56 protein-coding genes, 1 tRNA gene and 1 pseudogene (2 of these 58 only partly in view) are annotated in these 54900 nt (G+C 64.1%); 26 read left to right on the top strand and 32 right to left on the bottom strand.

Translation table 11 applies throughout. The features are described 5' to 3' along the window. Nucleotides 1–194, top strand: the final stretch of a protein-coding gene (locus tag FJ986_RS07560; RefSeq protein ID WP_140492150.1) for an ACT domain-containing protein. 214 nt of this gene lie to the left of the window's left edge; the window shows 194 of its 408 coding nt (coding positions 215–408); its start codon lies off the left edge, out of view; it ends in the stop codon at nucleotides 192–194. Nucleotides 195–370: 176 nt separating this feature from the next. Here the strand turns inward: FJ986_RS07560 and FJ986_RS07555 are convergent, their stop codons facing one another. Beyond that, nucleotides 371–1405 (bottom strand): aspartate-semialdehyde dehydrogenase, encoded by a 1035-nt coding sequence (locus tag FJ986_RS07555; protein ID WP_140492147.1) that lies wholly within the window; start codon nucleotides 1403–1405, stop codon nucleotides 371–373. A gap of 107 nt (nucleotides 1406–1512) precedes the next feature. Beyond that, a complete protein-coding gene (locus FJ986_RS07550; RefSeq protein WP_140673872.1) occupies nucleotides 1513–1698 on the bottom strand; it encodes a hypothetical protein in 186 nt (61 codons plus the stop codon). Nucleotides 1699–1868: 170 nt separating this feature from the next. On the opposite strand from FJ986_RS07550, the gene FJ986_RS07545 reads away from it, so the two are divergent. The 3 genes from FJ986_RS07545 to FJ986_RS07535 all read left to right on the top strand — a co-directional run bounded on the left by FJ986_RS07545 (nucleotide 1869) and on the right by FJ986_RS07535 (nucleotide 5305). Next, the gene (locus tag FJ986_RS07545) at nucleotides 1869–3731 is read left to right on the top strand and encodes a DEAD/DEAH box helicase (RefSeq protein ID WP_140514040.1); all 1863 of its coding nucleotides are present in this window, start codon (nucleotides 1869–1871) and stop codon (nucleotides 3729–3731) included. A gap of 116 nt (nucleotides 3732–3847) precedes the next feature. Beyond that, entirely contained in the window at nucleotides 3848–4561 is a 714-nt protein-coding gene (locus tag FJ986_RS07540) for a DUF805 domain-containing protein (RefSeq protein WP_140492138.1), read from the top strand. An 84-nt stretch (nucleotides 4562–4645) separates the two neighbouring features. After that, nucleotides 4646–5305 carry a DUF805 domain-containing protein gene (locus FJ986_RS07535; protein ID WP_246681779.1) on the top strand — a complete coding sequence of 220 codons (660 nt, stop codon included), beginning with the start codon at nucleotides 4646–4648 and terminating at the stop codon, nucleotides 5303–5305. Here FJ986_RS07535 and FJ986_RS07530 read toward each other — a convergent pair. The 5 genes from FJ986_RS07530 to FJ986_RS07510 all read right to left on the bottom strand — a co-directional run bounded on the left by FJ986_RS07530 (nucleotide 5295) and on the right by FJ986_RS07510 (nucleotide 9097). Further along, nucleotides 5295–5777, bottom strand: coding sequence for a GNAT family N-acetyltransferase (locus FJ986_RS07530; RefSeq protein ID WP_140662661.1), 483 nt, complete (start codon nucleotides 5775–5777; stop codon nucleotides 5295–5297). The genes FJ986_RS07535 and FJ986_RS07530 overlap by 11 nt on opposite strands. Before the next feature lie 4 nt (nucleotides 5778–5781). Beyond that, entirely contained in the window at nucleotides 5782–6885 is a 1104-nt protein-coding gene (gene leuB, locus FJ986_RS07525) for a 3-isopropylmalate dehydrogenase (protein WP_140514043.1), read from the bottom strand. A gap of 250 nt (nucleotides 6886–7135) precedes the next feature. Beyond that, nucleotides 7136–7486: a VOC family protein gene (locus FJ986_RS07520; RefSeq protein WP_140524558.1), complete on the bottom strand. Its 351-nt coding sequence runs from the start codon at nucleotides 7484–7486 to the stop codon at nucleotides 7136–7138. Between the two features lie 13 nt (nucleotides 7487–7499). Next, the gene (locus FJ986_RS07515) at nucleotides 7500–7883 is read right to left on the bottom strand and encodes a RidA family protein (RefSeq protein ID WP_140524557.1); all 384 of its coding nucleotides are present in this window, start codon (nucleotides 7881–7883) and stop codon (nucleotides 7500–7502) included. Nucleotides 7884–7993: 110 nt separating this feature from the next. Next, nucleotides 7994–9097, bottom strand: a complete 1104-nt coding sequence (locus FJ986_RS07510; protein ID WP_140563899.1) for a saccharopine dehydrogenase family protein — start codon at nucleotides 9095–9097, stop codon at nucleotides 7994–7996. Between the two features lie 126 nt (nucleotides 9098–9223). Between FJ986_RS07510 and FJ986_RS07505 the strand changes: the two genes are divergently transcribed. Continuing rightward, the gene (locus FJ986_RS07505) at nucleotides 9224–9652 is read left to right on the top strand and encodes an Lrp/AsnC family transcriptional regulator (protein WP_140492118.1); all 429 of its coding nucleotides are present in this window, start codon (nucleotides 9224–9226) and stop codon (nucleotides 9650–9652) included. Between the two features lie 45 nt (nucleotides 9653–9697). Here the strand turns inward: FJ986_RS07505 and FJ986_RS07500 are convergent, their stop codons facing one another. The 5 genes from FJ986_RS07500 to FJ986_RS07480 all read right to left on the bottom strand — a co-directional run bounded on the left by FJ986_RS07500 (nucleotide 9698) and on the right by FJ986_RS07480 (nucleotide 13394). Next, entirely contained in the window at nucleotides 9698–9952 is a 255-nt protein-coding gene (locus tag FJ986_RS07500; protein ID WP_140650100.1) for a DUF1344 domain-containing protein, read from the bottom strand. 200 nt (nucleotides 9953–10152) lie between these two features. Next, entirely contained in the window at nucleotides 10153–11523 is a 1371-nt protein-coding gene (locus tag FJ986_RS07495; RefSeq protein ID WP_140650098.1) for an ATP-binding protein, read from the bottom strand. Beyond that, nucleotides 11520–12203: a winged helix-turn-helix domain-containing protein gene (locus FJ986_RS07490; protein WP_140492109.1), complete on the bottom strand. Its 684-nt coding sequence runs from the start codon at nucleotides 12201–12203 to the stop codon at nucleotides 11520–11522. The genes FJ986_RS07495 and FJ986_RS07490 overlap by 4 nt, the downstream gene beginning before the upstream one ends. 103 nt (nucleotides 12204–12306) lie before the next feature. Next, nucleotides 12307–13104 carry a hypothetical protein gene (locus FJ986_RS07485; protein WP_140492106.1) on the bottom strand — a complete coding sequence of 266 codons (798 nt, stop codon included), beginning with the start codon at nucleotides 13102–13104 and terminating at the stop codon, nucleotides 12307–12309. A gap of 32 nt (nucleotides 13105–13136) precedes the next feature. Continuing rightward, nucleotides 13137–13394 (bottom strand): hypothetical protein, encoded by a 258-nt coding sequence (locus tag FJ986_RS07480; protein ID WP_140514048.1) that lies wholly within the window; start codon nucleotides 13392–13394, stop codon nucleotides 13137–13139. 261 nt (nucleotides 13395–13655) lie between these two features. Here FJ986_RS07480 and FJ986_RS07475 point away from each other — a divergent pair, with 261 nt between their 5' ends. After that, nucleotides 13656–14291: an isoprenylcysteine carboxylmethyltransferase family protein gene (locus tag FJ986_RS07475; protein ID WP_140514049.1), complete on the top strand. Its 636-nt coding sequence runs from the start codon at nucleotides 13656–13658 to the stop codon at nucleotides 14289–14291. A 47-nt stretch (nucleotides 14292–14338) separates the two neighbouring features. Here the strand turns inward: FJ986_RS07475 and FJ986_RS07470 are convergent, their stop codons facing one another. Further along, entirely contained in the window at nucleotides 14339–14824 is a 486-nt protein-coding gene (locus FJ986_RS07470; protein WP_140492097.1) for a hypothetical protein, read from the bottom strand. Nucleotides 14825–15036: 212 nt separating this feature from the next. Between FJ986_RS07470 and FJ986_RS07465 the strand changes: the two genes are divergently transcribed. Together FJ986_RS07465 and FJ986_RS07460 are read left to right on the top strand one after the other, a co-directional pair. After that, complete coding sequence (locus FJ986_RS07465; RefSeq protein ID WP_140650096.1) at nucleotides 15037–15402, top strand: RidA family protein; 366 nt, start codon at nucleotides 15037–15039, stop codon at nucleotides 15400–15402. Nucleotides 15403–15442: 40 nt separating this feature from the next. Then, a complete protein-coding gene (locus FJ986_RS07460; protein ID WP_140524549.1) occupies nucleotides 15443–16678 on the top strand; it encodes an amidohydrolase/deacetylase family metallohydrolase in 1236 nt (411 codons plus the stop codon). 231 nt (nucleotides 16679–16909) lie between these two features. Here the strand turns inward: FJ986_RS07460 and FJ986_RS07450 are convergent, their stop codons facing one another. After that, a complete protein-coding gene (locus tag FJ986_RS07450) occupies nucleotides 16910–18700 on the bottom strand; it encodes an NAD(P)/FAD-dependent oxidoreductase (RefSeq protein WP_140673870.1) in 1791 nt (596 codons plus the stop codon). A gap of 195 nt (nucleotides 18701–18895) precedes the next feature. Beyond that, on the bottom strand, nucleotides 18896–19840 hold the full coding sequence (locus FJ986_RS07445; protein WP_140563895.1) for a MurR/RpiR family transcriptional regulator: 945 nt from the start codon (nucleotides 19838–19840) through the stop codon (nucleotides 18896–18898). A 327-nt stretch (nucleotides 19841–20167) separates the two neighbouring features. Here FJ986_RS07445 and FJ986_RS07440 point away from each other — a divergent pair, with 327 nt between their 5' ends. From FJ986_RS07440 to FJ986_RS07420, 5 genes are all read left to right on the top strand, one after another. Further along, complete coding sequence (locus FJ986_RS07440; RefSeq protein WP_140492079.1) at nucleotides 20168–21001, top strand: ABC transporter ATP-binding protein; 834 nt, start codon at nucleotides 20168–20170, stop codon at nucleotides 20999–21001. Continuing rightward, the gene (locus FJ986_RS07435) at nucleotides 20998–21852 is read left to right on the top strand and encodes an ABC transporter permease (protein ID WP_140673868.1); all 855 of its coding nucleotides are present in this window, start codon (nucleotides 20998–21000) and stop codon (nucleotides 21850–21852) included. Before FJ986_RS07440 ends, FJ986_RS07435 begins: the two co-directional genes overlap by 4 nt. Before the next feature lie 88 nt (nucleotides 21853–21940). Then, a complete protein-coding gene (locus FJ986_RS07430) occupies nucleotides 21941–23113 on the top strand; it encodes an ABC transporter substrate-binding protein (RefSeq protein WP_140554766.1) in 1173 nt (390 codons plus the stop codon). Nucleotides 23114–23432: 319 nt separating this feature from the next. Then, a complete protein-coding gene (locus FJ986_RS07425; protein WP_140662651.1) occupies nucleotides 23433–24524 on the top strand; it encodes a Gfo/Idh/MocA family oxidoreductase in 1092 nt (363 codons plus the stop codon). Between the two features lie 215 nt (nucleotides 24525–24739). Beyond that, nucleotides 24740–26176 carry an amidase gene (locus tag FJ986_RS07420; protein ID WP_140673866.1) on the top strand — a complete coding sequence of 479 codons (1437 nt, stop codon included), beginning with the start codon at nucleotides 24740–24742 and terminating at the stop codon, nucleotides 26174–26176. Nucleotides 26177–26417: 241 nt separating this feature from the next. On the opposite strand, the gene FJ986_RS07410 is transcribed toward FJ986_RS07420, so the two are convergent. Then, the gene (locus FJ986_RS07410; protein ID WP_140673864.1) at nucleotides 26418–27659 is read right to left on the bottom strand and encodes a Xaa-Pro peptidase family protein; all 1242 of its coding nucleotides are present in this window, start codon (nucleotides 27657–27659) and stop codon (nucleotides 26418–26420) included. Nucleotides 27660–28008: 349 nt separating this feature from the next. Between FJ986_RS07410 and FJ986_RS07405 the strand changes: the two genes are divergently transcribed. Then, entirely contained in the window at nucleotides 28009–28806 is a 798-nt protein-coding gene (locus FJ986_RS07405; protein ID WP_140514066.1) for a SapC family protein, read from the top strand. 61 nt (nucleotides 28807–28867) lie between these two features. On the opposite strand, the gene FJ986_RS07400 is transcribed toward FJ986_RS07405, so the two are convergent. From FJ986_RS07400 to FJ986_RS07365, 8 genes are all read right to left on the bottom strand, one after another. Next, complete coding sequence (locus FJ986_RS07400; protein WP_140673862.1) at nucleotides 28868–29431, bottom strand: type 1 glutamine amidotransferase domain-containing protein; 564 nt, start codon at nucleotides 29429–29431, stop codon at nucleotides 28868–28870. A gap of 297 nt (nucleotides 29432–29728) precedes the next feature. After that, entirely contained in the window at nucleotides 29729–30544 is an 816-nt protein-coding gene (locus FJ986_RS07395; protein WP_181165194.1) for a transporter substrate-binding domain-containing protein, read from the bottom strand. Nucleotides 30545–30582: 38 nt separating this feature from the next. After that, entirely contained in the window at nucleotides 30583–31242 is a 660-nt protein-coding gene (locus FJ986_RS07390) for an amino acid ABC transporter permease (protein WP_140492032.1), read from the bottom strand. Then, nucleotides 31239–31883 carry an amino acid ABC transporter permease gene (locus FJ986_RS07385; protein ID WP_140492029.1) on the bottom strand — a complete coding sequence of 215 codons (645 nt, stop codon included), beginning with the start codon at nucleotides 31881–31883 and terminating at the stop codon, nucleotides 31239–31241. The genes FJ986_RS07390 and FJ986_RS07385 overlap by 4 nt, the downstream gene beginning before the upstream one ends. Beyond that, complete coding sequence (locus FJ986_RS07380; RefSeq protein ID WP_281406976.1) at nucleotides 31880–32641, bottom strand: amino acid ABC transporter ATP-binding protein; 762 nt, start codon at nucleotides 32639–32641, stop codon at nucleotides 31880–31882. The genes FJ986_RS07385 and FJ986_RS07380 overlap by 4 nt, the downstream gene beginning before the upstream one ends. A gap of 32 nt (nucleotides 32642–32673) precedes the next feature. After that, the gene (locus FJ986_RS07375) at nucleotides 32674–33849 is read right to left on the bottom strand and encodes an FAD-binding oxidoreductase (protein ID WP_140673861.1); all 1176 of its coding nucleotides are present in this window, start codon (nucleotides 33847–33849) and stop codon (nucleotides 32674–32676) included. A gap of 62 nt (nucleotides 33850–33911) precedes the next feature. Beyond that, nucleotides 33912–35207 carry an aspartate aminotransferase family protein gene (locus tag FJ986_RS07370; RefSeq protein WP_246681778.1) on the bottom strand — a complete coding sequence of 432 codons (1296 nt, stop codon included), beginning with the start codon at nucleotides 35205–35207 and terminating at the stop codon, nucleotides 33912–33914. An 86-nt stretch (nucleotides 35208–35293) separates the two neighbouring features. After that, complete coding sequence (locus FJ986_RS07365; protein ID WP_210239495.1) at nucleotides 35294–37165, bottom strand: aldehyde dehydrogenase family protein; 1872 nt, start codon at nucleotides 37163–37165, stop codon at nucleotides 35294–35296. Between FJ986_RS07365 and FJ986_RS07360 the strand changes: the two genes are divergently transcribed. Next, nucleotides 37134–37976 (top strand): IclR family transcriptional regulator, encoded by an 843-nt coding sequence (locus FJ986_RS07360; protein ID WP_140514071.1) that lies wholly within the window; start codon nucleotides 37134–37136, stop codon nucleotides 37974–37976. The genes FJ986_RS07365 and FJ986_RS07360 overlap by 32 nt on opposite strands. Nucleotides 37977–38357: 381 nt before the next feature. Here FJ986_RS07360 and FJ986_RS07355 read toward each other — a convergent pair whose 3' ends face one another. Next, the gene (locus FJ986_RS07355; RefSeq protein ID WP_140524518.1) at nucleotides 38358–39119 is read right to left on the bottom strand and encodes an IclR family transcriptional regulator C-terminal domain-containing protein; all 762 of its coding nucleotides are present in this window, start codon (nucleotides 39117–39119) and stop codon (nucleotides 38358–38360) included. 123 nt (nucleotides 39120–39242) lie between these two features. Here FJ986_RS07355 and FJ986_RS07350 point away from each other — a divergent pair, with 123 nt between their 5' ends. The 3 genes from FJ986_RS07350 to pcaF are packed head-to-tail and all read left to right on the top strand — an operon-like array spanning nucleotide 39243 to nucleotide 41842. Next, nucleotides 39243–39965 carry a 3-oxoacid CoA-transferase subunit A gene (locus FJ986_RS07350; RefSeq protein WP_140524516.1) on the top strand — a complete coding sequence of 241 codons (723 nt, stop codon included), beginning with the start codon at nucleotides 39243–39245 and terminating at the stop codon, nucleotides 39963–39965. Then, a complete protein-coding gene (locus FJ986_RS07345; RefSeq protein WP_140524514.1) occupies nucleotides 39962–40633 on the top strand; it encodes a 3-oxoacid CoA-transferase subunit B in 672 nt (223 codons plus the stop codon). The genes FJ986_RS07350 and FJ986_RS07345 overlap by 4 nt, the downstream gene beginning before the upstream one ends. After that, a complete protein-coding gene (pcaF, locus tag FJ986_RS07340; RefSeq protein ID WP_140524513.1) occupies nucleotides 40634–41842 on the top strand; it encodes a 3-oxoadipyl-CoA thiolase in 1209 nt (402 codons plus the stop codon). It begins immediately after the preceding gene. A 243-nt stretch (nucleotides 41843–42085) separates the two neighbouring features. On the opposite strand, the gene FJ986_RS07335 is transcribed toward pcaF, so the two are convergent. After that, nucleotides 42086–42160 (bottom strand) — tRNA-Gly (locus FJ986_RS07335). A 216-nt stretch (nucleotides 42161–42376) separates the two neighbouring features. On the opposite strand from FJ986_RS07335, the gene FJ986_RS07330 reads away from it, so the two are divergent. The 4 genes from FJ986_RS07330 (at nucleotide 42377) to FJ986_RS07315 (ending at nucleotide 45048) form a co-directional block, all read left to right on the top strand. Further along, nucleotides 42377–42874 (top strand): prolyl-tRNA synthetase associated domain-containing protein, encoded by a 498-nt coding sequence (locus tag FJ986_RS07330; RefSeq protein ID WP_140524511.1) that lies wholly within the window; start codon nucleotides 42377–42379, stop codon nucleotides 42872–42874. Nucleotides 42875–42952: 78 nt separating this feature from the next. Continuing rightward, on the top strand, nucleotides 42953–43945 hold the full coding sequence (trxA, locus tag FJ986_RS07325; RefSeq protein WP_140514077.1) for a thioredoxin: 993 nt from the start codon (nucleotides 42953–42955) through the stop codon (nucleotides 43943–43945). Between the two features lie 163 nt (nucleotides 43946–44108). After that, nucleotides 44109–44780, top strand: coding sequence for an LON peptidase substrate-binding domain-containing protein (locus FJ986_RS07320; protein WP_140514078.1), 672 nt, complete (start codon nucleotides 44109–44111; stop codon nucleotides 44778–44780). Nucleotides 44781–44799: 19 nt separating this feature from the next. Beyond that, nucleotides 44800–45048, top strand: coding sequence for a Trm112 family protein (locus FJ986_RS07315; protein ID WP_140514079.1), 249 nt, complete (start codon nucleotides 44800–44802; stop codon nucleotides 45046–45048). A 33-nt stretch (nucleotides 45049–45081) separates the two neighbouring features. Here the strand turns inward: FJ986_RS07315 and FJ986_RS07310 are convergent, their stop codons facing one another. From FJ986_RS07310 to FJ986_RS30725, 3 genes are read right to left on the bottom strand one after another with little or no spacing between them, the layout of a single operon-like run. Continuing rightward, the gene (locus tag FJ986_RS07310; protein ID WP_140673857.1) at nucleotides 45082–48360 is read right to left on the bottom strand and encodes an error-prone DNA polymerase; all 3279 of its coding nucleotides are present in this window, start codon (nucleotides 48358–48360) and stop codon (nucleotides 45082–45084) included. Beyond that, complete coding sequence (locus FJ986_RS07305; RefSeq protein ID WP_140670566.1) at nucleotides 48357–49832, bottom strand: DUF6504 family protein; 1476 nt, start codon at nucleotides 49830–49832, stop codon at nucleotides 48357–48359. The genes FJ986_RS07310 and FJ986_RS07305 overlap by 4 nt, the downstream gene beginning before the upstream one ends. Continuing rightward, complete coding sequence (locus FJ986_RS30725; protein WP_140670564.1) at nucleotides 49774–50829, bottom strand: hypothetical protein; 1056 nt, start codon at nucleotides 50827–50829, stop codon at nucleotides 49774–49776. Before FJ986_RS30725 ends, FJ986_RS07305 begins: the two co-directional genes overlap by 59 nt. Nucleotides 50830–51080: 251 nt before the next feature. Between FJ986_RS30725 and FJ986_RS07295 the strand changes: the two genes are divergently transcribed. Then, on the top strand, nucleotides 51081–51503 hold the full coding sequence (locus FJ986_RS07295) for a metallopeptidase family protein (protein ID WP_140554748.1): 423 nt from the start codon (nucleotides 51081–51083) through the stop codon (nucleotides 51501–51503). A 19-nt stretch (nucleotides 51504–51522) separates the two neighbouring features. On the opposite strand, the gene FJ986_RS07290 is transcribed toward FJ986_RS07295, so the two are convergent. Continuing rightward, nucleotides 51523–52152: a TetR/AcrR family transcriptional regulator gene (locus FJ986_RS07290; RefSeq protein ID WP_140670562.1), complete on the bottom strand. Its 630-nt coding sequence runs from the start codon at nucleotides 52150–52152 to the stop codon at nucleotides 51523–51525. Between the two features lie 170 nt (nucleotides 52153–52322). Between FJ986_RS07290 and FJ986_RS07285 the strand changes: the two genes are divergently transcribed. Beyond that, on the top strand, nucleotides 52323–53000 hold the full coding sequence (locus tag FJ986_RS07285) for a hypothetical protein (protein WP_210239597.1): 678 nt from the start codon (nucleotides 52323–52325) through the stop codon (nucleotides 52998–53000). Here the strand turns inward: FJ986_RS07285 and FJ986_RS07280 are convergent. Continuing rightward, nucleotides 52987–53193, bottom strand: coding sequence for a DUF1737 domain-containing protein (locus FJ986_RS07280; RefSeq protein ID WP_140493464.1), 207 nt, complete (start codon nucleotides 53191–53193; stop codon nucleotides 52987–52989). The genes FJ986_RS07285 and FJ986_RS07280 overlap by 14 nt on opposite strands. Before the next feature lie 55 nt (nucleotides 53194–53248). Then, nucleotides 53249–54145, bottom strand: coding sequence for a CoA ester lyase (locus tag FJ986_RS07275; RefSeq protein WP_140524505.1), 897 nt, complete (start codon nucleotides 54143–54145; stop codon nucleotides 53249–53251). Nucleotides 54146–54208: 63 nt separating this feature from the next. Between FJ986_RS07275 and FJ986_RS07270 the strand changes: the two are divergent. Both FJ986_RS07270 and FJ986_RS07265 read left to right on the top strand, forming a co-directional pair. Continuing rightward, nucleotides 54209–54331, top strand: a pseudogene (locus tag FJ986_RS07270) (ATP-binding protein); the annotation flags it as partial. Between the two features lie 27 nt (nucleotides 54332–54358). Beyond that, nucleotides 54359–54900, top strand: partial view of an FAD-binding oxidoreductase gene (locus tag FJ986_RS07265; protein ID WP_140673855.1) — the 5' portion only. 625 nt of this gene lie beyond the right edge of the window; the window shows 542 of its 1167 coding nt (coding positions 1–542); the start codon lies at nucleotides 54359–54361; the stop codon falls past the right edge of the window.

Genomic DNA, 54900 nt, shown 5'->3' with positions numbered 1-54900 from the left:
TGATAACGCTGAACATCCATTCGTCGCTGGAAGCCGTCGGCTTCCTCGCCGCCATCACCGCACGCCTCGCCGCCGCCGGCATGGGCGTCAATCCCGTCTCCGCCTTCTATCATGACCATCTGTTCGTGCCGGTCGACCGGGCCGAGGAAGCGATGAGGTTGCTGCGGGAACTGGCGGCGGAAAATCGGACATAGGCCGGCGCCCCCCTCATCCGCCTGCCGGCACCTTCTCCCCATATAAGGACGGGGGGAAGGTGAGCTAACGGCCGAAGGCCGAGCCCGCGACTGCGGGCCGCCGGTCGTCCGGCGCCCTCGCGGAGGGCCAGCCGCGGCAGCGGCGGTGCGGCCCGCGAGCGAAAGCCAAACAGCCGTCAGGCTGCCTTCTTCTTCGGCTGGATCAGGCCGCGCTCGACCAGCAGTTCGGCGATCTGCACTGCGTTGAGGGCGGCGCCCTTGCGCAGATTGTCGGAAACGATCCACATCGACAGGCCGTTGTCGATGGTCGAATCCTCGCGGATGCGCGAGATGAAGGTGGCGTCCTCGCCGGCCGATTCCAGCGGCGTGATGTAGCCGCCGTCCTCGCGCTTGTCCAAGACCTGGCAGCCCGGCGCCTCGCGCAGGATGTCGCGCGCCTCGTCGGCGGTGATCGGGTTCTCGAACTCGATGTTGACCGCTTCCGAATGGCCGATGAACACCGGCACGCGCACGCAGGTCGCCGTCAGCTTGATCTTGGGATCGAGCATCTTCTTGGTCTCGGCGACCATCTTCCACTCTTCCTTGGTGAAGCCGTCATCGAGGAAAACGTCGATATGGGGGATCACGTTGAAGGCGATGCGCTTGGTGAACTTCTTGACGTCGACCTGGTCGGCGACGAACACGGCGCGGGTCTGCGTGAACAGCTCGTCCATGCCTTCCTTGCCGGCGCCCGACACCGACTGGTAGGTGGCCACGACGATGCGCTTGATGGTGGCCGCGTCATGCAGCGGCTTCAGCGCCACGACGAGCTGCGCCGTCGAGCAGTTCGGGTTGGCGATGATGTTCTTGCGGGTGAACAGCGAGATCGCATCCGGGTTCACTTCCGGGACGATCAGCGGCACGTCGGCGTCGTAGCGGAAGGCCGAGGAATTGTCGATGACGACGCAGCCCTGCTTGCCGATCTTGGGTGACCATTCCTTCGAGACATTGCCGCCGGCCGACATGATGCAGATGTCGGTGTCGGAAAAGTCGTAGGTGTCGAGTGCGCGGACCTTCAGCGTGCGGTCGCCGAACGACACTTCCGTGCCCTGGCTGCGGCGCGAGGCAAGCGCCACCACTTCGCTGACCGGAAAACCGCGCTCTTCCAGTATGTTGAGCATTTCGCGGCCCACATTGCCCGTGGCGCCAACTACCGCAACCTTGAAACTCATAAAGATCTCCTATCCCTCTCCGCTTGGTTGTTGGAGAAAACCCGCCGGCCAGGTGCGGGTTCCGTCCCCCGGGCCGAACCCGGGAGAGGGTGGTCAGGCCAAGGGAATCACACCGTTTTGGTGGTGGTTTTGGCCGTTACTTTGCTGGAACGGGAGGACGCGCCGAAACGCCCGGCGCAATGATGCTCATTGCGGCTGGGGGCATCGAATGCAAGAAGAGCCATCAAAAGGCCGCGCATCGAAAAACGATCCCGTTCGAAGCGGGCTTTTACGCGGTTTGCGGCAGGAGTCAATCAGTGGTGTTTCTTCCTTCCCTCCTTGCGGGAGAAGGGAAGGCGGGGCCGCCTGCCCTGTACAAGAGCGGCGCCAGCAAGTACGAACGGGCGAGATCGTCTGGCTGGCGCTGCGCCAGCCCTGTATGTGCTCCATGATGAGCGCAAGCCCTGAATTCCGAAAGAGTGAGATGTCCAACTTCGAAGCACTTGTTCCTGCGCTGGCAAAGGCGCTGGAAAAACGCGGCTATGCCGAGCTGACGCCGGTGCAGAAGGCGGTCCTGGAACTTGGCCAGGCCGACGCGCTGGTGTCGGCGCAGACCGGCTCCGGCAAGACGGTGGCCTTCGGCCTTGCCATGGCGCCGACGCTCCTGGGCGGCGCCGACCGCTTTGCCCATGCCGCGGCCCCGCTGGCGCTGGCGGTGGCGCCGACGCGCGAGCTGGCGCTGCAGGTGACGCGCGAACTGGAATGGCTCTACGAGCTGACCGGCGCCACGGTCGCCTCCTGCGTCGGCGGCATGGACATGCGTACCGAACGGCGCGCGCTGGAACGCGGCGCCCATATCGTCGTCGGCACGCCCGGGCGGCTGCGCGACCACATCACGCGAAACTCGCTCGACATGTCGGCGCTGAAGGCGGTGGTGCTGGACGAAGCCGACGAGATGCTCGATCTCGGTTTTCGCGAGGACCTGGAATTCATCCTCGACGCCGCCCCCGCCGAGCGCCGCACGCTGATGTTTTCGGCCACCGTGCCGCGCTCCATCGCAACCCTCGCCCAGGGCTATCAACGTGACGCCGTGCGCATCTCGGCCGCCGGCGAGGAGAAGCAGCATCTCGACATCGAATACCGGGCGCTCAGCGTCGCCCAGGCCGATCGCGAGAACGCCATCATCAATGTGCTGCGTTTCTACGAGGCGAAAAACGCGCTGGTGTTCTGCAACACCCGTGCCGCCGTCAACCATCTCACCGCACGCTTCAACAACCGCAATTTTTCAGTCGTCGCGCTCTCGGGCGAGCTCAGCCAGAACGAACGCAGCCACGCGCTGCAGGCGATGCGCGATGGCCGCGCCAAGGTCTGCATCGCCACCGACGTCGCGGCGCGCGGCATCGACCTGCCCAATCTGGAGCTGGTCATCCATGCCGACCTGCCGACCAACCCGGAAACGCTGCTGCACCGAAGCGGCCGCACCGGACGCGCGGGTCGCAAGGGCGTCAGCGCGCTGATCGTGCCCAACAGCGCCCGCAGGCGAACCGAACGCCTGCTGGCGAGCGCAAAGCTGACCGCGACATGGGCAAGTCCGCCATCCGCCGACGACGTGATCCGCCGCGATGACGAGCGCATCCTTGCCGATCCCACCTTCGATGAACCGGTGAAGGACGACGAACGCGGCTTCATCGACGCGCTTCTCGCCAAGCACGGCGCCGAGCAGGTGACGGCCGCCTTCGTGCGGCTGTGCCGCTCGAGCCGCTCGGCGCCAGAGGATCTGATGGACGTCGCGCCGTTCACGCCGTCGCGTGAAAGACCGGCGGGCGAAAACTTCGCGCGCCGCGACGAGGCGCCCAGCCGCCGCGACGATTTCGGCGCCAGCGTCTGGTTTTCGCTGTCGGTCGGGCGCCGGCAGAATGCCGAGCCGCGCTGGCTGATTCCGATGCTGTGCCGCACCGGCAGCATCACCAAGCGCGAGATCGGCGCCATCAAGATGCAGCCGGAAGAGACCTTCGTGCAGATCGCCGCCGACTGGGCCGACCGTTTCCTCGCCGCCGTTGGTCCCGACCGCAAATTGCAGGGTAACATCGTGGTGAAACGGCTGGACGGCATGCCGGACCTGTCGCGCGCCGGCTACCAGCCGCCAGGTCCGGACAAGAAACCGCATCGCGGCAAGGCGCCGTTCGACCCGAACGCGCCGAAGCGCAAATTCGAGAAGCGCGCGCCGGCTGGCGACCAGCGCCCCGCCGCATCGGACGCGAAGCCCTGGGCGAAAAAGCCGGGCAAGCCGAAATTCGACAACGCCGGACCGCCGAAACCCAAGAAGGCGAAGAAGCGGCCGAGCTGAGATCTCCCGGCCATGTCGTCACGATGGCTGCCGCGCCAGCCGTCGCATTTTCATGCTGCCCCTTGCGATCCGCCGGAACTTTGAACAGTCTGGTCGGGCGTTCGGGGGATCGGGGCATGCGCGGCGAAGTTCTTCACTATGACGAGACCCAGGGCTTCGGCTTCATCACCGGGGCGGATGGTGAGCGCTATACTTTCGCGCGTGAGGATCTGCGCCGCGAAATCGCAATTGCCCGAGGCACGGCCGTTGAATTCCAGCCCGGCGGCGGCCAGGCGCGCGACATCTTCCCGGCCGGCGCCCAATCCGCGCCTCCAACCGGCGTGGCCGCCGGCGCCCATGCGCGAACCGGTGCGTCCGTCTCTTCCGCTGCTCAAATCGCACAGCCGCGGCATTTTGGCCGCGCCGCCAGCACCGGGCCGGCCGAGCCCGGCCTGTGGGGTTATTTCTGGCGCGGCATCACCGAGAATTATTTCAACTTCACCGGCCGCGCCCGCCGCAAGGAATACTGGGCCTATTGCCTGTTCTGGTTCGTCGCGCTGCTGGCAGTGACCGGCATCGGCATTTTCGCCGATGCCGCGATGGGCAATCTCGACGACGCTGAAATGCCGGCGGTGACGATTGGCCTGTTCGGCCTTTTCCTACTTGCGACCTTTCTGCCTGGCCTCGGCATGACCGTGCGTCGTCTGCACGATATCGGCCTGACCGGCTGGCTTTTCCTGGTGATCCTGATCCCCACCATCGGCAGCCTGATCATCCTGGTCTTCGCGCTCATCCCGACCCAGGCCCGGGAGAACCAGTGGGGACCGGTGCCGGCGGGCGCCAGAACGTAGCCCTGCGTGCGTATTGCAATTACATGCAACTTTAAGTAGCGTCTCGCGACGCAATGTGAAATGGGGCAGAGCATGCGCGGGACGGTGTTCCACTATGACGAAGGCCAGGACTACGGTTACATCAACGGAACCGACGGCAAACGCTACATCTTTTCCCGTATCGATTTCAGCCTGGAACTGCCCCTCGGCAGGGGTACCCTTGTCGAGTTCCAGCCGGGCGACGGCACGGCGCACAATATTGTCGCCACGGCCTCGGCCGCATCGTCGTCAACCACCAGTCAGCCACGGCAGACCAGCCGTTCTGCCCGAAGCCGGCCCGCCTACTCCACGGGGCTGTGGGCTTATTTCTGGCGCGCGGTGATCGCGGATTATGGCAATTTCACCGGACGCTCCCGCCGCAAGGAATTCTGGGCCTTCTGGCTATTCTACACCCTCGGGGTGCTCGCGCTTTTCGGCTTCGGGATACTTGTTGAACTGGCGATCAACGGCTTCGAAACCAACGCGGACAGGACGCCGATGGGGTTCATAGGATTCATACCCCTACTGGTGTTCTTTTCGGGATTGATCCTGCCTTGCATTGCGCTCCTCGTACGGCGTGCGCATGACGCCGGCCTGAGCGGCTGGTTTGCCCTGCTTTGCTTCATCCCGCTCATTGGCGGCATCGCCGTGCTAGTCTTCGGGCTTATGCCGCCTCAGCTGGGCGAAAATCCTTGGGGACCGGTGCCGGCGGGCGTCAGGGTCTGACCGCCCCCAGCGCCTCGCCCGAAAGCCTGAGAAAGATCTTCTGGCCGTGGCGTTCGGCGCCAAGCCGGTCGTAGAAGCGCAGCGCGCCTTCGTTCCAGTCCTCGGTGGTCAGGTCGATGCGGCCGATGCCGTGGCGCCGGCAATGGTCGGCGAGAAAGCCGACCAGCGCCCGGCCGACGCCGGCGTTGCGAGCCTTGTCGCGCACGAACAGATCCTTGAGGAACAGCAGCCGCTCGAGGTCGATGCCGGGATGCGCGATCGCCACAGATGCCAGGCCGCTGATCTCGGCCCCGACGAAAGCCAGCGCGAAATGCGGATAGGCCGGGCTTTCCTCATCCAGCCATTTGCGTGCCGCCGACAAGGCGCGCTCGTGGTCGAGCGGCGGCTGCCGGTAGTACACCGCCATTTCGCACAGCATCGTGGCGAGCGCCGTCGCGTCGCCGGTCGTCGCCCAGCGGACGGCGATCATCATGGGCTCAGCCCAGGAACTTGGCGATGATCGCGTCGCTCATCTCGACGGTGCCGACCTCGGTCATGCCGGCGGAGAGGATGTCCTTGGTGCGCAGCCCGTCGTCGAGCACGGCGGCGATTGCCGCTTCGAGCTTGTCGGCTTCATCGACCATGGCGAAGGAATAGCGCAGGCACATGGCGAAGGAAGCGATCATGGCGATCGGGTTGGCGATGCCCTTGCCGGCGATATCGGGCGCCGAACCGTGCACCGGCTCGTAAAGCGCCTTGCGCTTCTTGGTCTTGGCATCAGGCGCGCCGAGCGAGGCGGAAGGCAGCATGCCGATCGAGCCGGTCAGCATGGCGGCGATATCGGACAGCATGTCGCCGAACAGGTTATCGGTGACGATGACGTCGAACTGCTTGGGCCAGCGCACCAGTTGCATGCCGCCGGCATCGGCCAGCATGTGGTCGAGCTTGACGTCGGAATATCGGGCCTTGTGGGTCTGGGTGACGACCTCGTTCCACAACACGCCGGACTTCATGACGTTGCGCTTTTCCATCGAGGTGACATGGTTCTTGCGCGTGCGCGCCAATTCGAAGGCGACGCCCGAAATGCGCTCGATCTCGAATGTGTCGTAGACCTGGGTGTCGATGCCGCGCTTCTGGCCGTTGCCGAGATCGATGATCTGCTTGGGCTCGCCGAAATAGACGCCGCCGGTCAGTTCGCGCACGATCAATATGTCGAGGCCTTCGACCACCTCTTGCTTCAGCGAGGAGGACGCCGCCAGCGCCGGATAGCAGATCGCGGGCCTGAGATTGGCAAACAGCTCCATGTCCTTGCGCAGGCGCAGCAGGCCGGCCTCGGGGCGAACCTCGTAAGGCACGGCATCCCATTTCGGACCGCCGACGGCCCCGAACAGCACGGCGTCGGCGGCAACAGCCTTTTCCATGTCGGCATCGGAAATCGCGGCACCATGTGCATCGTAGGCGCAGCCGCCGACCAGCCCCTCGTCGGTGGCGAAGCCGCTGCCGAGCTTCTCGTTCATGGCCGCTATCAGCTTCTTGACCTCGGCCATGGCCTCGGGGCCGATGCCGTCGCCGGGAAGCAGGAAGAGATGTTTCGAAGCCATGGAGAGCCGTCCCAGAAAGAATGCGTTTCGATTTGCACAGCATCCTTCGCGCGCCAATGAGGCGCGCGGCGCTGTGCGACCGCGGCCTTGCTAACCGCCAAGCGGTTGCGACGCAAGGAAGAACAATTGGCGAAGGCGGCTAAGTGCGTAATCTCCCCCCCTTGAGGGGGAGATGGCCGCCAGGCCAGAGGGGGGCGCTGTCCCGCCAGCATGTCCAGGTCAGCAGTCGCCTCGGCGCTTTGCAGATGTTTCACCGATGCGAGAGAATGTTGACCAGCCGGTTGAAAGGGTCGCGCACATAGAAGCGCCGCACGCCCCAGGGCTCGTCGGCCGGCCCGTATTCGATGGCGAAGCCGGCTGCCTTCATGGCGTCGAGTGCGGCATCAACGTCGTCGACCTCGATCGACAGGTCCGGCACCGGCGTGCCCGACCCGCCTTGCGCCATGAAGCTGACCTGTACCTGCATCCTTTCCTCGGACCCGTAGGTGACGATCCAGCCTTGATCCATGAGCATATCGAGGCCGAGCACGTCATGGTAGAAGCGCCTCGCCGATGCCGCGTCCTTTGTTTCGATATTGGCTACGATACGCCGCACTGCCATGGCATTGGCCTCCTCAGTCTGTGCGCCGAAGCGCCGTCACCTCGATTTCGATCTTCATCTCCGGTCTGTTGAGCTGGCACACGATCATCGTTGCCGCCGGCCTGATCTCGCCGAACGCTTCGCCGAGAATGGGGAACACCACGTCGACGAAGGCCTGGTCGGTGATATAGTAATGCGCGCGCACCACATCTTCCATGTCGAAGCCGCCGTCCCGCAAGGCACTGGCGATGGTTGCCAGGCAATTGCGCGTCTGCGCCTCGACCGTTTCCGGCATCGTCATCGAGGCATAGTCATAGCCGGTCGTTCCGGACACGAAACACCAGTCGCCCTGCACCACGGCGCGCGAATAGCCGGCGGTCTTCTCGAAGGGCGAACCGGTGGAGATCAGCTTTCGCATGGCATCCTCGCAAGGGGTGTTCGCAACCACTTTGCGGGCAAAAGCCTCGCGCGGCCATAGGCCAGACGGAGCTGGCCGTTGTCCCGATGACCTTGATCGTCCGCTGGGCCTCAGCTCGCCAGCCGGCTGACCATCTCGTGCTGGGCGTAGGCCCGGCCGAAGCGGTTGGCGAGGAAGGCGTCGAGCGCGATGTCCTCCTGCTTGACGAAGCCGGTCGCCGGCAAGGTACCGTCGGCCAGCATGTCGAGCACGGCGCAGATTCCGGATGCCGTGGTGATCTGGATGGCGCTGCGCACCGTCTGGCCGACCCGCTTCGAATAGATCTTGTTGGCGTAGGTCTCCTGCAGCAGGCGGCCGTTCTTGCGCCCCGAGACGGTGACGAAGACGATGACCACGTCCTGCAGCGTCGCTGGCAGCGCGCTTTCGAAAATGTCCTTCAACACCTCTCGGCGGTGACGCAGGCCGAGATCGTTGAGCAGCGCCTTCATGATGGCGGCGTGGCCGGGATAGCGGATGGTGCGATAGTTGAGCGTGCGCACCTTGCCCTTCAGCGTCTCGGCCAAAGTGCCGAGCCCGCCCGAGGTGTTGAAGGCCTCGTAGGTTACCCCGTCGAGCGAGAATTCCTCGCGCTCCTCCAGCGGCGGCACCTCGACCAGCTCGCCCTCGACGATCGCCTCGCAGGGCTCGCAATATTCGTTGATGACGCCGTCGGTGCTCCAGGTCAGATTGTAGTTCAGCGCGTTCGAGGGATATTGCGGCAGCGCGCCGACCCGCATGCGCACGCTTTCCAGCGTGTCGAAACGGCTGGCGAGATCGTTGGCGACGATCGAGATGAAGCCCGGCGCCAGCCCGCATTGCGGGATGAAGGCGCTGTTGGTCGAACGCGCCAGTTCCTTCACGCGCCGGGTCGAGACGACGTCCTCCGTGAGATCGAGATAATGCACGTCGGCGCTTGCGGCAGCTTCGGCGATGCGCGTGGTCAGATGGAAGGGAGCGGCGCTGAGCACCGCGAATTTTCCGGCGAGCGCAGCTTCCAGCGTGCCCGCGGCCGCGATGTCGAGTTCGAGCGTCTCTACTCCGTCAGGCAATTCAGCCGCGGCAAGCTGCGCGGCCGAGCGGTCGACGAGGGTGACATGATAGTCCCTGGTTGAAAACAGCATCTCGGCAATGGTCGAGCCGATCTTGCCGGCGCCGACGACAACAATTTTCTTCATGACCCGGTTCCCTCGCCCGACAGTTGATTTGTCCCGCTACAATCGCGGCTTGCCGGACGAAAGGAAGCGTGGAATTATGCGAAATGAAGCACAGTTTCTATCAATATGCCGACCAGGTTCGTTGAAATGCTGAGTGATGCCGACCAGGCCCTGCTTGCCCTGCTGCGCGAGAACGCCCGCGCCTCGACCGCCGCGCTGGCGCGCCGGCTCGGCGTGTCGCGCACCACGGTGCAGAGCCGCATCGAACGGCTGGAGCAGCGCGGCATCATCGCCGGCTACGGCGTCAAGCTTGCGCCCGATTATGAACAGGGACTGGTGCGGGCGCATGTGCTGCTCACCGTGACGCCCAAGCTCGCCGACAAGGTGGTGCGCAGCCTGCGCGCCCTGGCGCCGGTCAGGACGCTGCATTCGGTGAGCGGCAATTTCGACATGATCGTCATCGCCGACGCGCCGTCGATCAAGGACCTGGACACGCTGCTCGACCAGATCGGCGCCCTCGAAGGCGTCGAACGGACGTCGTCATCGATCATCCTGTCGACGCGGATCGATCGGTGATCACCGGTGAAAAACCGGGCCGCAGGCGGCCCGGTCGTGCCGCCTTTACTTGGCAGGCTGGATGTTCGAGACCAGCGATTTGCCGGATTTCGTCGAATAGGTAACGATCACCTTCTCGCCGGGCTTCAGCGTCTCGACCTCTATGCCCTCCGGCAGGTTCAGCGTCTTGCCGTCGGCCAGCGTGATGGCGTCGCCCTTTGCATCGACATTTACGATGGTGCTGGTAACCGTCCTTGCAAGGGCTGCCGTCGAGGATGCGGCCGCCAGCACTGTCGCGGCGGCGATGACGAATTTCCTCATGGTCTTTTCTCCTAACGCTTGTTGTGGTGTCGAAGTGGTTCGGCATCGAGGGGTCGGAACGATTACAGTTGCCGGCCCGCTTCCCTCGGATCGAGAGAAGATCGGTCGATCCTAGCGAGGCGAGTTGTCGGGCAGCTGGCCGGCGCCTTACGAATCCGTAAGACCGGGATGACGGACAGAGGATCCAGGTCTTTCGCCGGCTAACCCGACGCCAGCGGGAAACTCACCATCACGGCGAGACCCGGCCGGCAGTCCTCAAGCGTGATCGATGCGCCGTGCAGGTCGGCGATGGCTCTAACGAGGCTGAGGCCGAGGCCGCTGCCTGGCGTCGAGCGGCTGTGGTCCAGCCGGTAGAGCCGCTGGAACACTTTTTCACGCTCGTACGCCGGGATGCCAGGGCCGTCGTCGGCGACTCTGGCCAGGATATGCTCGTCCCGGCGTTCGGCCGACAATTTGATCGCGGTGCCGGGCGGGCAATGGCGCAGCGCATTCTCGACCAGGTTGGCGAACATCTGCATCAGCAGCTCGCGATCGCCATGGATCCGGTCCGTCGTCCCGTCCAGCCGCTGCGACGACAGCGACTTGCAGTCGTCCTCTGCCACCTCGGTGTAGATCTCGGCGATGGTTTGCAGAATCTCGCCGAGATCGACATCGGTAAAGCGCGCCTTGCGCGCGCCAGCCTCGATCTGTGCAATTCTAAGCAGCGCGTCAAAGGTCTCGTTAATCTGGTGACCCTCCGCGCGCGCGTCGGCCAGGTCGCCGGAGACATCCTGATCCTGCGCCGCCTTGTCGGCCGCGCCCTCCAGAATCATCTGCAGCCGATTGAGCGGCGTCTTCAGATCGTGCGCAATGTCGGCGCTGACCTGCTTCATGCCTTCGACCAGCGCCGACAGACGATCAAGAGCCGCATTGACCTGATTGGACACGACGTCGATGTCGTCGCCATTGCCGGTCAGTGGAATGCGGGTATCCAGCCGGCCATGCGAGACATCCACCATAGTGGCGGCAATGCCGTCGAGCCGGCGCTGAACGCGCGAGGCGAGCAAGGCGCCGCCGGCCACCGCCAGCCCGGCGATGATCAGCGTCGCCCAGCCGAAGCTCATCAGTATAATAGTTTCCAGTTCCTCCGTCTCGAACAGGCTGAAGGCGATCGTCAGATTGTTGCCGCCAATCGAGCCGGAATAGGCACGGTATTGGGCACCGGCCGGCACACCGGGCATTTTTGCGTCGAGCATCGAGAAGCCGTCGGGAACTCCAGCCGCGGTGAAGTTGCCGGCCAGACGGTTGCCGGCCGCGTCGGTCAGCGAAAAGAGCTGTTCCTTCTTGGAGCTGAGCTGCGAATGACTCTCGACCGTGGCGATCAGGTCCTCGAGGTCGCTCTCGGTATACGTTGCGGCGACGACCGAGTAGGTTTCCCTGATGGTTTCGTCGAGCCGTCCCGCAAGATCGGCGCTCATCATCCGGTAGACGATGGCGCCGGACAGCACGAAAGCCAGCATGAACAGGAAGGCGAACGTCAAGGCGAGCCGGAACGGCGTGCTGCGCGGCAGCCGGGACCATGTCGCGGTCATGGTGAAAGCGGTGCGTGCAGGCTGTAGCCGGTATTGCGGACCGTATGGATGAGCTGGGTTTCGAAAGGCCTGTCGATCTTGGCCCGCAAGCGGCTGATATGGGTCTCGACGACGCTGGTCCTGGGATCGAAATGGAAATCCCAGACGCGCTCCAGGAGCATGGTGCGGGTGATCACCCGGCCCTCGCCGCGCATCAGCACTTCCAACAGGCTGAACTCACGCGGTTGCAGGTCGATCGGCTGGCCCTGCCTGGCAACGCGGCGCATGATCAGGTCCATTTCGAGGTCGGCTACCCGCAGAACGGTCTTCTGCTCCAGTGCGGCCGGCCTGCGGCCGAGCGCATTGATGCGGGCAAGCAATTCGGAAAAGGCGAAAGGCTTGACCAGATAGTCGTCGCCGCCAGCCTCGAGGCCCTCGACACGGTCGTCGATGCCGCCGACGGACGTGAGAAAGATCGCCGGCGTGCGCACGCCCGCCGCACGGACCGCCTTAACCATCGACAGGCCGTCGAGGCCTGGGATCATCCGGTCGGCCACGATCACGTCATAGCCGCCGCTGGTCGCGGCGAAGAGCGCGTCGTGCCCGTTGCGCAATAGGTCGCAGACATGGCCGGCCTCGGTCAGGCCCCTGACGATGTAGTCAGCCGTCCTGTGGTCATCCTCGACAAGAAGAAGTCGCATCGCTGTTCCGGTTGATTGCCGATGTTGGGAACAGGCTAGCACCGGCGTGGGTCCGTTCCTAGGATGGCACGTGGCCGGTAAGCTCGGCTGCGCTTGTCCGGCGTCAGTCCGATTCCAGCAAGATCTCGTCGGCATCGTCTGCGGTCTTCTTCAGCGTCATGTAGAGAACCAGGGCAATGATGCAGCCGAGGAAGATCAGGCTGGTGAAGGTGGTGCCGAAACCGAGGCCGCCATATTCGACTGGCTGCGACAGCAGATCGCCGAAGGAGGCGCCAAGTGGCCGCGTCAGGATATAGGCGAGCCAGAAGGCGAGAATGCCGTCCAGATGAAGCAGGTAATAGGCACCCGCGATGACCGCGATTACGCCGCCGAACAGCAGGCCGGTCGTCAGGTAGCCCATGTCGAAGCTCTCGGCGACGAGATCGCCGGCGGCGGTGCCGAGCGAGAAGGTGAACAGGATCGCCAGCCAGTAGAAGATCTCGCGCCGGGTGGTGAAGATGGTGTGGATCGACAGCGTCCGCTCGCTTGCATACCAAACAGCGAATGTGGCGGCGAGCATGACGGTGAAGGCGATCGTGGTCGTTTCGAGACGCACGCCGAAATTGTCGACCAGATTGTCTGATATCAGCGTGCCGACGACGCTGATCAGCACCACCGCCAGCCAGTAAGCCCAGGGCACGTAGCGTTTCTGGGCGAACTGGAGGGCAAGGGCAACGACTAGGACGCCGGTCATGATCAACGACGTGGCGGTCAGCCCAAGGCCAAGGTTGACGGCGAGATAGTCAGCCGCCGTCTCGCCCATGGTCACCGCCATCAGCTTGATCAGCCAGAAATCGGCGGTGACGTCCGGGACCCTGTTGTGGGTCGATCCGGCGGGCTTTTGCGCGTTGGAAGTGAGCATGGCGGATGTCCTGCGGTTTGTGATTCGCGGACTTACTTGCCTATGACCTTCATGGCCTGGGCGAAGAAGTCGTCGGCGCGCTTATCATCGTCGGCATTGCAGCGTTCGATGCCCTGGCTCTCCAGTTCCGAGACCTTCGCCTTGTCGGAGGCGCCGAGCTTAACCGTAGCCTCCGCCGCGCGAAGAGCCTTCAGTGTGTCCTCGCAAGGTGCGGTGGCGGCGAAAACGGGCGAGATCGAAGCCGAGACAGCGAGGCTGCCCACCGCAATGGCAAGTGCAAATCTTCTCATCAAACCAGTCCCTGTCCGATGCCGGTGGTCCGGCGGCCATAGTTGATGTCGGCCCATGGCGGACCGGCATCGCAATGATATGGAAGCGACTTCACTCCAGCCTGTCCGCCGGCATACAAATTCGTAAGGTTGGACCTGGTTGGCGCAAAAAGGCTTTACGAACGTCGTGCGCTGCTTTGATAGAAAGCGATTGCCTTGTATCCGCCATCAATGGCGTGCCCGAGTGCACGCGGGCCTCGCCAGCGCCCCAGGAAAACACGAATGACCTACGCTTCCCTCAAGCCGGTCTCAGAGGCCTTCGTCCAGCGCAAACGGCTGATTTTCGTGCGAGTGGCGGCGGTGCTCGCGGTCCTGCTTCTGTTCCTCACCAAGCCTGGGCTCAACGAGGGCTCGCAAGGCCACGAGACGCTCGAATTCCTCGGCTTCTGTCTGGTGCTCGCCTGCGTCGCCGGCCGGCTCTGGAGCATCCTCTATGTCGGCGGCAAGAAAAACGAGGAACTGGTCTCGATCGGACCGTTCTCGATAAGTCAGAACCCGCTCTATTTCTTCTCGACGGTGGGCGCTGTCGGTATCGGACTGCTCTACGGCTCGGTTCTGGCGGCCGTGGCGCTGGGCGCTGCCAGCTTCCTCATCTTCCGCGTCACGGCGCGCAAGGAAGCCGAATACCTCCTGGGCAAATTCGGCCCGGCCTATCTCGCCTACACCAAGGCCACGCCGCGCTTCTGGCCGAACCCGCTGCTCTACCGCGACAATGACGAGTTGCAATTCTCGACGCGCGCGCTGAAGCGCACCTTCTATGACGGGCTCTATTTCCTGGCCATTTTCCCGGCCATCGAGCTGATCGAATATCTCCGGGAGAGCGGGCTGCTGTTCCCGGCCTTCGTGACGCTCTACTGATCGTCGGATCGGTTGCAAAAACCGACCGCCCTCGACAACAGGCGCTATCAGCCTCCCAGCGGATAGGGCATGTAGCCGACGAAGCCCGCGATCTTCCAGCTGCCGCCGACCTTCCTGCAGAAATACAGCGTCTGCCATTTCAGCCGATCGACGCCGCCATCCGCCTTGGCGACGGTGCCGTCGAATTTCTTGTGCAGCACGGCGCGGTCGCCGTCGACATCAATGTCGCGCAGGTTGGTGACGCGGAACAGCGCCTCGCGCAGCGGCTCGGCGAATTTGGTCGCCGCCGTTTCCTTGGCCTGGCGCAGCCACTCGTCGCGATAGATCTCCAGCCGCGGGAACTGCAGCCGCCAGGCGTCGGCGTTGGCAAGAAAATGCGCGTGCATGCCGAAGAAGCTTTCGGCGACAAAATCGTCCTCGACCATGGACCAGTCCTGACCGATGAAGGCATCGATGTCGCGCCGCACCAGCATCTCCCAGAGGGCGTGGCGGTCGGCATCACCTGATGGAAACGGGTTCTTGTCGAAGGTCATTCTCGGTTCTCCGCTCTGGAAATGCGCCCGTCCGTTTCAAGCCCGGCCGGCGAGCGCGCACGATGCAAGCGCTTCTGTAATAAAGCAACATGGATTTCCAGGAATGTTGCTTTCCAACAAGACCTCTATCGGGATCGCCTCGATCGGGGTAAATCTCGGCCGAAGCGGGCGCTCCCATCGTGTCCCGTCATAGCATCAGAGGAGGTCCGCTCTTGCCCAAGCAATGTTTTGGAACGTCGCATGTCCCGCTGTCACCCGCGGTGCGGGCCGGCGACTTCGTCTATATCTCAGGCCAGGTGCCGGTCGGCGGCGACGGCATCGTGGTCAGGGGCGGCATATCCGAACAGACGGAGCAGGTGCTTTCCAACGTCAAGGCGGCGCTGGCGCAGGCCGGCTGCACCATGGACGATGTGGTCAAGACCACCGTCTGGCTGGAGGACGCGCGCGACTTCGGCGCCTTCAACACCGTCTATGCCAGGCATTTCCCGAAGAACCCGCCGGCCCGCACCACGGTCGAATCGCGGCTGATGATCGACATCAAGGTCGAAGTGGAAGCCGTCGCTTACCGGCCGCTCTGACGGCCGTCGGCGGGGATGGAACGAAGCGGAGGCGCGCCCGATGCAATTTGATCTTCTGTTCAAGGGCGGGCGGCTGATCGATCCGGCGGCCGGGCTCGACGCGCCGCGCGATCTTGCCATCGCCAATGGCCGCGTCGCCGCCATCGACGCCGACATTCCCGCCGACCGCGCGGCCAGCGTCATTGATGCCAAGGGCTGCATCGTGGCGCCCGGCCTCGTCGACCTGCACAGCCACGTCTATTGGGGCGGCACCTCGCTCGGCGTCGATGCCGACCGGCTGGCGGCCAAGAGCGGCACCACCACCTTCATTGATGCCGGCAGTGCCGGCGCCGGCAATTTCCTCGGCTTCCGCCGCCATGTCATGGAGCGCTCGAAGGTGCGCATCCTGGCTTATGTCAACATCTCCTTCGCCGGCATTTTCGGCTTCTCGCAGACCGTCTCGGTCGGCGAGTGCAGCGATCTCAGGCTCTGCGAACCGCGCGAAGTGGTGGCGGCGGTGCGCGAGCACGCGGACGTCGTCGTCGGCGTCAAGGTCCGCTCCGGCAAGCATGCCGGCGGCACCAGCGGCATCGCGCCGGTCGATCTGGCGCTGGAGGCGGCCGACAAATCCGCTCTGCCGCTGATGGCGCACATAGACGAACCGCCGCCCGGGCGCTCGGAAGTGCTGCCCCGCCTGCGCAGGGGCGACATTCTCACCCACTGCTTCCGACCGTTTCCGAACGCGCCGGTCTTCGCCTCCGGCGCCGTGCGGCCCGACATGCGGCTGGCGCGCGAGCGTGGCGTCATCTTCGATCTCGGCCACGGCATGGGCTCGTTCGACTTCGAGGTCGCTCGCGCCATGCTGGCCGAAGGGCTGGCGCCCGACGTCATCTCGAGCGACGTGCATCTCTACTGCGTCGACGGTCCGGCCTTCGACATACTGGTGTGCATGTCGAAGCTGCTGGCGCTCGGCATGCCGCTGGTCGAGGTGTTGCGCGCCGCCACCCAAGCGCCGGCGCAGGCGATCGCGCGGCCTGATCTGGGCACGCTCAAGGTCGGAACCGCCGGCGACGTCGCGCTGCTGCGGCAGCATTCCGGCCGCTTCACCTTCATCGACGCGGTCGGCGCCTCGCTGGTCGCCGACCAGCGGCTGGTCTGCGAAGGCATCGCCATCGGCGGCGCCTGGTGGCCGAACGAGACGATGAACGATGTCGGCGACACCGAGCGTTTCGAGGCGCATGTGGGGCATACGCATGTCGAGGTCGCGGCCAGGCATTTTGGGCACCGGCATGATTGATTGATCTCGGTAGCACTGCGCCGCCTGTCTTGCCGCGGCTGCGAGTTTGGCGAATGGCTTCCCCCACTCCGTCGCTGCTCCGCAGCGCCACCTCTCCCCCCTCCGGAGGGAGAGGAAGGGAGCCTCCCGGCATAAGCTCGCGCCCTTCCTCTCCCCCGTCGATCGGGGGAGAGGTGTCGAGCGAAGCTCGACGGAGTGGGGTCGACCTTCCCTCGAAGCAACGCTTCCGCTTCACCGTCGCGCGTTGCTGACCGCCCCGTAAACCGGCGTATCAATCCCCTCCATCCGCGCCTTGATCTGCAGCGCCACATATTTCGAATAGAAGCGCGAGAGCGCCAGATTGCCGCCGTGGAACCACAGCCCTTCCTGCGCCGTCGGTTTCCACATGTTGCGCAATTCGCCCTGCCATGGCCCGGGATCGCCCTTGACGCCGGAACCGAGACCCCAGCACGGGCCGACCCTCTCGGCGACCTCGCGCGAGACGATTTGCGCCACGGTTTCATTCATCGACTGATAGCCGGTGCAGGCGATGATGGCGTCGGCTTCAAGTTCGCTGCCGTCCTCGAAGAGAATGCCTTTCGCCGTCAGCGACTTGATCGCCACGCCGCTGCGGATGCCGATCTTGCCGTCGATGATCAGGTCCGAAGCGCCGACATCGATGTAGTAGCCGGAGCCGGTGCGGTAGGCCTTCATCAGCAGGCCGGTCTCGTCGTCACCGAAGTCGAGGGCGAAGCCGGCGGCGGCGAGGCGTTCGTAAAAAGCCGCGTCGCGCGTGCGGATAACGTCATAGAGCGCCCGCTGGCCCTTGGGCACCAGCGCGAAGGGCGTCGAGGCGACGATCATGTCGGCCTTTTCGGTGGTGATGCCGCGCGCCAGCGCGTTCTCCGAAAAGATCTCGAAACCGACTTCCATCAGCGTGTCCGATTTGACCACGGTCGTCGGCGAACGCTGGATCATGGTGACCTCGGCGCCGCTTTCCCAGAGATCGACGCAGACATCGTGCCCGGAGCTCGCCGCGCCGATGACCGCGGTCTTTTTGCCGCGGAACTTCTCGCCGCTGGAATACTGGCTGGAATGCAGCAGCTCGCCCTTAAAGTCACCGGCGCCCGGCAGGTCGATCGGCCGCGCCGGACCGTAGGCGCCGGTGGCGAAGACGATGTGCTTGGGCTTCAGCGTGATGTGCTGGCCGACGCGGTCCACGACCACGGTCCAGACCTTCTCGGCCTCGTCATAGCTGGCGCTGACGCATCTGGTGGCGACCCAATAGTTGAGCTCCATGACGCGCGTGTACATTTCCAGCCAGTCGCCCATCTTGTCCTTGGGCGTGAAGACCGGCCAATTGTCGGGAAACGGAATGTAAGGCAGATGGTCGTACCAGACCGGATCGTGCAGCACGAGGGTGCGGTAGCGCTTGCGCCAGGAATCGCCCGGCCGGGCATTCTTCTCGATGACGATCGAGGGCACGCCGAGCTGCCTGAGCCGCGCGCCCAGCATGATGCCGCCCTGGCCGCCGCCGATGACCAGGCAATAGGGCTGCTCCGAAGCGCCAAGCTCGCGGGTCTCGCGCGCCCGCGCCTCCGACCAGGTCTCGCGCTCCGGGTCGGCCTTGTGGCGCACGCCCAGCGGCCGCGTCGCGCCCTTGCGCTCCTCGAATCCTTTCAGGTCGGTCATTGCCGTGAACAATGTCCGGCAGCGGCCGTCGCGCAGGCGCATGATGCCCTGGCCCGAGGCCACGGCGGTCTCGAAGGTGAACCAGGCCTCGATTATCCCCTCGTCCGAGGTGGCTTCGCCGGTGAGCTGCCATCTTGCCGGCCGCGTCGCTGCCAGCGTCGCCTTCAGCATGTCGGCGATCGCCTCGCGCCCTTCCATCGTGGTGACGTTCCAGGTGAAGGTCAGGAGGTCACGCCAGTAGCAATCGTCGACGAACAGGTTGGCCGCGGCCGCTATGTCACCGGCTTCGAGCGCCTTGTCGAAAGCGCCGAGCCATGCGGCTGCCTGTTGCGATGGTGCTATTTCGAGCATTTGTTTCCCTCTTTTTCGCGTTGGCGCTGTCCGGTGTTCCCTTCTCCCCTTGTGGGAGAAGGTGGCCTCGCGGAGCGAGGTCGGATGAGGGGTGCTCCAGCTCGGGACGGCCGGCACTCCGTCACCCACCCCTCAACCGTCTCGGCGCTGCGCGCCGATCCACCTTCTCCCACAAGGGGAGAAGGAAAAAACGTCCTAATCCCCGAGCGGCTCCATCTCGTTGCCGGTGCGGTGGATCTGGGCATTGTATTTGATGCGGCGAACCGTCTCGCGGGCCGAGCCGTCGAGCTTGTAGGCGGCAGCCACCGCCATGAGGTCGATCATGGCCAAAAAGGCGAAGCGCGATGCCGTCGGCTTCAGCGTATCGGGATATTCCGGCACCGCTACGGTCAGCCTGACGTCGCCGACGCGCGCGAGCTCGGTGTCGGGCGCCGTCACGCAGATGGCATTGGCGCGGTAGTGCTTGGCGAGTTCGACCGCCTCGATCACCTCGCGCGTGCGCCCCGTCGCCGAAATGGCGATCACCAGGTCGCCGGGCTTCAAGGTCGAGGCGGTCATGCGCATGAGATAAGGGTCGCATTGCGCGCTGATCGATATGCCGTAGCGAAACAGCCGGTACTGCGTTTCCTGCGCCAGCGCCGAGGAACTGCCGCCCAGTCCGAACACCGTAACCTGGCGCGCCTTGGCGATCAGCTCGGCGGCCTTCTGCAGCTGGACCGGATCGAGCTGCCGCTCGGCCTCCTGCAGCGCCCGCCGCGCTTCGCCGAACACCGCGTTCCAGAACGGCATGCCGGTGTCGTTCTCCCTGGCTGGCGAAGTGTCCAGATAGAGCGCGCCGACGACGAGGCTCTGCGCCAGCTTCAGCTTGAAATCACGCACGCCCTCGCAGCCGATGGCGCGGCAGAAGCGGGTCACCGTCGGTTCGCTGACGCCGGCACGCTGGGCAAGGGCGGCGTTGGAGGCATCGACCGCGTATTTGACGTCGTCGAGCACGACATCGGCGACGCGGCGCTCGGCCGGACGCAGCTCGGCATAGGTATCCTTGACCAGCGAGATGATGTCGGGAATGCGCCGCACAGGCTCACCCCCGTCCGCCTCGCCATCCGTCATCAGGTTTTCCCGGCTGTCAGCTTCGGTCATGAAGTGGCCTTCCCTGGTCCCTTGTCGACCTCTTACCATGCTTGCACGCTGTCGTTCCATGTGCACGGCCCCGCTGCAACTGCTGCGTGCCGTTGCGGCATGTCACCCGGCTTTGCCCATCTGCAACGCCCGCCTTGTTGTGCCACTTTTCCCGAGTATGTAGGAAAGCAACACGCATTTCAAGATAAAGAAAAGACAATGAAAGCAGACATATAGGGGAATAGGCGGCTCTCAACGACGGAACGATCGCGCTCTTCGCTTGACACCAAAGTAGGATAGTTACACACTGACTTTGGCAGTCGATTGGACGCACTCTCCGAGGGGCGGATGAACGCGGGCGAAACAACAGCGCCGAAGCTTGGTGTGCAGGCAGCGACCAAGATCTATCACACCGCATCCGGCGACCTCCTGGCGCTGGACCGCTGCAGCCTCGACATCCACGCCAATGAAATCGTTTCGATCGTCGGCCCGTCCGGCTGCGGCAAGACCACGCTTTTGTGGTCGATGTCGGGCTTGCACAGCCTGACCGGCGGCGAGATTCGGCTCGACGGCGTCAAGATCACCGGGCCGCATCCCGACATCGGCATCGTGTTCCAGGAAGCGAACCTGCTGCCTTGGCGCAATCTCGATGCCAACATCCGCTTTCCCTTCGAGATCAAGGGCGAGAAACCAGACCGCGCTTGGATCGCGCATCTGCTCCACCGCGTCGGGCTCGACGGTTTCGGCGGCAAGTTCCCGCGCGAGCTTTCGGGCGGCATGCAGCAGCGCGCCGCGATCGTGCGGGCGCTGGCGCCAAAACCCTCCGTGCTTTTGATGGACGAGCCGTTCGGCGCGCTCGACAGTTTTACCCGCGAGGAGATGAACCGTCTCGTCGAGGAGATCTGGCTCGACACCAAGACCACCATCGTCTTCATCACCCACAGCATCGAGGAAGCGATTTTCCTCTCCGACCGCGTGGTGGTGCTGAGCGCGCGCCCCGGCCGCGTCGCCAGGGAATACCGCGTGCCGTTCGCGCGGCCGCGCTCGCTGGAGATCATGGCGACGAAAGAGGTTTTCGACCTCACCAACCGGATCAAGATGGACATCGTCGGCGAGCGCGCCAGGCCGAAGGCACCGGAACAGGAACGCGCCAGCGCCGAGATCGTGAGGATCAGGCCGTGAGCGACGCCATCCCGGAATTCTCCAAATCCAAATCGGGTGCCAAGTCCGGCGATGGGCAGGACGTCAGCCTGACCAATCTCTCGGCCTTCGCCAGCGGCCCCGGCATCAAGTCGGGCAAGGAGGTGGCGGCGATCATAGCTGTCGCCGTAATCATAATCGGCGGCATCGAATTGGCGCTGCGCCTGTTCCATGTGCCGCTCTATATCATGCCGCCGCCAAGCTCGATCGCCTATGCGCTGTTCGACGAGTTCCCGCTTATTGCGCCGCATCTCGGCTATACGCTGGTCGAGCTGGTTTCCGGCTTCGCCATCGGAGCCGTCGTCGGCCTGGTGCTGGCCGCCGTCATCACCCAGTTTCCCTTCGCCGAAAAGATCGTCGCGCCCTACATCCTGCTTCTCGTCACCACGCCGATGCTGGCGCTGGTGCCGCTTTTGATCCTTCGCTTTGGTTTCGGCTACACGCCGCGCATCATCGCGGTGGCGCTGGCCGCCGGGCCGATGGTGATGATAAACGCAGCCACCGGCTTTCGCCGCGTCGACAGCGCCAAGATCGCGCTGGCGCGCTCCTACGGCGCCAGCACCTTGCAGATATTCTGGAAGATCCGCGCGCCGATGGCGCTGCCTATGATCCTGGTCGGGCTGATGATCGGCGCCATCTTCGGCCTGCTGACCGCAGTCGGCGCGGAGATGGTCGGCGGCGGCTTCGGCCTCGGCAACCGGCTCACCACCTATTCGTCGATGATCCAGATGCCGCAATTCTTCGCCGTGGTGATGATCCTGTCGACGCTCGGCATCCTGATCTACGTGCTGTTCTTCCTGATCGGCAAGAAATGGGCGAGCTGGGAGGCTTGAGCACGAGATCATGAACGCCCCGGAGTGGGCGAGGAGCGGGCGAAAGCCATCGATCAACAAGAAGGTCAATCAACAAAAGGGGAATGCCATGACCGACCAGAACTCATTCCAGACGGCGACAAGAACGGGCATCAGCCGCCGCACCTTCCTGCAGGTGACGGCAGCCGGCGTCGTGACCGCCACCGCGCTCGGTGCATCGGGCTTGAAGGCCAGGGCGGCGGCCTATGAGAAATTCACCTGGATCTCGCCGCGCGGCACGCTCGAAGTGCTCGACGACTATCCTTATTGGGCAGCCAAGAAGGCAGGCTATTTCGATGGGCTCAGCACCGACATGCAGCCAGGCCCGTCAGACGGCACGGCGACGGTGAAGTTCGTCGATGTCGGCCAGGCCGATATGGGCTTTCCCTCGCCCGGCGTGTTCTCCTTCGCCATCCAGAACGGCATGAAGCTGAAGTCGGTGTTCCACATGGGCGCGCGCGACACGTTCTCCATCGCCTTCCGCAAGGGCGAGGGTACGAACGACTTGAAGAAGCTGGAAGGCAAGACCATCCTGCTCGGCTCCGCCGCCTGGCAGTCGATCACCGATCCGCTGCTCGCCGCGCAAGGCGTCGACATCAAGAAGGTCAAGTATGTCGAGGCCGGCTGGCCGACGTGGGGCACCGCGCTCGCCGGCGGCCAGGGCGACGCTGCCTTGTCGTGGGAGGGGCTGCGCGCCGAATGGATCGCCAAGGGGCTCGACTTCGAATACTGGCTCGGCGTGAAGAATTCCAAGCTGCCGGCCAACACCTTCGTCGTGCGCGCCGCCGATCTCGAAGATCCCGACAAGAAGGCGTTCCTGGAAAAATATCTGCGCGGCTGGGCGATGGGGCTGGAGTTCGGCTACCAGAACCCGCGCGCGGCGGTCGAAGCGGTGTTCGAGCAGTTCCCCACGCTTGCCAAGAACCTTGGGCCCGAGCTCGGCACCACCTCGATCCTGCAGCAGATCAACGTTTTCCGCGGCGACATGGACAAGCGCGGCGGCTGGGGCTCGCACGACATGGCGAGCTGGCAAGGCTTCTTCGACGAGATCCACAAGATCGGCCAGATCACCAATCCGGTGAAGGCCGAGGATGTCTGCACCAACGAGCTGATTCCGGCCGCCAACGACTTCGACAAGGCCAAGGTCAAGGCCGATGCCGACGGCGTCAAGCTGACGGAGGGCTTTGCCGCGCTCGATGTCGAGAAGATCAAGGCGCATCTGTTCGATTCGGCGGTGAAGTAAGGGTTGCAAAAGAGGTCATGTCGTTCATTGCCCTGTCTTGGCTCCTTTCCTCTCCCGCCGCGAAGCGGTGACGGAGTGGGGGAAGGCGCTCGCCAAATGCGTAATCGCCGCAAGGCAGGCACAATCTGGCGAGCAACCTCAGGCGCACGGCGAAGGTCGACCCCCACTCCGTCGAGCTTCGCTCGACACCTCTCCCCCGATCGACGGGGGAGAGGAAAGGGCAGGCGGATGAGGGGCGGCGCCAACCTGAAGTGATTGTTCTGGATGCCCAGGCGCGGCAGCAGCTCGCCAGGTCCTATCAAAAAATTGGGAGGCTGAATTGGCCGACAAAATAAAAGTGCTGGTGGTGGGCCTCGGCAATATGGGCGCCTCGCACGCCAGCGCCTATCACCGCTCCGACGGCTTCGAGATCGTCGGCATCATGAGCCGCTCGATCAAGAGCAACAAGAAGATCCCAGCCGAATTGTCCGGCTATCCGCTTTACGAGGATTTCGATCAGGCGCTTGCGGAGACCAGGCCGGACGCCGTGTCGATCAACAGCTGGCCCAACACCCATGCCGAATACGCGCTGAAGGCGATAGCGGCCAACTGCCACGTGTTCATGGAAAAGCCGCTCGCCACCAACATCGAGGATGCCGAGAAGGTCGTCGCGGCAGCGCGGGCGAAGAACCGCAAGCTGGTGCTTGGCTATATCCTGCGCGTCCACCCGTCCTGGATAAAATTCATCGAGGTCGGCAAGACGCTGGGCAAGCCGCTGGTGATGCGCCTCAACCTCAACCAGCAGAGCAGCGGCAGCGCCTGGCACTGGCACAAGAACCTGATCGACTCGCTGATCCCGATCGTGGATTGCGGCGTGCACTATGTCGACGTCATGTGCCAGCTCACCGGCGCCAGGCCCGTGCGCGTGCACGGCATCGGCGCGAAGCTCTGGGCGGAAGCCGACAAGCAGAATTACGGCCATCTCCACGTCACCTTCGATGACGGTTCGGTCGGCTGGTACGAGGCAGGCTGGGGCCCGATGATGAGCGAGACGGCCTATTTCGTGAAGGACGTGGTGGGGCCGAAGGGCGCGGTGTCGATCGTCGCCGGCCAGCAGACGAGCAGCGCAGCGGAAGCGGCGGAGGTGTCGAACTCGGCCGACATCGACCGCCACACCAAGACCGACGCGCTGAAGATCCATTATGCGGCGGTCGACGCCGACAAGAACTTTTCGAAACCCGACGAGATCGTCAGCATGGAAGACGAGCCCGGCCACCAGGAGCTCTGCGACCGCGAGCAGGCCTTCTTCCTGCGCGCCATCCGCGAGGATCTCGATTTGACCGAGCAGATGGACGCCGCCGTCAACAGCCTGCGCATCGTGCTCGCCGCGGAACAGAGCATCGAATTGGGGCGCACCGTCGAGCTGGCGTGAGACAAGCGCGCTGCTGGGGGCAGCAGTTTCAGGTCGGTGCCCCTCACTCAGCCCTCTCCCGAGAAGAACGGGAGGCGGTCGCCAGCATCAGAGCGCTTTCCTTCTCCCCGTCATGACGGGGGAGAAGGTGCCGGCAGGCGGATGAGGGGCGGCGCCAACGTCGGCCCGAAGCGATAGCTCGGGCGCGGCGCGAGGCAAAGATTGGGAGGAGAGACATGGTCACCGACAGCCTGCTGAAAACCTATGCGAACTCCGATGCGCTGGATCTTGCTGACTTGGTGCATCGGGGCGAGATTTCACCTGCGGAACTGGTCGAGGCGGCGATCACGCTGGTCGAGCAGCTCAACCCGGCGCTGAACGCGGTCATCCATCGCCTCTACGACATGGCGCGCGCCCAGGCGCAGACGGTCGACAGATCAGCACCTTTCGCCGGCGTGCCGTTCCTGCTCAAGGAACTGGCCTCGTCCTGGACCGGCGCGCCGAACACCAACTCTTGCCTCTACCTGAAAGATGTCGTCGCCGATTTCGACACCGAAGTCGTGCGCCGCATGAAGGCGGCCGGGCTGGTGCTGGTCGGCAAGTCGAACGCGCCCGAAAACGGCTGGTCGATCACGACGGAACCGAAGCTCTACGGCACGACGAAGAACCCGTGGAAGGAAGGCATCACGCCAGGTGGCTCGAGCGGCGGCGCGGCGGCGGCCGTCGCTTCGCGCATGGTGCCGATCGCCGAGGCCAGCGACGGCGCCGGCTCGATCCGCATTCCGGCCTCCTGCTGCGGCATCGTCGGGCTGAAGCCGTCGCGCGGCCGCGTCAGCCTGGCACCGTTCGGCGACTATTGGTATGGCGGCGCCTACTTCCTGTGCTGCTCGCGCAGCGTGCGCGACACGGCGGCCTATCTCGACGCGGTGGCCGGCGCCTTGCCGGGCGACCCCTATACGCCGCCGATCCCCGACGCCTCCTGGCTCAGCCTGTCGTCACTGGCGCCGAAGAAGCTGCGCATCGGCTTCATCGTCACCCCGCCCAACGGCACGGCCATCGATGCGGAAGTGAAGGCGGCCGTGCTGGCCACCGTGGCGGCGCTGGAGCGGCTGGGACATGACGTCGAGGAACACGACATGCCGCTCGATGCCGATGCCATGTGGGCCACCTACACCAAAATGACCTGCGTACAGACGGCGGCGACCTTCGACTATCATGAAACGGTGATCGGCCGGCCGGTGACGCCTGATGATGTCGAACCGGTGACCTGGGCGATCATCGAACGCGGCCGTGCGACCAGCGGCACCAGGCACATTTCCGATGTCGAGCAGCTCAGGCAGGTCGGCCGCGACATCGTCGGCGACCTTTCGCCCTACGATCTCTTCATCACCCCGACGCTGACGCAACTGCCGCGTCCGTTCGGCTATTACGATATGTCGGAGACCGACATCGACCGCTACAACGCCAAATGGACGGATGCGGCGTTCGCCTCCCCCTTCAACATCTCAGGCCAGCCGGCCATCTCGCTGCCGCTCGGCTGGTCGAAAGACGGCGTACCGATCGGGGTGCAGCTTGTCGGCCGCTATGGCGACGAGGCAGCGGTGCTGGCCGCGTCGGCGCAGCTCGAGCGGGAAATGCCGTGGAGGGACAGGCGGCCGCCGGTGAGCGGTTAATCGCTCGCGGCAGGGCACCCATCGCCGAGTTCTGTGGCGCCCCCCTCTGTCCTGCCGGACATCTCCCCCTCAAGGGGGGAGATTGGAAGTTTCGGCGCCGGCTCATCTTGTTCTTGCAACGTTGAAAATTGGCGAAAGCGGGAGCGATAATCGATCTCCCCCCTTGAGGGGGAGATGCCCGGCAGGGCAGAGGGGGGCGCCGTAGGGCGCTGACAGTGACACCGTCACGATCCCGCCCTCGCTATCCTATCCTCTCCAACCGCCTTGGCAGCCGGTTCATCGCGGCTGGCCCATCCGGCGTGATCAGGAACTGGTCCTCCAGGTTGAAGCTGGCGAGGCCGTCGATGTAGAGCGGGATCTCGAAGGCCAGCACCATGCCGGCTTCGACCAGGACATCGCTGTCGGCCGCAATGAACGGCCATTGCTCCGAGAACACAGACTGCCCGACACCGTGGCCGAAATGCCCCCGGCGGTAGGAGCGCAGGCCCTGCCGCGCCAGGCTGTCGGTGGCGACGCGGTGCACATGGCCGATCGAATTTCCCGGCACGAGTGCCGCCAACCCGTCCTCGAAAGCGCGCTCGGCGATCGCGTGCAGTTCGACCTGGTCGGCGGAAGCGGGACCGAAAGTGAAGTTGCGCGACATGTCGGACGCATACCCGCCGACCGTGCAGACCATGTCGCATTTCAGCGGATCGCCGGGCATTGCCTTGGCATCGGCACCCTTGGCCCGGGCGCCGAGCGTCACATATTCCGCCGTCGCGACCGGATGGGAGAGGCCCGCCGCCGCCGCGGCCACGCCTTGCCGGTAGAGCGCGACGAGATCGGCCTGGCGCATGCCTGCCATCGCATCGACCTGCAGCCGCTCCAGCCCTGCTTCAGACAGGATAATGCCTTGCTGCAAGAGCTCGATCTCGCGTTGCGACTTGATCGCCCGCAGCCGATCCAGCACCGGCGAGCCGTCGATCATCCGGCACTGCGGCAGCAGCGCCTGCATGGCGGAAAAATCGGCGGCTGGAACAAAGCCGAGATCGATGCCCAGCGTTGCGCGCTCCAGTCCGAATTCGGCAAGCAAGGCTTGCAGCTGGCGCACCGAGCCGGCGAGATCGAAGGTGGCGGGGCGCGCGAAATCCGGCGCGCGGCCAAGCGAGACAAGGCCAACCTCGATACGCTCCGCCAACGGGCCGCGGGTTCCCGTCTCGACCGGCGCGAATTCGATCCAGATCGGGTGCGAATGCACCACCGCTTCGGGCGCTGCGATCCGCAGCTGCGCCGCGTTGAAATCCGCGACGACGACGCCGATCGGCAGGTCCTGCCGAGCCGGGATGACGACGAAGCCGGCGCCGGCACGCCGGAACAGTCCCGCCGGTCCGATCGACACGCCGGTCGCATAGTGGAAGGCCTCGGGCGCTGAGAGCACCAGCGCCTGCAGGCCGGCGCGCTGCATCAGCTGCGCGGCGTGTTCGCGGTCGACAAAGCCCGTCATGGTTCCCTCCGGATGGCTGAAGCGACATCGGCTCCTCGTATCCTTGCAATCCCGGACGGAAGACTCCCACGGCTTCCCGGAATTTTGCCATGTGATGCCACTGTCGCCGCTTCGCGGCAGGCTGTCCATAGGCCGGCATGGTTGCGGGCGTCCCGCAAGGCGATTAGAGCGCAAACGCCAAAATACAGCAGCGCGTGTCCTTTTATGCGCGCCGGCGACGCTGTAGTACTTTGTCCCTGCGCAGGATTGCTTCGAAGCAAGGCCGGCGCGACAAGAACAGACCCCGCTTTGGGAATTCAATGCTGGACGGGCCGGCCTGGTTGGCCGGCGCGAGGAGGAAAACGGACACATGGCTGACAGCGGTGCGAAGACGGAAACGGCGGGCGAGACCTTGCCGCTGTTCTATTCCAGGCCCGAGGCGCTCAATCCGGCGCGGCACGGCTCGCTCGGCCTGACGGCGCGCAGCGATTTCTCCTTCGCCCGCTCGGCGCATGCCATCCCGGTGGTGGCCTCGGAAATGCCGGCGGCGATGCGCTCCTACCCGATCGTTTTCATCGGCGCCGCCAAGGCGCCCGTCATCATCACCGGCCTGCGCCAGGACGAGAACCTGTTCGTCGACGCCGACGGCAACTGGGCCGGGCCGCACTACATCCCCGCCTATGTCCGCCGCTATCCCTTCATTCTCGCCGACGATCCCAAGCAGCCCGGCCGGCTGACGCTGTGCGTCGACCGGGCGAGCGAGCGCGTCATCGACCAGTTGCTGGCGCCGTTCCGCGACGACAAGGTGCTGCCGTTCTTCAGCGGCAACGAGGCGACCGAGGCGACGAAGCAGGCGCTCGCCTTCTGCAACCAGTTCCAGATCGACTTCAGGGCGACCCGCGAGATGGTCGACAAGATCGACGCGCATGCCCTGTTCGCGCCGCGCCAGAGCAAGGTGACGCTGGAAGGAGGCGAGGTGCTGAACCTCACCGATTTCCAGGTGATAGACGAGGCCGCCTTCAACAGATTGAGCGACGAGGCCTTCCTCGACCTGAGAAAATCAGGCGCGCTCAGCCTGCTCTACTGCCACCTTGCCTCGACCAACAGCTGGACGTCGCTGGTGCATCAGGCGTCGCTGCGCAAGGCGGAGGGGGCGAAGAGCGCCTGAACAACCCACGCCGAGATCCTTCGGCGCGGCTGGTGAACAAGGTTCGGCGCTAAGTTCGGCGCTAAGCCGCGGCCCGCCTGTCGTGCCGCCCTTCCCTGATCTCTTCCGTGAGCTTGTCGCAGAAGGCCTCGAGATCGCCGGGATTGCGACTGGTGACCAGCCCCTGGTCGGTGACGACCTCGCTGTCTTGCCACAGGCCGCCGGCATTGATCACGTCGGTCTTGATCGACTTGTAGGATGTGACGCGGCGGGCTTTGATGATCCCGGTCTCGACCAGAAGCCAGGGCGCATGGCAGATCGCGCCGACGACCTTGTTGGCCGACCAGAACGAATTGATGAAATCCAGCGCCTTGCGCTCGACCCGCAAGAGGTCGGGATTGATGACGCCGCCGGGCAGAACGATCGCATCGTAGGCATCGGCGCGGGCCTCGTCCAAGGTCTTGTCGACCGGAACTTCGCGGCCCCAATCCTTGTGGTCCCAGCCCTTGATCTTGCCGCTTTCGAGCGACACGATTTCGACCTCGGCGCCGGCCTGGCGCAGCTTGTTCAGCGGCACCTCAAGCTCGGACTGTTCAAACCCATTCGTCGCAAGGATGGCGACGCGCTTGCCGGAAACATCCTGCATCGTTTTTCTCCATGATTGGATTGGATGCAGGGCTAACGAGCCTGAACCGGTACCGTTCCTCGCTGTAACCTTATGTGACCGGAGGGATCTGTGGTGCGCTGTAATGCACCCCGGGTCTTCTTTCCTCATCAGCTCTCCTTAATGAAGGACTGTTACCCTTTTCGTGTCTCAGACTCGGGGTGCACTACGAAATTCTGCTCGCGAATTGCAGCCGCGCAGCAAACGTACAGGCCGCCCGCCGCATCCGGTTTTCTTCCTAGAAGCGGGGCAGGCAGGGCGGCCCTTCATACCAGCGGCTTACTCGATGACGCGGGCTTCACCGACATCTGCGGCTGACGGATCCAGCCCGTAAGCCTTGAGCGCTTCGGCGATAGCGCCGTTCTTGCGGTAGACATCGAGCGAAGCGTCAACCGCCTTAACGAAGCCCTCATTGCTCTTGTCCAGCAGGAAGGCGGTCTGCGACGGGTTCATGGTCGCATCGATGCGCGGATCCGGCTTCAGGACATGCACCTTGTAGTTCTGCCCTTCGTTCTGAATGACAGCGGAGCCGAAGCCGTCGAGCGCCGCCTCAATACGACCGGCATGAAGGTCCTGAGCGAGGTTCAGCGACGACGGATAGGTCTTGGAGCCTTCGTAGAGCTTCTCCATGTCCTGGACCCACAGATATCCTTCCACGGTGCCGACCTTCTTGCCCAGCAGACCGTCGACGGTATCAATGCCGTTGGTCGAGGTGACGGACAGTTGGTCGAGATAGACCGGCGTGGACAGAGCGACGACCTTCGCGCGGGCGGCGGTACGATAGAAGCCGCCAAGCGCGATGTCCGCGCGCCGCGACTGAACTGCGGAAACCGCGCCTGGATATGTGAAGATCTCATAAGCGATCTCCAGGCAGTTCTCCTTGGCAAAACGCTTCACGAGATCGCCGTCGATACCCGCGATGCCGCCGTCTTTTTCGAGCGAATACGGAGCGGTGTTGGTGAGCGCGACGGTGAGTTTGCCCGCCGACACGGTTTCGAAAGCATGCTGCGGCTTGCAATCCTGTGCGGACGCGACGCTGGCACCCAAGGCCGTGGCAATGGCTGCGGCCGAGATGATCTTACTCCAATTTTTCACTTTGCTCTCCTCTGACATTGATGGTTTTTGATTGCAGGTCAGCCGAGATGGCTGCCCAGCCTACGTTCGGTGTACGAGACCAGCCACCCGAACGGGACGGTGATGGCGAGGTAGAACAGGCCCGCCAGGATCAGGACATCGAGGTAGAGGTAGGTGGCCGCACCCACGCGATAGGCGCGCGCCAGAAGTTCGGGGATGGCGATCGTGTATGTAAGGGCCGTCGCCTGGAAGATGAGAATGGCAAAGCCCATCAGCGCGGGTATTGCGAACAGGATTCCCTGGGGGACCACCACGAAGCGCAGGATGTCCCGGCGGGTCATGCCGAGCGCCAGGCCCGCCTCGATCTCACAATGCGGAACCGCGTTCAGACCGGCCCGAAGGATCTCGCTGGTGTAGGCGCCTGTCGTTAGCGCCAACGCAATCACGCCGGAGGTGAAGGCACTTACGGTCATCCCCGAAGCAGGCAATCCATAGTAGACCATCTGCAGGACGACGAGTGCGGGCGCGCCGCGCCCGATCTCGACAAGTACCACCGCGAAATAGCGGACGAGCCTGTTTCCAGAGGAGGAGGCAAGCGCAAGAACGAGACCGATAGGCAATCCGAACAGCAGCGCCAGGCCCGCCAACTGGAGACTGACAAGAACTCCTTGGAAAAGCTGGGGGGACCAGTCCAGCCAGTTGGCCAGCATCTCGCTCATTTCGCTTGCCCTCTTGAGCGCAGCCGCTCGTCCACGGCGCGTGCCAACACGACAACGGGTATCGACAGCGCGATGTAGAGAAGCGCAGCGAAAATGAACGGCATGAAGCTGCCGCCTCCGCCTTGGGCCTGCTGCGATGCGTACATCATCACGTCGCGGACACCGATCGTGGAGGCCACGGTCGTGTCTTTGAGCAGGCTGACAAGAAAGGTCGCCATGGGCGGAACCGAGACGCGCAGGACCTGCGGCGCCAGGATGTAGCGCAGCGTATCCAGGCGCGTCATACCGAGCGCCGTGGACGCCTCCCGCTGGCCCTTCGAGAGGGCCAGGAAGCCACCCCTGTAGATTTCAGCGAGATAGGCCGTTGATACCAGCCCCATACCCAGGATGGCAGCCTGATAGGAACTGAGAACGATCACTCCGCTGCCCAATCCGAAGAAGATAATGAACAGCCAGACGATCGGCGGGATTCCCCGGACAACGTCGATGTATATGCGCGCCGGCATGCTTAGAAGGAGCCACCGGGAACGTCGCATCAGCACCAGCGGCACGGCTGCGATGGCCCCGACTGCGAAAGCGCCGAAGGTCACCAGCAGCGTGGCCGGAACGCCTCTGAGCAGTGAAACCAGCAGGTCGATCATCTGCGATCGACCACGGCACGGAAGAACTGCCGCGTGCGCGGCGACGACGGGTTGCGGATCACGGCATCAGGCGGACCCTGCTCGATGATCTCTCCATTGGCCATGACGATCACGCGGTCGGCGACGTCTGCGGCAAAGGCGATCTCGTGCGTGACGATGATCATTGTCATGCCTTCCTGGGCGAGCTCGCGCATCACGGCCAACACTTCAAGCCCGAGTTCGGGATCCAGGGCGCTCGTGGGTTCGTCGAAGAGCATCACCTTGGGATCAAGAGCCAGGGCGCGCGCGATCGCGATACGCTGCTGCTGGCCACCCGACAGGCGCGCCGGGTAGGAGTGCGCCTTGTCCGTAAGGTGTACGCGTTCGAGCAATTGGGCGGTGCGCGCGTCCGCCTGCTCCTTGGTGCGCCCCAGAACCCGCATCTGCGGCAGCGAAATGTTGCGCTGCACGGTCATGTGCGGAAACAGGTTGAAGGACTGGAAAACCATCCCGGTGGAACGTCGGAGCCTCAACAGCTCTCCGGCGGACAGATTGCGGTCGACCGAAAACCGGATGGCGCCCACTTCGAGGGTACCGGATGACGGCTGTTCGAGCATGTTGATCGCACGCAGCAGCGTGCTCTTCCCTGCGCCGCTGGGTCCGACGATCGCCACGACCTCGCCGCGCGTAATGTCGAGCGAGACGTTTTTCACGGCGTAATGGCCGCCATAGATCACGTTGATGTTCTTGATGCGGACGATGTTTTCTGCCTCGGGCATGGCTTCTTTGTCCTTGCGCTAACGCCGGTGTCCTACTGGTCAAGCCGCCGCAGTATGTACGGGGGGACGTTTCTTTCCGGAGTTGGAGCGAGACTCTCGGTGCCTGGGATCGATGCGGGAGAGCCCTTGAGCACCCAGTCCGCGACGATCAGGCCTATCACCGGCGCGAGCTGTATCCCGTAGCCGCCCGCACCGGCCGCAGTGATCAGACCGGGCTCGGACTGATCGACTGGTCCGACATAGGGACGGTGGTCGGCGGTGACAGGGTAGAGACCTGCCCAGCCCCGGCCGAGCCGGGCGCCCGGCAGATCAGGCACGCGCTCGATCAGCATCTCGGCCAGCATGACCTTGGACCCTTCCTCGCACTGCTCGTTGTAATTGTCCGGATCCTCGGGCGAGGGCGAACTTACCTTGTGTATCTCGGCGATGAGCTCGCTCGCTTTCTCGTGCCGAAAGTTGAGTCCGGTGCCCTGCCCGTTCACCAGATCCATGACCATCGGCATTGTGTAGGGAAGCGGCGCGTCCAGGTGGATTGTCAGCGCCTCGTGGCGCTCGGGGTGGATGTGAAGCGTCTGTCCAAGCATCTCGGCAACGCGTGGCGCCCAGGCGCCTGCCGCATTCACGATGAAGTCGCAGCCGATCGGACCCTTGCTGGTGTCCAACCGATAGCCACCGGATGTCCGCGCGACACCAAGCAGCTTGCGGAACTGGAAAACCTCGGAGCCGAGCTTCTTCACCTCTTGCGCCAGCAACGTGCACATTTCGTGGGGGTCGAGGAAGCCGTCGTCCGGCCCGAAGATGCCGCCTTCGAGCCCATCTGAACTCAAGTGCGGCACGAGCTGCTGGAGCTCGTTCGCCTGGTAGACCCTGGATCTGAAGCCGGCATCGCGCTGGATCTCCACCGAGCGGGCGAACAGTTCCATCTGCTCGGAGGTGCGCGCCAGACGCAGATAGCCGATAGGGTTGAAGCCGAGACCGAGGCGCTCCTGCCACCGGCGGATGCGCTGCACGGATTGCATGCGCAGCTGGATCTCGAACGGATCCGTCAGCTGTGTGCCAACGACCCCGACCGAGCGGCCGCTGGATCCTGACGCAATGGATCGTGCGTCGATGACGGTGACGCGAGCGCCCTGTTCCGTGAGCGCGTGCGCAGAGCACATGCCGAGGGTGCCTGCACCGATGACGACGACGTGAGGAGAAGCTGTCATGTGACTTCCATCTGTTGCTGCGTCGTCCCGTGCCGGATGGATCCGGCGCCGGACGCGCTACGTCATTGCTTTGCGATTGCTGCGAGGGCGCCGTCGATTGCGGAAAGGATCTCGCGTGCGTCTTCCTCGGTCATCGAGGTGGAAAGCGCGAAGAGTCCGTAACTCGCCGAAAGCACGCCGCGGTCGAGCAGACCCTTGTGGAACAGGTCGAGCTTCGCGCGTTCGGACGCACCCGGATAGACCGACCGATAGTCCGTGATCGGCAACGCAGTGAAATGGACTTTGAAGAGCGAGCCGAGACCGACGCACTGCCCGTTGAGGCCATGGCGGGCAAGCGAGGCCGTGATGCCGTCGCGAAGCAGGCTGCCGATAGCGTCCAGATGCGCGAAGCTGGCCGGGGTCAACGCGCGCATCGCCGCCAGACCGGCTCGCATCGTCACCGGGTTCGCGGTGAAGGTGCCGCCATGCGGCAATGGAGGCTTGCCTCGCGTTGGATCGAACACCGCCATCACGTCGGCGCGGCCGCCGACGGCACCGACCGGGAACCCTCCGCCGATGATCTTGCCGAGAGCCGTCAGATCGGGCGTGATGCTCCACAGGCCCTGCGCCCCCGAATAGCCAAGGCGGAGCGAGATCACCTCGTCGAAGATCACCAGCGAGCCGGCGGCATGAGCGATCTCGACCATCGCGTCGAGATAGTCCTTCCGCGCGGGAATAAGTCCGGCGCGGTTCGGCATCGGGTCGATCAGAACACCCGCAATCGTGTCGCCATGCGCGTCGAAGACGGCACGCAGCGCCTCCGTATCGTTGAACGGCACCGCGATGACGTCGTCGAGAACTCCCTTCGGCGTGCCTTTCGCGTATGCCGTCGAGGCAGGCATGTCGCCCCAGTTGGCGGGCGAGCTGTCCAGGCTGACTTCCGCGAAGTCGTAGGAGCCATGGTAGGCACCTTCGATCTTGACGATCTTCGGCCGCTCGGTGAACGCCCGAGCCGCCTTGATCGCCATCATGACGCCTTCCGTGCCGGAGTTGGCGAAGCGAACCTGCTCGACCGACGGGAGGCGCTCCACCAGCAGTTCAGCAAGATCAAGTTCGCTCTCGGTGGGCGCTCCGAAAGCCGATCCCCGGGGCATCTGGTCCACCACCGCCGCCGTGACGGCGGGATGGCCGTAGCCATGGATCATGGCCGTGAAATTGTTGATGCAGTCGTAGTAGACGTTTCCATCGACGTCCCAGACGCGGCAGCCCTCGCCGCGCTGGGCATAGATCGGAAACGGGTCGATGAAGACCGTTGTCCGGGTGTTCCCTCCCGGCATGACCTTGCGGGCCCGTTCGAACATCTCGCGGGATTTCGGCATTGAATCTGGATAGTGGCGCATAATCTTGTAAACCGATGAAGGAGACAGCCTTGGATGGCCGCGGCGAAGGGCGCGACCTCTTTCGATCACCTGGTCATGATCGTGTGGCTCTGCTCGCGCAGGTACTGTGGCAGGAACCACGAGCCGAGACCGCCCTTGCCGCTGACCCCGGTGCCCTTCCAGCCGCAGAATGGCTGCGCGCCTGGCCATGCACCCGTCGTCGCGCCGCTCGCACGGTTGGCGTAGAGAACCCCTGCTTCGGCGGTGTCGAGGAAGTGACGCAACTCTTCCTGGTCGTTGGTAAAGATGCCGGCGGATAGTCCGTAGGCGATGTCGTTGCCCTCTTCGATCGCGGCATCGAGACTATCGAAACCGCGGACGACCACGAAAGGCATGAAGAGTTCGTCGCGGGTCAGCCGGCCCGGACCATCAAGTTCGACGACCGTCGGCAGGACGTAGTTGTCCGCAAAGCCCTGGCCCAGGGCGGCGCCCCCAAAATGCACCTTGCCTTTGCCCTCGACTTCCGACAGTGCGGCCTGGAAAAGGGCGACTGTGGCGTCGCCATAGACAGGGCCCATAAAGGTCTCGGCCTTGCGAGGATCTCCGACCACCAGCTTTGCGGCGAATGCTACCAGCTTCTCGATGAATTCCGCCTTGACCTTCTCGTCGACATACACGACCGAGCATGCGGAGCACTTCTGGCCTTGCAGGCCAAAAGCGGAGCGCGCCACTCCCTGCGCCGCACGGTCGAGATCGGCCTTGCTGGTCACGTAGGCAGGGTTCTTGCCACCCATTTCGGCGATGACGGGCTTCATGTGGGGCAGCGTTGCCATATGACGGAAGATGCTCATGCCGGTCTTATGGGAGCCCGTGAATGCAACGCCGTCGATGCCGTTGTCGGTGGCAAGAAGGCGCCCCACCTCTCCATCGCCAAGCACGATGTTGAAAACACCTTCGGGCAATCCCGCCTTGCGAAGCGTTTCGGCAATCAGCAATCCGGTCAGCGCGCAACCCGGCGACGGCTTGTAGACCACCGCATTGCCTGTCAACAGCGCACCCGAGACCATGCCGATCGACAAGGCGAGCGGAAAGTTGAAAGGAGCGATGACCGCGAAGACGCCATAGGGCTTCATGACGCTGGTAGCGGTCTCGTTTTCGACCAACATGTTCATCGGCCGGACGAACCCGTTGTTCGCCTTCATCTCCGATGCGTAGTACTCGACCATGTCGAGGCATTCCTCGGCTTCGCCGACTGCCTCGAGGCGGGACTTTCCGATCTCGTACAGCGCCGCCAAACCAAGGTCATACTTCCGCTCCGCCAGCGCCTCTCGCCAGCGGGCGCCGAATGCAAGGCGATCGTCCAGCGTCGAACGGTTCCAGGCCTTCGCGCCGGCTCGGGCAGCCTGGATCGCCGACTTGACGTCTGACGGGGTTGAAGCCGGGAACTTGCCGAGAGAGATCTTCTTGTCGATCGGGCTCAGGATCTCTTTCCGAGCGCCAGTCGCAAACGGCGTCGACCACTCGCGACCCAGTGTGTTCTTCTCGAAATCCGGGATCATTGCGTCGAGGTGAGCGTGAACCGGGGAAAAATCCACTCCGATGTTCGAGTAGGTCACACGCGGGAGTTCAGCCATTTCAAGTTCCTCCGAAAATCGGTATTTAGTCCGATAATCAGGATTTGGCTTGCGAGTCAATCGAGGGGACCATAAAATGGGGATAATACCGAATTTCGGAATTTGCGAGGACATTTCCGGATTCGGGTTACTAACGGAGCCCGACCGATCGAGGGCGTGCGGCCGTTCGGCTATTCTACGGAGCCCCGGGCTCAAGGCGCGGCGGAATAACAAGGGACTGACCTTGCCCCTCATGTCTGTTTTGAACGATAACCTTCTTGCAGTTGCAATTGTCAGATCGGCGTAGGTGCCCTTGAATACGAAGTCGAAGAAGCCGAGCGCCAAGGACAGCCCCCTCGAGCGCTACATCTCGATCATGGAGACGGTCGCGCCGTTCGAGCATGGCCTGACGGCGATCGAACTCGAAACGACGCTTGGATTGCCCAAAACCACGATCAACAGGCTGCTGCATGCCTTGATCGAAAGCGGGATGATCACCGCCGAGAGCGTTCGCAATCGGACATACCGTCTCGGCGATCGCCTGCTGCAGCTGCTACAGATGTCTCCGGATAGCGGCTGGCTGACGACGCTCGCGCAGCGACCGCTTCAGGATTTGGCCGACCGCACCGGCCAGTCGGCGTTCCTGTCGAAGTTCGACGGTACCGAAGTGCGCTCGGTCACCTGCGTCGCGCCCGACACTCCGGTCCGGACCTATGTCATGCCGGGCATGGCCATGCCTGTAAATGCGACCGCTTCGGCCAAGGCGATCCTTGCGTTTCATCCGCAGGAGACCGTGAAGAGGATCCTGGCGACGGAGCTGCGCAGCTATACCGATCGGACGAAAACGAAGATCGCAGAGTTGACCAGGGAATTGGCCGAGGTTCGGGAGCAGGGTTACGCCATGGACCTGGCCGAGCATGTTCCGGGCCTGGGCTCGATCGCATTTCCGATAAGGCCGACGAGCGGTGAGGTTATATACGCGGTGGGACTTACGGGACCCTACGGTCAGATCATAGAGCAAAACTTCAAACAGCATTGCGCGGCGCTCGCAGAGGCCGCCCGGCGCATGGCGAAGCTGGCGCAGATGCAGGCCTACAACGGATCGGCTATGGCCGCGAAAAATGCCGCAGCGGATCAGCGACAGGGCGGTGCGTGAGAGGCCAGTCACTTGCGCGAAGAAACGTCGCGCTTTGAACCGAGAATGTAGTTTCGCGATCTCCGTCTCGACGGCCGCGAATGTCCGGCTCCACCCTCCGAAAACCACTCGATGGAAATCCTCGGGGTTGAAGGCCTCGCCCATTGCGTTCAGGGTTTGCTGCCCGGGTCGAATATCGCCTCACGCCCAAGGCTGCAGGCGCTGGAGACCGCCTTCTCGCGGATGTTCCGGACGAGGATGTGTTCGGCGTGATCCGCCACCTCGATCTTCCATGAGCTCGCCCGCCGCGGCTACGATGAAGCGGGCGTCGACAAAATCATGGGTGGAACATGCTCTCCTACTTCGAGCGACTTGGACGCTAATTCCCTCCATGGCAGCGCCCTAACGCAGCACTGCCCGCAGCTCAGCTTGAAGTGCACACAACGGCTCCAGGTAGAGCGCAACGAGATTGCTGACACCCACATGTGTCGCCGCAACGCCGACGTTCACGGCTGCGATCACCGTCCCGCGCACGGTCATCAACGGCACGGCGATCGAGCGCAATCCGAGCTCGACTTCCTGATCGATCAACGCGAACCCTTGCGTCCGCACCCGCCCTAACTCCGCAAGGATGGTGTCGGGGTCGGTCAAGGTATGAGCAGTCCGCGCCGGCAGGGCATGGGAAGATAGAAGATGTGCAGCGCGTTCCGGAGGCATGGCTGCCAGGAGCACGCGCCCCATGGAAGTGCAGTATGCCGGAAGCCGCGAGCCGGGCATCAGCGCGATCGACATCACCTTTCGCTGCGCCGCGCGCGCGACGTAAACGACGTCGGTGCCGTCCAGAATCGAGACGGACGAGCTTTCGCCGAGCCGCTCCGAAAGGTCATCCAGCAAAGGCTGCACCAGATGCGGCAGCGGCATGGTTGCCAGACAGGCTGTCCCGAGCCTCAACACGCGCGGAGTGAGCGTGAAGAACTTTCCGTCGTAGTCGGCGTAGCCGAGATGGGAAAGCGTAAGGAGACAGCGTCTGGCTGTCGCCCTGTCGAGACCGGACGCATTCGCGACGTCCGTGATCGACTGCCGTGGCCGTTCCACCGTGAACGTCTCTATGACGGACAACCCCTTGGCCAAGCCACCCATCGTGTCTCGTTCGGAAATGGGCATCCATTCACCTTGTGCGATATGTCAACAAACGAATGATATCGCACAAGCCAGCTTGCCGAAAGATCTCGTCTGCCGATACGTGTGGCGGCGAAATCGATCTTGGAGCCGGGAAAGGCTGGTTACGTGGACAAGACAATCGCGAGCCTCGCGGAAGCGGTGGCAGTCGTCGAAGACGGCATGACCGTCATGATCGGCGGCTTCGGCGGCGCAGGTGCTCCGATAGAGCTGATCCACGCCCTGATTGACCATTTTCGCGCTACCGGCGCCCCGAAAAACCTTACGATCGTCAACAACAATGCAGGGAACGGACGGATCGGCATCGCCGCCATGATCGACAATGGCATGGTCGCCAAGATGATCTGCTCGTTCCCGCGCTCGTCCGATCCGCGGGCATTCACCGAGCGGTATCTCGCCGGGAAAATCGCGCTCGAACTGGTTCCACAGGGGACCCTGGCCGAACGAATCCGCGCCGGTGGCGCGGGTATCCCGGCTTTCTACACGCCGACGAGCTACGGGACCGATCTCGCGGCCGGCAAGCCTGTGGCCGAGTTCGAGGGGCGCCACTATGTGCAGGAACGTTGGCTGAAGGCGGATGTGGCCCTCATCAAGGCGGAACTTGCCGACCCTCATGGTAACCTCACCTACAGGAAGGCGGCACGCAACTTCTCGCCGCTGATGGCGATGGCCGCACGCACGACCGTCGTTCAGGCGCGCCGGATCGTCCAGCCGGGTGCGATTGATCCCGAGCTGGTCGTGACGCCCGGGATCTTCGTGGACCAGGTGATCGAGGTCTCGAACCCGATGCAGGAAGAGGCGCTTATCCGCCAAGGGGTCGCATACGCATGACAGTCAAGCTGACCAACGCGCAGATTGCATGGCGCGCCGCGCAGGACATTGAGGACGGCGCTTATGTGAACCTCGGCATAGGCTTTCCCGAGATGGTGGCGAGCTTTCAGCCGCCTGGGCGTCGGGCGATCTTCCACACCGAAAACGGCATCCTCAATTTTGGCGAAGCCCCGGCGGCAGGCGACGAGGACTGGGATCTGATCAATGCGGGGAAGAAGGCGGTCACGCTCAATCCGGGCGCTTCGTTCTTCCACCATGCCGACAGCTTCGCGATGGTGCGCGGCGAACACCTCGACGTTGCCATTCTCGGCGCCTACGAGGTGGCCGAGACCGGTGACCTTGCGAACTGGAGCACAGGACCCAAGGGCATACCAGCGGTCGGTGGTGCCATGGATCTGGTGCACGGAGCAAAACGCGTGGCCGTCATCACCGATCACGTCACCAAGGACGGTCGTCCGAAACTGGTGAAAGCCTGCAGCCTTCCCCTGACCGGCGTGCGCTGCGTGACGAGGGTCTACACGAGCCTTGCGGTCATAGACATCATCGATTGTCGTTTCGTGCTGCGCGAGAAGCTGCTTGCGATGAGCTTCGATGAATTGAAGGCGCTGACCGGCGCAGAGCTTAAGGTCGATGGCGAAATCAAATCCTTGACGGCACCGGAGCTCTGAATGACCGAGGCCTTCATCTGCGACTACATCCGCACCCCGATCGGCAGGGTTGGCGGTTCGCTGTCCTCGGTCCGGACCGACGATCTCGGCGCAGTGCCGCTGCGAGCGCTGCGGCACCGCAATCCAGGCCTGGACTGGTTCGCAGTGGATGAGGTCATCTTTGGCTGCGCCAACCAGGCAGGCGAGGACAACCGCAATGTCGCGCGCATGTCATCGCTGTTGGCGGGACTGCCGATCGAAGTCCCCGGCAGCACGGTCAACCGCCTGTGCGGTTCTGGAATGGACGCCGTGGGCATCGCTGCACGGGCCATCAAGGCCGGCGAAGCCGACCTGATCATCGCCGGTGGCGTCGAATCCATGAGCCGCGCGCCGTTCGTGCTTCCGAAGGCGGGCGAAGCGTTTTCGCGCAATGCCGAGATTTACGACACCACGATCGGTTGGCGCTTCGTCAATCCATTGATGAAGAAGCAGTATGGCGTCGATTCGATGCCGGAGACGGGCGAAAACATTGCGGAAGCCTTCAAGGTCAGCCGCGCCGATCAGGATAGCTTCGCCGCACGCAGCCAGGCCAGGACCGCCGCCGCTCAGGAAAATGGCCGGCTGGCGCTGGAGATCACTCCGGTGACCGTACCCCAGCGCAAAGGCGATGCTATCGTGGTCGATCGCGACGAACATCCACGCACCGGAACGACAACCGAGTCGCTCGCCAAGCTTCCAGCGCCGTTCAAAAAGGAAGGTGGCACCGTCACAGCGGGCAACGCTTCTGGCGTGAACGACGGAGCGGCAGCGCTGATCATCGCGTCCGAAGCCTCCGTCAAGGCATTCGGGCTCACACCGATCGCCCGGATTCTGGGCGTCGCGACGGCCGGGGTTGCCCCACGGATCATGGGGATCGGCCCGGCTCCGGCGACACGCAAGCTTTGCGCGCGCCTCGGCATCGCGCCTTCGGACTTCGATATCATCGAGCTGAATGAAGCATTTGCCTCCCAAAGCATCGCCGTGCTCCGCGAACTCGGGATCCCCGAGGACGCGGAGCATGTGAACCCGAACGGCGGAGCGATCGCGCTCGGGCACCCGCTTGGGATGTCGGGCATTCGCATCACCGGCACTGCCGCGCTCGAGTTGCGGTCCCGAAAAGCACGACTGGCCCTGGCCACGATGTGCATCGGTGTCGGACAGGGTATCGCGATCGCTCTGGGCAGTGCGTAGCGGAGATGGTGCGACAGTCCGAGTCAGGCGGATTGCATCGATCCGCAGCAAAGCAGCCACGGGTATGGATCGGTTGACGTTTGTCAGCTTGTCGATTCGCTAACAGACCAGAGCTATGGCGAGCCGACAAAGATCGTGCCCTGGCTCGCCAAGTCATGGGAGATATCAATGACCTACGCGCAAAAAAGAAGCGCCGCACTAGGCGGCGCTTTCTTTTAATTGCTTAATTCCCCAAGAGGAAACTGGAGCGGGTGAAGCGATTCGAACGCTCGACCCCAACCTTGGCAAGGTTGTGCTCTACCCCTGAGCTACACCCGCTCGCGCGGCTTTGGGCCGCAAGCCGGGCCTATATGGCTGAAGAGCGCGGCGATTGCAACAGGGAAATCGCAGGCTTTTTTCAATGCGCCGGACGAGGCCGGCGGGCCGCCGGCGGGAGACGGAAGGATTCGGCGCCGCGTCGCGCGGCGGTCTTGTCTCGACCATGTCATTGGCCGTAAACGGCATGGCTGGAAACCAGCCGAAGACGAGAACCCCATGCCCAGGACCGAAGCCGAGCTCTTTGCCTTTCTTGCCGAACTCGGCATCGCCGTTTCGACGAAACGCCATCCGCCGCTCTATACGGTCGCCGATTCGCAGGCGCTGCGCGGCGAAATCGCCGGCGGCCACACCAAGAACCTGTTCCTGAAGGACAAGAAGGACGCCTTCTTCCTGGTCACGGTCGGCGAGGATGCTGTCGTCGACCTGAAGCAGATCCATCATGTGATCGGCGCCGCCGGCCGCGTTTCCTTCGGCAAGCCGGAGATGCTGATGGAGCTTCTGGGCGTCGCCCCGGGCGCAGTCACGGTGTTTGGCCTGATCAACGACACGCAGCACAGGGTCAGGGTCGTGCTCGACGAGGCGCTGATGCGGCATGCGGTGATCAACGCGCATCCGCTGACCAATGAGGCGACGACGTCGATCGCATCGGGCGACCTCGTCAGATTCGTCGAGGCAACCGGGCACGATGCTGCTATCTTGAAAGTCTCGGCATGATCGCCACATGGATGGCGAAACCGGTTTCCAACCAAGGACAGTGCGCCGATCCGCTGGCGCCACCGAAAGGGCGACGACATGAGTGACAACAATCCGTTTGGCGGCTCCTTTGGCAACAGCGGCGGCCAGTATGCCACGACGGTGCAGTATGGCGGCGGCGCGGAACCGCAGAAACCTGCGGCCGGCGCCGCCCCCGCCGGCGACGTCATCAAGGATACGACCACCGCGGCCTTTGCCGCCGATGTCATCCAGGAATCGCGCCGCCAGCCGGTGCTGGTGGATTTCTGGGCGCCGTGGTGCGGGCCGTGCAAGCAGCTGACGCCGCAACTGGAAAAGGCGGTCCGCGCCGCCGGCGGCAAGGTCAAGCTGGTCAAGATGAACATCGACGACCATCCCTCGATCGCCGGCCAGCTCGGCATCCAGTCCATTCCCGCGGTCATCGCCTTCAAGGACGGCCAGCCGGTCGATGGCTTCATGGGCGCCATCCCCGAGAGCCAGATCACCCAGTTCATCGACAAGGTCGGCGGCAAGGGCAATGGTGCGGCTGATGTAACCGAGGCGCTGGCGGCGGCGGCCGAGGCGCGCGCTGCCGGCGACGTGCAGACGGCGGCCGACATCTATGACGCCGTGCTCGAGCAGGCGCCGGAGACGATCGAGGCGATAGCGGGGCTAGGCGAATTGCTGTTCGAGGCCGGTGATACCGAAGGCGCCGAGGCGATGCTGGCGCGGGCGCCGCAGGCCAAGGCCGATGCGCCGCCGCTGGCCGCGCTGCGCGCCAGGATGACCTTGGCCGCGCAAGCGTCCGAACTCGGCAACCCGGCGGAGTTCGAGCGCCGGCTGGCTGAGAATCCCGGCGACCATCAGGCCCGCTTCGATCTGGCCATGGTCCAGAACGCCAGGGGCGAGCGCGATGCGGCCGCCGACAATCTCCTGGCCATCATCAAGGCTGACCGCGGCTGGAACGAGGACGGCGCCAAGGCGCAATTGCTGCGCTTCTTCGAGGCCTGGGGCATGACCGACGAGGCGACGCTTGCCGCGCGGCGCAAATTGTCGTCGCTGCTGTTTTCCTGAGCCGGCGCGGCCGAATGGTCGCGCGGGGCTTGCACCCGGCGCCGGCCGCGCCAGATAGGACGAATCCGGCCCGCCTTTCCCTCGGGAAGCCAACAACCCCGGGCAGCGACAGGCGGATCGCGGCATGGAGGCGCTTCCCAGGCGAAGCGATCGGAGGAACGAGGTGCAAGCGGGAAACGCTCACTACCGGCTCGCCAGGGATCTGCCGTCGACCATCCCGGTCTTTCCGCTCGAGGGCGCGCTTCTGCTGCCGGGCGGCCGCATGCCGCTCAACATCTTCGAGCCGCGCTACCTGCAGATGGTCGACGAGGCGATCGCCGGCTCACGGCTGATCGGCGTCATCCAGCCCAGCCTCGACGGCGCCTTGCGCGACGATGGCGAGCCGGAACTCTGCAATGTCGGCTGCGCCGGCCGCATCATAGCGCTTTCCGAGACCGGCGACGGCCGCTACCTGATTTCGCTGCAGGGTGTGTGCCGGTTCCGTGTCACCCATGAGCTGACGGTCAAGACGCCGTTCCGCCAAGGCAAGATCGCCCCCTTTCTCGCCGATCTCGACGACGACCAGGCGGCCGCCGAGGTCGACCGGCCGGCGCTGCTGCGGGCGTTCCGCTCCTATCTGCAGGCCAACGACCTGGAGGCCGACTGGGAAAGCGTCAGCCGGGCCGAAAACGCCATGCTGGTCAACGCGCTGTCGATGATGGCGCCCTATGGACCGGCCGAGAAGCAGGCGCTGCTCGAAGCGGCCGATCTCAAGACCCGCGCCGAAACGCTGATCGCCATCACCGAAATGGCGCTGGCGCGCGAGAACGAGGATTTTGGCTCGAGCCTGCAGTAGGATGTTGAGAGAGGACACGATGGCGGCGGATGGGCGTGACGGAAAGAGAGCGAATGTCGACCCCAGGATGCTGGAGCTGCTGGCTTGCCCGCTGACCAAGGGCCCGCTGGCCTGGGATCCCGAGCGCGGCGAACTGATCTCGCGGGTCGCCAAGCTCGCCTATCCCGTGCGCGACGGCATCCCGATCATGCTGCCTTCGGAGGCACGGAGCATCTCGGCGGAAGACGTGCTGCCGCCACGGCTGGGCGGGCCGGCCGGCTCGACGTGAAAATTATCAAGGTCGGCATTCTACGGCGCCCCCCTACTGAAAATTGCGCCCCCTGGGCATGACCTTTTCCGCCTTGTCCGACAGCCTTGCGATGTCCTGCCCGGCCGGCACGGCTGGCGCTGCCTCTTCCAGCAGCACCGTCAGCCAGGGCGTCAGATCCTCGATCTTCTCGGCGACGATGTGGACGACATCCGATTCCGACTGCAATTTGCCGGTGACCTTGACGAAGCGCGCGCCCATGACGATGGGCCGGAAGCGGTCGAAGGTCCGCTGCCAGAAGATGACGTTGGCAACGGCCTCGTCATCCTCCAGCGTCAGGAAGACCGCATTGCCCTTGCCGGGGCGCTGCCGCACCAGAACGAGCCCGGCGACCGAGACGCGCCGTCCGTCCCGCACCGAGCACAGCCTGGCATTGGGCGTCACGCCGGCCCGGTCGAGCCGTTCGCGCAGGAAGGCGACCGGGTGCGCCTTCAAGGACAGGCCAAGCGAGCGGTAATCGTGGATGACATGCTCGCCGAGCGGCATTTTCGGCAGCTTCGTCTCCGGCTCCAGCTCGCGTAGCCGCAGCGCCGGCCGGTCGAAAAGCGGCAGCTTTTCGGCGGCACTCTTGCCGTCGAGGGCGCGCACCGCCCAAAGCGCGGCGCGGCGGTCGAGGCCGAGCGAGCGGAAGGCATCGGCCTGCGCCAGTCTTTCGATCTCGGCGACATCGAGGCCGGAGCGCAGCCAGACATCCCGCACGGATGCGTAGCCTGAACCGCGCCACTCGACGAAGGCGTCCATGCGCTCCTTGGAAAGTCCCTTGATCTGCCTGAAGCCGAGCCGCACCGCGTGCTGCGTCGCGATGACGCCGCGCATGTCGGCATGGCGCGGCAGGATGCGGGCCGGGTCGAAAGCCGCCTGTTCCAGCGTGCAGTCCCAGACGGAGAAATTGACGTCGACCTCGCGGATTTCGACGCCATGGTCGCGCGCGTCGCGCACCAATTGCGCCGGCTGGTAAAACCCCATCGGCTGTGAATTCAGGATCGCGGCGCAGAACACGTCGGGATAGAAGGTCTTGAACCAGCAGGAGGCATAGACCAGCAGCGCGAAGGAGGCGGCATGGCTTTCGGGAAAGCCGTATTCGCCAAAACCCTCGATCTGCTTGAAACAGCGTTCGGCGAAATCCCGGGTGTAGCCCTTGCCGACCATGCCGTCGATCATGCGCCGGCGGTAATTGCCGATCGTGCCGGTGCGCTTGAAGGTGGCCATGGCGCGGCGCAACTCGTCGGCCTCGCCCGGCTTGAAGCCACCGGCCACGATGGCGATGTTCATCGCCTGTTCCTGGAACAGAGGAACGCCCAACGTCTTGTGGAGGATCGCCTCCAGCTCCGGTTTCTGATACTCGGGCTGCTCCTTGCCTTGCCGGCGGCGCAGATAGGGGTGGACCATGTCGCCCTGGATCGGGCCGGGCCGCACGATCGCCACCTCGATGACAAGGTCATAGAATTCTTTTGGCTTGAGACGCGGCAGCATCGACATCTGCGCGCGCGATTCGATCTGGAAGACGCCGATCGTGTCGGCGCGACCGATCATCTTATAGACCGGCTTCGCCTCTTCCGGCAGGGTGGCAAGGACATAGGGCTGCCCGTAAGGGTCTCGCGCCTGCGGATAATGGTCCGTCAGCAGAGTGAAGGCGCGCTTCAGGCAGGTCAGCATGCCGAGCGCCAGCACGTCGACCTTGAGGATCTTGACCGCGTCGAGATCGTCCTTGTCCCACTCGACCATCTTGCGTTCCTCCATCGCCGTCTTGACGATGGGCACGATCTCGTCGAGCCGGTCCCTGGTGATGACGAAGCCGCCGACATGCTGGGAGAGGTGACGGGGAAAGCCCATGATCTCGTTGGCGCGCTCCATCACGTGCCGCGATATGGGATCGGCGCGGTCGAGGCCGCCGGCCCGGGCTTCCTTCTCGCCGAGCTCGGAGGTCGACCAGCCCCAGATCGAGCCGGAGAGCGATGCCCTGACATCCTCGGACAGGCCCATCGCCTTCGACACTTCGCGCAGCGCCGAGCGGCCGCGATAGCTGATGACGGCGGCGGCCAGCGCGGTGCGCTTGGAGCTGTATTTCTCGTAGATATATTGGATGACCGTCTCGCGCTTCTCATGCTCGAAATCGACGTCGATGTCGGGCGGCTCGTTCCTCTCCTCGGAAATGAAGCGTTCGAACAGCGTGTCGATTCGCTCCGGCCCGACCTCGGTGATGCCGAGGCAGAAGCAGACGACCGAATTGGCGGCCGAACCGCGCCCCTGGCAGAGAATATCCTGGCTGCGGGCGAATTTGACGATGTCGTGGACGGTCAGGAAATAACGGGCATAGTTCAGGCGCTCGATAAGGGCGAGCTCTTCCTCGATGCGCCTCGTCACCGATTGCGGCACGCCCGAGGGATAGCGCCTGGCCGCCCCCTCCCGCGCCAACCTTTCCAGCTCCGCCTGCGGGCCGAGCCCTGATTGCGTCGGCTCGTCGGGGTAATTGTACTGAAGGTCGCTGAGCGAGAAGGTCAGCTCCTGCGCGAAGCGCAGCGTTTCGGCCAGTGCCTCCGGGTGCCTGCGGAACAGGCGCGCCATCTCCAGCGGCGGCTTCAGATGGCGCTCGGCATTCGCCGTGAGTTCCAGCCCGACCTCCGAAACGGGAATGTTGAGGCGAATCGCGGTCAGCACGTCCTGCAGCGGGCGCCGCTCGGCCGTGTGGTAGAGGACGTCGTTGGTCGCCATCAAGGGCAGGCCGGCCAGCTCCGCCATCGCCGCCGCCTGCTCGATCCTGAAGCGGTCGTTTCCCGCATAATCGGGCGAAACGCCAAGCCGCAGGTTTTTACCGAAACGGTCCTTGAGCTCGCCAAGCAGGGCTAGTGTGCCCTCGGCCCCCGCCGCCAGGTCGGGCAGGACCGCCAGCGACATCAGATCCCCCCATTCGAGAAGGTCGTCGCGCCGCAGAAGGGTCGCGCCCTTTTCGTTCTCCTCGCGCAGATTGGCTTGCGTGAGCATGCGGCACAGATGCCCCCAGCCCTTGCGGTTCTGCGGATAGGCGAGAATATCAGGCGTGTCGTCGCAAAAAACCAGCCGGCTGCCGGGGTGGTAGGCAAGCGTCTCGACCTTGGCCTGCTGCCAGGCGCGCACCACGCCCGCCACCGTGTTGCGGTCGGCGAGCCCGATCGCGGAGAACCCCATGAGCTTGGCCGCGACCACCAGCTCCTCCGGCTTGGAGGCGCCGCGCAGGAACGAGAAATTCGACTGGATGCCGAATTCCGCATAGGGAATGGCGGTCAGCGCGTTCATGCGAAGACCCCGTGCAGGAACCAGCGCGGCGGGATTTCAGAGCCGCCATAGAGACCTTGCCGGTAGAGCCAGTAGCGGCGGCCGTCGGCATCCTCGATGCGGAAATAGTCGCGTGTCGACGCCGCTTCGTCGCTCGAAAATTCACGCCACCATTCCGGCGCGATGCGTTCAGGGCCTTCGGCGCGGGCAACCCTGTAGAGCGCTCGCCGCCAGCGGAAATTCAGCGGCGGTCCCTCGGGCATTTCGGTGGCCGGCACCTCGATCGGCTCGGGCGAGCGGAAAAGCCGGATCGGCCGCTCCGGCGGGAAGATGGTCATCGGCGCCTGCATCCTGTCCGGTTTCTTCGGCGGCGTGGTGCGGCGCGGGGTTTCCGTGAAGGGGATGGTGGCGACGGCACGCTCGGGCAGATGGCTTTCCACGACGACCGGCTTGAGAACCGCCCCCTCGCCGAGCCGGGCGCGGATGCGGTCGGCGAACAGCGCGATATCGGCGCCGTCGTCGGTCGTTTCGCCTGTCAGGTCGGCCTGCGGCATGTCGAAGGCCGCCGCCGCCAGCACCGAAAGCCGCACCAGGTCGAAGCCATAGCCGGCATCGATATGCTGCTCGAGGGCGGCCAGCCGCTCATGGAACAATTTCTGGATCAGCCGGGGTTCGCGCATCGGTCGCGACGTACCGAGCGCGATGCGGCTGACGGCGCCGTCGACGCGGAACAAGAGCAGCGCCAGGCTTCTCGCGCCTTCGCCGCGCCGCTCGAGGTCGATCTTCAGGGTCGTCGCCAGCATGCCCACCAGCCGTTCTATGTCCTCTGTCAGCGTGACGGGCTCGGCCAAATGGCGTTCGACCGAAAGCGGCGCGACGGGCAGGCGCGGCGACACCGCCTCGTCGAGACGGCCGAGCGCCTGGTCGAGGCGCAAGAGCAGGGAGGCACCGAAGCGGCGGGCGAGCGGCGCGCGCGGCGCGGCCATGACCGCGCCCGCCGTGCGCAGGCCCACACTTTCCAGGCTGGCGCGGGTTTCCGGCGCGATGCGCAGCGCCGCCAGCGGCAAGGCCGCCAGAAGCTTTTCCTCCTCGCCGCCGGCAACGATGCGGTCGCCGCAGAACCGCGCCGCCGCCCAGGCGGCGCCGGGTGTCGCGGCAAGGCCGGCACGGACGTCGAAGCCCTGATGGAAGAAGCGCGACAGGATCTCGTCCAGCATGGCGCGTTCGCCGCCGAAAAGATGGGTGCAGCCGGTGACGTCGAGGAACAGGCCGTCGGTCCCGTCGAGCGCCACCAGCGGGGTATAGCGGTCGCACCAGTCCGCAAGGCCTTCGAGCAGGCGCCGGTCGGCTTCGGCATCGGCCTCCATTATGTCGATCGACGGATGCATGGCGCGCGCATCGGCGATGCCCATGCCGGGCTTCAGATGCAGCGCCTCAGCCCGCTCGTCGAGGGCTAAGATGCGCTGCGCGTTGCTGTCGCGATGGCTGATCACCAGCGGCCGGTGATCCGACGGTCGGGAACGCCAGGACCGCCCCAGGCGCTGCCGCAGGATCCGTTCGGCCGCGAGATAGGGAAACCACAGGGACAGGATTCTTTGCTCGTTCTTCCCCAATCCGTCTTTCATCGAATATGCGTTCATCGGGGTTCCACTCCAATATGAATTGTCCTGGCAGGGCCGTGCGGCTCTTGCCGATGCTGATGGTGAAGGCGGGGCGGCCGATCGAGCCGGCAAGCGGCCCGGCGACCGTGTCGCGCGGCCCTGCCGGCGCCGGCGAGACGATGAGGCGGACGGGCGCCGCCGTCGGTTCGGGTTCGGCCGCCTGCCGCAGCAGGAAGACCGGCCGGCCGGCGCTCTGCGCGCGGGCGTGCAGCCGGCGCGTCGCGGTCAGGTCCAGCCGCTGCGGATTGCCGCGGACTTCAAGGATGACGGCGGCGAGCGCCGTCATGCGGGCCGCCTCCTCGGCGACCCACAGCGCATCGGCGAGCCTTGGCGCCTCGGAAAACAGCAATTGCTCCGGCTCGATGCCGAAGGCGGCGTGAAGGCCCCGGGCATAGGGAAAACCCGCCTCCCGAAAAACCTCCTGGGTGCCGATCCACAGCACCGGCAATCGCGGCCCTTGCTTGAGGATCAGACTGGGCTTGAGAATCAGGCTGGCGAGCGACAGGGCGAAGCCGGCGACCGCTCCGGCATCGCGGGTCTCGATGCCATGGATTTCGCTCAAGGCCGCTTTCGGCAGGCCGCCGCCCAAATCGCCGCCCCAATCGCCACCGAGGGCGGCATCGAGCCGGCCGATGCCGGTGCGCAGGAAAGCATCCGGCCTGGCTACGGCGATGCCGCGCCGGACCACGGTGCGGTCCGCGGCGGCCATGCCGGCGTCGGAAACCGCGCCGGCCGGCGCCTGCAGGCGCTCGGGCAGCGTTCCCTCGATCTTCGCGATCTGGCGGCGCAGGGCAAAAACAGTCTCCCGCGCCACGGCGCTCATCGCCATGACGGTCAGTGTCCACTCACAATTGTTCCTGTTATGTTCTTAATAGATTCCAGAGGCGACCCAAAGAGTCAAGCAGACGCATGGGGGAATTTATTCCTCTCCGATAAGAGGGCCAACATTGGTCGGACAGCCGGCCGCGCCTCAAGCCATGCGAAACGGCTCCCGGTGCCGTAAGCAATCCTGGGGTTGGCCGCCGCGTCATTTGCCGATTGTGGCCCAAAAGCCTATATGCCGGGATCAAAGGACAAAGCATGGCCCGCATCTACAAGACCCGCGTTTGGCACGACCAGCTTTCGCCGTCGATGGACGAGATCGAGTTCCTGGCGCTGGAGGCATACGCCCATCTGCCCGAGGATTTTCGCAAGCTGACCGGCGAGATCGTCATCCAGATCGCCGAATTCCCGACCGACGAGATCATGGACGACCTGTCGCTGGAAACGCCCTTCGACCTGCTCGGCCTGTTCGAGGGACGCGGCATCGCCGAGCGCTGGAACCCGCAGACCGGCGAAGGCCCGAACCGCATCACGCTCTATCGCCGCGCCATCCTCGACTACTGGGCCGAGAACGAGGAGACTTTGGGCGACATCGTCACCCATGTGCTGATCCACGAGATCGGCCACCATTTCGGCCTCTCGGACGACGATATGGAGAAGATCGAAGAGGCAGCCGAGTGACCGGTTCTACGTCAGGCCGTTATTTCACAATGAGTGTGACGAAATGTTTTAATACGTTCTGCACAGTCTGCTCCCCGGTATGTCCTGCCACTGCCCATTGCGCAAAATGTCCATCAATGTACATGCGTGCGAGCCCGTAGACGAGCGCCCTCGCGGCTATCTGGGTCTCTGCCATGTCGTCCGACCGGAGCATGTTTCGCCGCTGTGCTTCTGCCATTGACGCTTCCATCAGCGAACGCACCGCTTCATTATCGTGACGCAGCGACTCCGAAGCATCCCAATCAATAAGATTGCGTGTCGAGATGATCTGGAAGTGGGTGGGGTTTCGAATTGCCCAGCGCAAATAGGCGATTCCAACAGCGGCAAAGCGTTCGATCGGATCGTCCGTCGCAACCTTCTCGACCGCATTCGTGATCTCCGAGCGGAATCGGCTCATTGCCTGCTCCGCGACAGCCGTCATCAACGCGGTCTTGTTGCTGAAGTGACGGAATGGCGCGCCAGGGGAAACGCCGGCACGTTTTGCGGCTTCGCGCACGCTCACATTGTCGGGGCCGCCTTCCTCGACCAGTTGAACCGCGGCATCGATCAGGACCTCCCGCAAATTGCCATGGTGGTAACCAGTGCGATGAGGCGCCTCGGCTTTTGCCATCTCTTTCCCTTCGTTTCGTGGAGCAACTCCCCGCCTCTGTAGCATGATTCCGCGACTTATGTAATCGCCGTTTACAATTCCGGCCAGAGGATGTAAGCAGTGATTACAGACGGGATCGGAACAGGCCTACGGTCTTCGCGGCTCCCGAACTCCCAGCTGAGGAGACGAACATGCTCGCCAGAACAGCCCCACCCCGCCCGCAATCGGTCATTTCGCATCAGAGTCCAGCCGAAGAACTTCAGCAGGAGAATTTCGCGATTGTTCAGTCGAGCGCGACTGTGCCCAGCCTCACGCTTTATCGGCTTGCCGCCGTCGCCGGGATGGGAAGCGCGCTTATTCTTCTGGTCAACGCGGCTAAACGCAGCTCGCTCATCGCGACCACCGATCTGACGCAACTTCTCGCACCAGTCGCCGAGATATTGGCACTTGGCCTCGTCGTAGGCCTGTTTCTTGCGTTTGGCCGGCGCGCGGGGCTGTTCGGCACTATCGCGTTTGTCATCAACTTCGTTGCGTTGGCAAGTTTGGTAGGCGTGGAAGCAGTGATCAATCTGGTATTTTCGAAGCTTCCGCTCACAACCATCGTCGAGCTGCGAGCCGGACCGCTCGGTCTGGCTCTGGTCGCCAGTTCGGTTCTTTTTCTGGTTGGAACGCTCGCGTTTGTAATCTCTCTCGCCGTTGCAAGAGGCGTGCCGCGCATTCCTCTCGCTCTTTATCTCATTGGCGCGGTGCCGATCGCGCTTCGTGCGTTCGTTCCGGAGCTGGCTCTTGACCTGGGCTTGGCGATGCTTGCGGCATCGATCGCCTGGCTGGCGGCGTGGCTGTGGATGCGAGGGGCTACCAGTCGCTGAGCTTGGTGTCCGGCCCGTATTCCTGGCCCTCGACATCCTTCACCACGGCCTGGCCGCAGCGCATGGTCTTGGTCTTCTTGTCGTAGGCGTAGGTGGGGGAGCCGAACAGGTGCCAGCCCTTGTTCAGCGCCGCCGTCACCTTGTGACAGAAGCTGGCGTCGTCCGGAGCGGTGAGAAAGCGGTAGAGTTTCATCATTCAATTCCTGTCGTCAGTCCATCGCCCGCGATCGGCAATCCAACACGGCACATCATGCGCCGACGGCCGCCGCCTTCGCCAGCAGTTTTTCGGCCTGCGCAAGGTGCAGCCGTTCGACCATCCTTCCCTCCAGCGCAATCACGTTCTTGCCGGCATTTTCCGGAAGCGCAAAGGCCTCCTTCACCGCGCGGGCCTTGGCCACCGCCTCCGCCGATGGCGCAAAGGCACGGTTCGCCGCCTCGATCTGGGCGGGATGGATGAGCGTCTTACCGTCGAAGCCCATGGCGGCCGCTTCCGTGCATTCGCGGCTGAAAGCATCGAGCGCGCGAAAATCGTTGAAGACGCCGTCGACGATATCGAGATCGCCGGCACGCGCCGCCAGCACCATCTGCATCAGCCACGGCAGGAGATAACGCCGGTCCGACGTCGCCATAATGCCGGTGTCCTTGGTCAGGTCATTCGTTCCGGCAACGAAACAATCAAGCCGCGAGGCAGGATCGCGGCCAAGTTCGGCGATGGCGCCGACATTGAGCACGGCCTTCGGCGTCTCGATCATCGCCCATAGTTTCACGCTGTCGGGGGCGGAATTGTCGTCGAGCACGTCACCCGCCTCGAGCACGTCGCGGGGCGTGTCGACCTTGGCCAGCAGGATGCCGTCCGGCTCCGCCTTGGCCGCCGCCAGCAGGTCGGCGCCGCCCCATTCGCTCGAGAGCGCATTGATGCGCACCACCATCTCGCAGCGCCGGCCACTATGGTTGGTATCAGGACGATTGCTGAAGATGCCGGCCAGTTTTTCGCGCGCCGCGACCTTCTCGGCCGGGGCGACGGCATCCTCCAGGTCGATGATGACGGTATCGCAGGCAAGCTGCGCCATCTTGGCCAGCGCCTTGTCGTTCGAGGCCGGGACATAGAGCACCGAGCGGCGCGGGCGGTAGGGATCGGTCGTCATGCCAAATCTATGCCGCCTGCCGCGGGTTGAGGCAAGGGAGCAGGCGGCCTCGCGCGGTGCTCTACCGGGGGCACCGGCATGGGGCTCGGCATCGTGCTGGCCCTCCTGAAAGCGCAGGATGGCACGATCAGGCTGGTTGACTCCGAGCGCGGCACGCGCTTCGAGATTGTTTTGCCGGTCGCGTAAGGACGCCGGCAGCGATCGGAGAAAAAAGTGCGCTACGACATCATCCTCATCGGCGGAGCCATCGTCGGCTCCTCGATCGCCTATTATCTGCGCGAGGAGGGCTTTTCCGGCTCGATCGCGCTGGTCGAGCGCGACCCGCAATTTTCCCACGCGGCGACGACGCTATCCATGGCCTCGATCCGCCAGCAATTCTCCATTCCGGAAAATATCCGCCTGTCGCAATTCACGCTGAAACTGTTCCGGCGGCTGAAGGAAGAATTCGGCACGGACGCCGACATCGGTTTTCGCGAGGGCGGCTATCTTATTCTCGCCGGCGAGGCCGGGCTGCCGATCCTCAGGGCCAACCACGAGGCACAGCTTGCCGAAGGCGCCGACATTTTGCTGGAGGACGCCGAACAGCTCGTGCGCCGTTTTCCATGGCTGTCGGCCGAGGGCATCACCGCCGGCGCCTATGGCCGCAGCGGCGAGGGCTGGTTCGACGCGCATGCGATGCTGATGCTGTTCCGCAAGGCGTTGCGTGAGAAGAAGATCGACTTCATCAATGCTTCGGTCACCGGCATCGAGCGGCA

This window comes from Mesorhizobium sp. B1-1-1 (assembly GCF_006442955.1).
Lineage (GTDB): Bacteria > Pseudomonadota > Alphaproteobacteria > Rhizobiales > Rhizobiaceae > Mesorhizobium.
Note: the sequence above shows the minus strand (reverse complement) of the source record. Positions and strands in the feature narration are given on the sequence as shown.

What these genes read in the sequence shown, in the direction of transcription:
- FJ986_RS07295 (WP_140554748.1), top strand. Translation starts at nt 51,081, where the DNA reads ATGGCCCGCATCTACAAGACCCGCGTTTGGCACGACCAGCTTTCGCCG.
- FJ986_RS07330 (WP_140524511.1), top strand. Translation starts at nt 42,377, where the DNA reads ATGCCCAGGACCGAAGCCGAGCTCTTTGCCTTTCTTGCCGAACTCGGC.
- FJ986_RS07390 (WP_140492032.1), bottom strand. Translation starts at nt 31,242, where the DNA reads ATGAGCGAGATGCTGGCCAACTGGCTGGACTGGTCCCCCCAGCTTTTC.
- FJ986_RS07480 (WP_140514048.1), bottom strand. Translation starts at nt 13,394, where the DNA reads ATGAGAAGATTTGCACTTGCCATTGCGGTGGGCAGCCTCGCTGTCTCG.
- FJ986_RS07275 (WP_140524505.1), bottom strand. Translation starts at nt 54,145, where the DNA reads ATGACGACCGATCCCTACCGCCCGCGCCGCTCGGTGCTCTATGTCCCG.
- trxA (WP_140514077.1), top strand. Translation starts at nt 42,953, where the DNA reads ATGAGTGACAACAATCCGTTTGGCGGCTCCTTTGGCAACAGCGGCGGC.
- FJ986_RS07315 (WP_140514079.1), top strand. Translation starts at nt 44,800, where the DNA reads ATGGCGGCGGATGGGCGTGACGGAAAGAGAGCGAATGTCGACCCCAGG.
- FJ986_RS07285 (WP_210239597.1), top strand. Translation starts at nt 52,323, where the DNA reads ATGCTCGCCAGAACAGCCCCACCCCGCCCGCAATCGGTCATTTCGCAT.
- FJ986_RS07290 (WP_140670562.1), bottom strand. Translation starts at nt 52,152, where the DNA reads ATGGCAAAAGCCGAGGCGCCTCATCGCACTGGTTACCACCATGGCAAT.
- FJ986_RS07505 (WP_140492118.1), top strand. Translation starts at nt 9,224, where the DNA reads ATGCTGAGTGATGCCGACCAGGCCCTGCTTGCCCTGCTGCGCGAGAAC.
- FJ986_RS07405 (WP_140514066.1), top strand. Translation starts at nt 28,009, where the DNA reads ATGGCTGACAGCGGTGCGAAGACGGAAACGGCGGGCGAGACCTTGCCG.
- FJ986_RS07500 (WP_140650100.1), bottom strand. Translation starts at nt 9,952, where the DNA reads ATGAGGAAATTCGTCATCGCCGCCGCGACAGTGCTGGCGGCCGCATCC.
- FJ986_RS07555 (WP_140492147.1), bottom strand. Translation starts at nt 1,405, where the DNA reads ATGAGTTTCAAGGTTGCGGTAGTTGGCGCCACGGGCAATGTGGGCCGC.
- FJ986_RS07475 (WP_140514049.1), top strand. Translation starts at nt 13,656, where the DNA reads ATGACCTACGCTTCCCTCAAGCCGGTCTCAGAGGCCTTCGTCCAGCGC.
- FJ986_RS07490 (WP_140492109.1), bottom strand. Translation starts at nt 12,203, where the DNA reads ATGCGACTTCTTCTTGTCGAGGATGACCACAGGACGGCTGACTACATC.
- FJ986_RS07445 (WP_140563895.1), bottom strand. Translation starts at nt 19,840, where the DNA reads ATGACCGAAGCTGACAGCCGGGAAAACCTGATGACGGATGGCGAGGCG.
- FJ986_RS07485 (WP_140492106.1), bottom strand. Translation starts at nt 13,104, where the DNA reads ATGCTCACTTCCAACGCGCAAAAGCCCGCCGGATCGACCCACAACAGG.
- FJ986_RS07355 (WP_140524518.1), bottom strand. Translation starts at nt 39,119, where the DNA reads ATGCCCATTTCCGAACGAGACACGATGGGTGGCTTGGCCAAGGGGTTG.
- FJ986_RS07530 (WP_140662661.1), bottom strand. Translation starts at nt 5,777, where the DNA reads ATGATGATCGCCGTCCGCTGGGCGACGACCGGCGACGCGACGGCGCTC.
- FJ986_RS07430 (WP_140554766.1), top strand. Translation starts at nt 21,941, where the DNA reads ATGACCGACCAGAACTCATTCCAGACGGCGACAAGAACGGGCATCAGC.
- FJ986_RS07510 (WP_140563899.1), bottom strand. Translation starts at nt 9,097, where the DNA reads ATGAAGAAAATTGTTGTCGTCGGCGCCGGCAAGATCGGCTCGACCATT.
- FJ986_RS07540 (WP_140492138.1), top strand. Translation starts at nt 3,848, where the DNA reads ATGCGCGGCGAAGTTCTTCACTATGACGAGACCCAGGGCTTCGGCTTC.
- FJ986_RS07400 (WP_140673862.1), bottom strand. Translation starts at nt 29,431, where the DNA reads ATGCAGGATGTTTCCGGCAAGCGCGTCGCCATCCTTGCGACGAATGGG.
- FJ986_RS07345 (WP_140524514.1), top strand. Translation starts at nt 39,962, where the DNA reads ATGACAGTCAAGCTGACCAACGCGCAGATTGCATGGCGCGCCGCGCAG.
- FJ986_RS07370 (WP_246681778.1), bottom strand. Translation starts at nt 35,207, where the DNA reads ATGCCGAAATCCCGCGAGATGTTCGAACGGGCCCGCAAGGTCATGCCG.
- FJ986_RS30725 (WP_140670564.1), bottom strand. Translation starts at nt 50,829, where the DNA reads ATGGCGATGAGCGCCGTGGCGCGGGAGACTGTTTTTGCCCTGCGCCGC.
- FJ986_RS07515 (WP_140524557.1), bottom strand. Translation starts at nt 7,883, where the DNA reads ATGCGAAAGCTGATCTCCACCGGTTCGCCCTTCGAGAAGACCGCCGGC.
- FJ986_RS07470 (WP_140492097.1), bottom strand. Translation starts at nt 14,824, where the DNA reads ATGACCTTCGACAAGAACCCGTTTCCATCAGGTGATGCCGACCGCCAC.
- FJ986_RS07520 (WP_140524558.1), bottom strand. Translation starts at nt 7,486, where the DNA reads ATGGCAGTGCGGCGTATCGTAGCCAATATCGAAACAAAGGACGCGGCA.
- leuB (WP_140514043.1), bottom strand. Translation starts at nt 6,885, where the DNA reads ATGGCTTCGAAACATCTCTTCCTGCTTCCCGGCGACGGCATCGGCCCC.
- FJ986_RS07410 (WP_140673864.1), bottom strand. Translation starts at nt 27,659, where the DNA reads ATGACGGGCTTTGTCGACCGCGAACACGCCGCGCAGCTGATGCAGCGC.
- FJ986_RS07385 (WP_140492029.1), bottom strand. Translation starts at nt 31,883, where the DNA reads ATGATCGACCTGCTGGTTTCACTGCTCAGAGGCGTTCCGGCCACGCTG.
- pcaF (WP_140524513.1), top strand. Translation starts at nt 40,634, where the DNA reads ATGACCGAGGCCTTCATCTGCGACTACATCCGCACCCCGATCGGCAGG.
- FJ986_RS07450 (WP_140673870.1), bottom strand. Translation starts at nt 18,700, where the DNA reads ATGCTCGAAATAGCACCATCGCAACAGGCAGCCGCATGGCTCGGCGCT.
- FJ986_RS07310 (WP_140673857.1), bottom strand. Translation starts at nt 48,360, where the DNA reads ATGAACGCGCTGACCGCCATTCCCTATGCGGAATTCGGCATCCAGTCG.
- FJ986_RS07440 (WP_140492079.1), top strand. Translation starts at nt 20,168, where the DNA reads ATGAACGCGGGCGAAACAACAGCGCCGAAGCTTGGTGTGCAGGCAGCG.
- FJ986_RS07375 (WP_140673861.1), bottom strand. Translation starts at nt 33,849, where the DNA reads ATGACAGCTTCTCCTCACGTCGTCGTCATCGGTGCAGGCACCCTCGGC.
- FJ986_RS07460 (WP_140524549.1), top strand. Translation starts at nt 15,443, where the DNA reads ATGCAATTTGATCTTCTGTTCAAGGGCGGGCGGCTGATCGATCCGGCG.
- FJ986_RS07380 (WP_281406976.1), bottom strand. Translation starts at nt 32,641, where the DNA reads ATGCCCGAGGCAGAAAACATCGTCCGCATCAAGAACATCAACGTGATC.
- FJ986_RS07280 (WP_140493464.1), bottom strand. Translation starts at nt 53,193, where the DNA reads ATGAAACTCTACCGCTTTCTCACCGCTCCGGACGACGCCAGCTTCTGT.
- FJ986_RS07495 (WP_140650098.1), bottom strand. Translation starts at nt 11,523, where the DNA reads ATGACCGCGACATGGTCCCGGCTGCCGCGCAGCACGCCGTTCCGGCTC.
- FJ986_RS07420 (WP_140673866.1), top strand. Translation starts at nt 24,740, where the DNA reads ATGGTCACCGACAGCCTGCTGAAAACCTATGCGAACTCCGATGCGCTG.
- FJ986_RS07545 (WP_140514040.1), top strand. Translation starts at nt 1,869, where the DNA reads ATGTCCAACTTCGAAGCACTTGTTCCTGCGCTGGCAAAGGCGCTGGAA.